This window comes from Paenibacillus larvae subsp. larvae (assembly GCF_002003265.1).
Taxonomy (GTDB): domain Bacteria; phylum Bacillota; class Bacilli; order Paenibacillales; family NBRC-103111; genus Paenibacillus_H; species Paenibacillus_H larvae.
In genome coordinates this window covers 2,584,257-2,641,927 of record NZ_CP019687.1, presented here as the reverse complement: position 1 = coordinate 2,641,927, position 57,671 = coordinate 2,584,257, and the positions used below count along the sequence as shown (strand labels likewise).

General features: G+C 45.5%; 47 protein-coding genes, 5 pseudogenes and 1 riboswitch (2 of these 53 cut by a window edge). Of the genes and pseudogenes, 43 read left to right on the top strand and 9 right to left on the bottom strand.

Annotation, left to right across the window (positions count from 1 at the left end; translation table 11 throughout):
* The 18 genes and pseudogenes from iolD to BXP28_RS13610 all read left to right on the top strand — a co-directional run.
* Positions 1-716, top strand: the 3' portion of a protein-coding gene (iolD, locus tag BXP28_RS13695; RefSeq protein WP_036655295.1) for a 3D-(3,5/4)-trihydroxycyclohexane-1,2-dione acylhydrolase (decyclizing). Its footprint begins 1,219 nt before the window's first position; 716 of the gene's 1,935 nt are visible here — the last part of the coding sequence; its start codon lies off the left edge, out of view; the stop codon is at positions 714-716.
* 94 nt (positions 717-810) lie between these two features.
* Entirely contained in the window at positions 811-1,707 is an 897-nt protein-coding gene (gene iolE, locus BXP28_RS13690) for a myo-inosose-2 dehydratase (RefSeq protein WP_023485284.1), read from the top strand.
* 26 nt (positions 1,708-1,733) lie between these two features.
* Positions 1,734-2,801, top strand: coding sequence for a Gfo/Idh/MocA family oxidoreductase (locus BXP28_RS13685; RefSeq protein WP_023485283.1), 1,068 nt, complete (start codon positions 1,734-1,736; stop codon positions 2,799-2,801).
* Between the two features lie 39 nt (positions 2,802-2,840).
* Positions 2,841-4,430, top strand: a complete 1,590-nt coding sequence (locus BXP28_RS13680; RefSeq protein ID WP_023485282.1) for a solute:sodium symporter family transporter — start codon at positions 2,841-2,843, stop codon at positions 4,428-4,430.
* A 114-nt stretch (positions 4,431-4,544) separates the two neighbouring features.
* On the top strand, positions 4,545-5,522 hold the full coding sequence (locus BXP28_RS13675; protein WP_023485281.1) for a carbon-nitrogen hydrolase family protein: 978 nt from the start codon (positions 4,545-4,547) through the stop codon (positions 5,520-5,522).
* Between the two features lie 323 nt (positions 5,523-5,845).
* Positions 5,846-5,947: riboswitch (purine riboswitch) on the top strand.
* 129 nt (positions 5,948-6,076) lie between these two features.
* Positions 6,077-6,562: a 5-(carboxyamino)imidazole ribonucleotide mutase gene (purE, locus tag BXP28_RS13670; RefSeq protein WP_036655292.1), complete on the top strand. Its 486-nt coding sequence runs from the start codon at positions 6,077-6,079 to the stop codon at positions 6,560-6,562.
* Positions 6,563-6,666: 104 nt separating this feature from the next.
* Positions 6,667-7,854, top strand: a complete 1,188-nt coding sequence (purK, locus tag BXP28_RS13665; protein WP_046655208.1) for a 5-(carboxyamino)imidazole ribonucleotide synthase — start codon at positions 6,667-6,669, stop codon at positions 7,852-7,854.
* Positions 7,855-7,921: 67 nt separating this feature from the next.
* Complete coding sequence (gene purB, locus BXP28_RS13660; RefSeq protein ID WP_036655290.1) at positions 7,922-9,217, top strand: adenylosuccinate lyase; 1,296 nt, start codon at positions 7,922-7,924, stop codon at positions 9,215-9,217.
* A 73-nt stretch (positions 9,218-9,290) separates the two neighbouring features.
* Positions 9,291-10,175 carry a phosphoribosylaminoimidazolesuccinocarboxamide synthase gene (locus tag BXP28_RS13655; RefSeq protein ID WP_036655288.1) on the top strand — a complete coding sequence of 295 codons (885 nt, stop codon included), beginning with the start codon at positions 9,291-9,293 and terminating at the stop codon, positions 10,173-10,175.
* Between the two features lie 90 nt (positions 10,176-10,265).
* Positions 10,266-10,508, top strand: coding sequence for a phosphoribosylformylglycinamidine synthase subunit PurS (gene purS / locus BXP28_RS13650; RefSeq protein ID WP_023485276.1), 243 nt, complete (start codon positions 10,266-10,268; stop codon positions 10,506-10,508).
* Positions 10,509-10,581: 73 nt separating this feature from the next.
* Positions 10,582-11,277 (top strand): phosphoribosylformylglycinamidine synthase subunit PurQ, encoded by a 696-nt coding sequence (gene purQ / locus BXP28_RS13645; RefSeq protein ID WP_023485275.1) that lies wholly within the window; start codon positions 10,582-10,584, stop codon positions 11,275-11,277.
* Positions 11,255-13,497: pseudogene (gene purL, locus BXP28_RS13640) on the top strand (phosphoribosylformylglycinamidine synthase subunit PurL). Before purQ ends, purL begins: the two are co-directional and overlap by 23 nt.
* Positions 13,482-15,056 (top strand): amidophosphoribosyltransferase, encoded by a 1,575-nt coding sequence (purF, locus tag BXP28_RS13635; RefSeq protein ID WP_023485274.1) that lies wholly within the window; start codon positions 13,482-13,484, stop codon positions 15,054-15,056. The pseudogene purL and the gene purF overlap by 16 nt, the downstream one beginning before the upstream one ends.
* 94 nt (positions 15,057-15,150) lie before the next feature.
* Positions 15,151-16,197, top strand: coding sequence for a phosphoribosylformylglycinamidine cyclo-ligase (purM, locus tag BXP28_RS13630; protein ID WP_023485273.1), 1,047 nt, complete (start codon positions 15,151-15,153; stop codon positions 16,195-16,197).
* Positions 16,194-16,817: a phosphoribosylglycinamide formyltransferase gene (gene purN / locus BXP28_RS13625; RefSeq protein ID WP_023485272.1), complete on the top strand. Its 624-nt coding sequence runs from the start codon at positions 16,194-16,196 to the stop codon at positions 16,815-16,817. The genes purM and purN overlap by 4 nt, the downstream gene beginning before the upstream one ends.
* A gap of 210 nt (positions 16,818-17,027) precedes the next feature.
* Positions 17,028-18,576, top strand: a pseudogene (gene purH, locus BXP28_RS13620) (bifunctional phosphoribosylaminoimidazolecarboxamide formyltransferase/IMP cyclohydrolase).
* An 18-nt stretch (positions 18,577-18,594) separates the two neighbouring features.
* The gene (purD, locus tag BXP28_RS13615) at positions 18,595-19,875 is read left to right on the top strand and encodes a phosphoribosylamine--glycine ligase (protein ID WP_023485269.1); all 1,281 of its coding nucleotides are present in this window, start codon (positions 18,595-18,597) and stop codon (positions 19,873-19,875) included.
* A gap of 1,082 nt (positions 19,876-20,957) precedes the next feature.
* Entirely contained in the window at positions 20,958-21,443 is a 486-nt protein-coding gene (locus BXP28_RS13610; RefSeq protein WP_179947325.1) for an NUDIX domain-containing protein, read from the top strand.
* A 123-nt stretch (positions 21,444-21,566) separates the two neighbouring features.
* Here the strand turns inward: BXP28_RS13610 and BXP28_RS22840 are convergent, their stop codons facing one another.
* The 4 genes from BXP28_RS22840 to BXP28_RS13595 form a co-directional block, all read right to left on the bottom strand.
* Entirely contained in the window at positions 21,567-21,725 is a 159-nt protein-coding gene (locus tag BXP28_RS22840) for a hypothetical protein (protein ID WP_155116317.1), read from the bottom strand.
* A gap of 44 nt (positions 21,726-21,769) precedes the next feature.
* Positions 21,770-22,204, bottom strand: a complete 435-nt coding sequence (locus tag BXP28_RS13605) for a thiol-disulfide oxidoreductase DCC family protein (protein WP_024093391.1) — start codon at positions 22,202-22,204, stop codon at positions 21,770-21,772.
* 107 nt (positions 22,205-22,311) lie between these two features.
* Positions 22,312-23,385, bottom strand: a complete 1,074-nt coding sequence (locus BXP28_RS13600) for a DUF3048 domain-containing protein (RefSeq protein ID WP_036655286.1) — start codon at positions 23,383-23,385, stop codon at positions 22,312-22,314.
* 340 nt (positions 23,386-23,725) lie between these two features.
* Positions 23,726-24,010 carry a hypothetical protein gene (locus tag BXP28_RS13595; protein WP_077585096.1) on the bottom strand — a complete coding sequence of 95 codons (285 nt, stop codon included), beginning with the start codon at positions 24,008-24,010 and terminating at the stop codon, positions 23,726-23,728.
* A gap of 554 nt (positions 24,011-24,564) precedes the next feature.
* On the opposite strand from BXP28_RS13595, the gene BXP28_RS13585 reads away from it, so the two are divergent.
* The 4 genes from BXP28_RS13585 to rlmD all read left to right on the top strand — a co-directional run bounded on the left by BXP28_RS13585 (position 24,565) and on the right by rlmD (position 28,554).
* Entirely contained in the window at positions 24,565-24,855 is a 291-nt protein-coding gene (locus BXP28_RS13585; protein WP_023485264.1) for a YerC/YecD family TrpR-related protein, read from the top strand.
* A 167-nt stretch (positions 24,856-25,022) separates the two neighbouring features.
* Positions 25,023-25,811, top strand: coding sequence for a sirohydrochlorin chelatase (locus BXP28_RS13580; RefSeq protein WP_023485263.1), 789 nt, complete (start codon positions 25,023-25,025; stop codon positions 25,809-25,811).
* 149 nt (positions 25,812-25,960) lie between these two features.
* Complete coding sequence (locus BXP28_RS13575; protein ID WP_023485262.1) at positions 25,961-26,905, top strand: diacylglycerol kinase; 945 nt, start codon at positions 25,961-25,963, stop codon at positions 26,903-26,905.
* A complete protein-coding gene (gene rlmD, locus BXP28_RS13570) occupies positions 26,902-28,554 on the top strand; it encodes a 23S rRNA (uracil(1939)-C(5))-methyltransferase RlmD (RefSeq protein WP_023485261.1) in 1,653 nt (550 codons plus the stop codon). The genes BXP28_RS13575 and rlmD overlap by 4 nt, the downstream gene beginning before the upstream one ends.
* Positions 28,555-28,751: 197 nt before the next feature.
* Here the strand turns inward: rlmD and BXP28_RS13565 are convergent, their stop codons facing one another.
* Positions 28,752-31,028 (bottom strand): DEAD/DEAH box helicase family protein, encoded by a 2,277-nt coding sequence (locus tag BXP28_RS13565; RefSeq protein WP_023485260.1) that lies wholly within the window; start codon positions 31,026-31,028, stop codon positions 28,752-28,754.
* A 219-nt stretch (positions 31,029-31,247) separates the two neighbouring features.
* Here BXP28_RS13565 and BXP28_RS13560 point away from each other — a divergent pair, with 219 nt between their 5' ends.
* From BXP28_RS13560 to BXP28_RS13535, 6 genes and pseudogenes are all read left to right on the top strand, one after another.
* A complete protein-coding gene (locus BXP28_RS13560) occupies positions 31,248-31,550 on the top strand; it encodes a helix-turn-helix domain-containing protein (RefSeq protein WP_158225750.1) in 303 nt (100 codons plus the stop codon).
* A complete protein-coding gene (locus tag BXP28_RS13555) occupies positions 31,547-31,909 on the top strand; it encodes a helix-turn-helix domain-containing protein (protein WP_077585093.1) in 363 nt (120 codons plus the stop codon). The genes BXP28_RS13560 and BXP28_RS13555 overlap by 4 nt, the downstream gene beginning before the upstream one ends.
* Before the next feature lie 25 nt (positions 31,910-31,934).
* Positions 31,935-32,603: a DNA polymerase family A protein gene (locus BXP28_RS13550; protein ID WP_023483064.1), complete on the top strand. Its 669-nt coding sequence runs from the start codon at positions 31,935-31,937 to the stop codon at positions 32,601-32,603.
* Between the two features lie 93 nt (positions 32,604-32,696).
* Positions 32,697-32,843 (top strand): annotated as a pseudogene (locus tag BXP28_RS22835) (antA/AntB antirepressor family protein); the annotation flags it as partial.
* A gap of 275 nt (positions 32,844-33,118) precedes the next feature.
* Positions 33,119-33,277 (top strand): helix-turn-helix domain-containing protein, encoded by a 159-nt coding sequence (locus BXP28_RS25185; RefSeq protein ID WP_077585092.1) that lies wholly within the window; start codon positions 33,119-33,121, stop codon positions 33,275-33,277.
* A gap of 37 nt (positions 33,278-33,314) precedes the next feature.
* Positions 33,315-33,773 carry an integrase core domain-containing protein gene (locus tag BXP28_RS13535; protein WP_077585091.1) on the top strand — a complete coding sequence of 153 codons (459 nt, stop codon included), beginning with the start codon at positions 33,315-33,317 and terminating at the stop codon, positions 33,771-33,773.
* Positions 33,774-33,850: 77 nt separating this feature from the next.
* On the opposite strand, the pseudogene BXP28_RS25610 reads toward BXP28_RS13535, so the two are convergent.
* The 3 genes and pseudogenes from BXP28_RS25610 to BXP28_RS13520 all read right to left on the bottom strand — a co-directional run.
* A pseudogene (locus BXP28_RS25610) lies at positions 33,851-34,009 on the bottom strand (IS3 family transposase); the annotation flags it as partial.
* 172 nt (positions 34,010-34,181) lie between these two features.
* Positions 34,182-36,176, bottom strand: a complete 1,995-nt coding sequence (locus BXP28_RS13525; RefSeq protein WP_257125639.1) for a methyl-accepting chemotaxis protein — start codon at positions 36,174-36,176, stop codon at positions 34,182-34,184.
* A 603-nt stretch (positions 36,177-36,779) separates the two neighbouring features.
* The gene (locus BXP28_RS13520; RefSeq protein ID WP_144029518.1) at positions 36,780-37,064 is read right to left on the bottom strand and encodes a hypothetical protein; all 285 of its coding nucleotides are present in this window, start codon (positions 37,062-37,064) and stop codon (positions 36,780-36,782) included.
* 296 nt (positions 37,065-37,360) lie between these two features.
* Here BXP28_RS13520 and BXP28_RS13515 point away from each other — a divergent pair, with 296 nt between their 5' ends.
* The 7 genes and pseudogenes from BXP28_RS13515 to BXP28_RS13485 all read left to right on the top strand — a co-directional run bounded on the left by BXP28_RS13515 (position 37,361) and on the right by BXP28_RS13485 (position 44,783).
* A complete protein-coding gene (locus BXP28_RS13515; protein WP_023484498.1) occupies positions 37,361-37,633 on the top strand; it encodes a response regulator transcription factor in 273 nt (90 codons plus the stop codon).
* Positions 37,630-38,640 carry a S8 family peptidase gene (locus tag BXP28_RS13510; RefSeq protein WP_023484497.1) on the top strand — a complete coding sequence of 337 codons (1,011 nt, stop codon included), beginning with the start codon at positions 37,630-37,632 and terminating at the stop codon, positions 38,638-38,640. The genes BXP28_RS13515 and BXP28_RS13510 overlap by 4 nt, the downstream gene beginning before the upstream one ends.
* Positions 38,641-38,655: 15 nt before the next feature.
* Positions 38,656-39,354, top strand: coding sequence for an ABC transporter ATP-binding protein (locus BXP28_RS13505; protein ID WP_023484496.1), 699 nt, complete (start codon positions 38,656-38,658; stop codon positions 39,352-39,354).
* Positions 39,355-39,359: 5 nt separating this feature from the next.
* The gene (locus BXP28_RS13500; RefSeq protein ID WP_023484495.1) at positions 39,360-40,514 is read left to right on the top strand and encodes an ABC transporter permease; all 1,155 of its coding nucleotides are present in this window, start codon (positions 39,360-39,362) and stop codon (positions 40,512-40,514) included.
* Positions 40,515-40,614: 100 nt separating this feature from the next.
* Entirely contained in the window at positions 40,615-40,836 is a 222-nt protein-coding gene (locus BXP28_RS13495) for a hypothetical protein (RefSeq protein WP_036655279.1), read from the top strand.
* Between the two features lie 101 nt (positions 40,837-40,937).
* Positions 40,938-44,099: a type 2 lanthipeptide synthetase LanM family protein gene (locus BXP28_RS13490; protein WP_077585090.1), complete on the top strand. Its 3,162-nt coding sequence runs from the start codon at positions 40,938-40,940 to the stop codon at positions 44,097-44,099.
* A 24-nt stretch (positions 44,100-44,123) separates the two neighbouring features.
* Positions 44,124-44,783 (top strand): annotated as a pseudogene (locus BXP28_RS13485) (IS256 family transposase).
* Positions 44,784-44,806: 23 nt separating this feature from the next.
* Here BXP28_RS13485 and BXP28_RS13480 read toward each other — a convergent pair.
* Positions 44,807-45,316 (bottom strand): hypothetical protein, encoded by a 510-nt coding sequence (locus tag BXP28_RS13480; RefSeq protein WP_023484492.1) that lies wholly within the window; start codon positions 45,314-45,316, stop codon positions 44,807-44,809.
* A 167-nt stretch (positions 45,317-45,483) separates the two neighbouring features.
* On the opposite strand from BXP28_RS13480, the gene BXP28_RS25180 reads away from it, so the two are divergent.
* The 8 genes from BXP28_RS25180 to BXP28_RS13440 form a co-directional block, all read left to right on the top strand.
* On the top strand, positions 45,484-45,576 hold the full coding sequence (locus tag BXP28_RS25180) for a putative holin-like toxin (protein ID WP_077585089.1): 93 nt from the start codon (positions 45,484-45,486) through the stop codon (positions 45,574-45,576).
* 550 nt (positions 45,577-46,126) lie between these two features.
* Positions 46,127-47,584 carry a type I restriction-modification system subunit M gene (locus BXP28_RS13470; RefSeq protein ID WP_023484491.1) on the top strand — a complete coding sequence of 486 codons (1,458 nt, stop codon included), beginning with the start codon at positions 46,127-46,129 and terminating at the stop codon, positions 47,582-47,584.
* Between the two features lie 4 nt (positions 47,585-47,588).
* Positions 47,589-48,734, top strand: coding sequence for a restriction endonuclease subunit S (locus tag BXP28_RS13465; RefSeq protein WP_023484490.1), 1,146 nt, complete (start codon positions 47,589-47,591; stop codon positions 48,732-48,734).
* A 10-nt stretch (positions 48,735-48,744) separates the two neighbouring features.
* The gene (locus tag BXP28_RS13460) at positions 48,745-52,095 is read left to right on the top strand and encodes a DEAD/DEAH box helicase family protein (RefSeq protein ID WP_036655276.1); all 3,351 of its coding nucleotides are present in this window, start codon (positions 48,745-48,747) and stop codon (positions 52,093-52,095) included.
* Between the two features lie 653 nt (positions 52,096-52,748).
* A complete protein-coding gene (locus BXP28_RS13455) occupies positions 52,749-54,053 on the top strand; it encodes a DUF2399 domain-containing protein (protein WP_077585088.1) in 1,305 nt (434 codons plus the stop codon).
* Complete coding sequence (locus BXP28_RS13450) at positions 54,038-55,498, top strand: hypothetical protein (protein ID WP_051428051.1); 1,461 nt, start codon at positions 54,038-54,040, stop codon at positions 55,496-55,498. The genes BXP28_RS13455 and BXP28_RS13450 overlap by 16 nt, the downstream gene beginning before the upstream one ends.
* A 127-nt stretch (positions 55,499-55,625) precedes the next feature.
* Positions 55,626-56,252 carry a hypothetical protein gene (locus tag BXP28_RS13445; RefSeq protein WP_172423925.1) on the top strand — a complete coding sequence of 209 codons (627 nt, stop codon included), beginning with the start codon at positions 55,626-55,628 and terminating at the stop codon, positions 56,250-56,252.
* A 60-nt stretch (positions 56,253-56,312) separates the two neighbouring features.
* Positions 56,313-57,671, top strand: the 5' portion of a protein-coding gene (locus BXP28_RS13440; protein ID WP_235430719.1) for a coiled-coil domain-containing protein. Its footprint extends 1,806 nt past the window's final position; only the first 1,359 of its 3,165 coding nucleotides appear in the window; the start codon lies at positions 56,313-56,315; its stop codon lies beyond the right edge, outside the window.

Sequence of the window (57,671 nt, the reverse complement as noted above, 5' to 3'; positions counted from 1 at the left end):
CTGAATATGCGCAGACTTCAGGAAGTTTCTTGACCCAGACGCAAGTATTGGCGGCGTTGAACAGGCTGCTTGGAGAAAATGCGGTTATCGTTGGTGCATCGGGAAGCCTTCCCGGGGATTTACAGAGGATGTGGATGGCGGAGAAACCGCATACGTACCACATGGAGTACGGGTATTCGTGTATGGGATATGAGATCTCGGGGGCACTTGGTGTGAAGATGGCGGAACCGGAAAGGGAAGTTTACGCATTCTCAGGTGACGGAAGCTATCTGATGCTCCATTCCGAGCTTGTCACAAGTATCCAAGAGGGACAGAAGATCAATGTGCTGTTATTTGATAATATCGGATTCGGCTGTATTAACAACCTGCAGATGGGTAACGGCATGGGCAGCTTCGGTACCGAATTCCGAGCCCGGAACAAGTCGACAGGCAAATTGGACGGGCCGCTTGTCAGCATCGATTTCGCCCGGAGTGCAGCTGGTTACGGTGTAGCGACCTATACAGTGCGTACACTCGAGGAATTGGAGCAGGCAATAGCAGCAGCAAAGCAGCAGACGGTATCTACGCTTATCGACATTAAAATACTGCCGAAAACGATGACGAAAGGCTACGGAACCTGGTGGAATGTCGGCGTAGCGGAAGTTTCAGCGAAACAGCAAATCGCCCAGGCGAGGGAAGAACGCCATCGTATCCTACAGCGAGCAAGACGTTATTAAACAGGAAAAAACAAATAAGGGTTATTGGCAGGGACGGGTTGTATAAACATAAAAACATGGGCAGTCCGGCCCTTGCCAAAGGGAGGAATATAGCATGTTTGCAACAGGAAGCGTGAAGATCGGAATTGCGCCAATCGCTTGGACGAACGACGATATGCCCGAACTTGGCGGGGAGAATACGTTTGAGCAATGTGTGAGCGAAATGGCACTTGCAGGCTATAAAGGGACGGAGATAGGGAATAAATATCCGCGTAATGTAAGCATTTTGCGAGAAAAGCTCCGATTGCGTAATTTGGAGGTGGCCAGTGCCTGGTTCAGTGCTTTCTTAACAATAAAGCCCTTGGAAGAGACAGTGTCCGCGTTCATTCAACACCGCGATTTCCTGCACGAGATGGGAGCGGATGTGATTGTTATATCCGAGCAGGGACACAGTATTCAAGGCTATATGAATACGCCTGTTTTCGATAATAAGCCAATATTTGACAATGAAGATTGGAAGCGCTTAACAAGCGGATTGCATACTCTTGGAGAACTGGCCCGGGAAAAAGATATGCATATTGTATATCACCATCATATGGGAACTGGGATTCAAACGACAGAGGAAATTATCCGGCTGATGGAAGGTACGAATCCGGATTTGGTTTCATTGCTTTATGATACAGGACACCTTGTTTTTTCGGGTGAAGATCCTTTGGAAATATTGACCCGCTATATGCACAGGATCAAGTATGTCCATCTGAAAGATGTTCGTCATGATATCGCAATTCACGTGCGGAAGGAAAAGCTCAGTTTTCTGCAGGCGGTCAGGGAAGGAGTATTTACCGTTCCGGGAGACGGTACCGTAAACTTTGTCCCGGTATTCGAAGCTTTATCCGCCGCTTCTTACCGGGGATGGATGATCGTAGAAGCGGAACAGGACCCTGACAAAGCGAATCCATTCGAATACGCGTTAAAGGCAAGGGATTATATTTTACAGCAAGCAGGCATATAAACCAGGAGAAAAGAGGCTGACTTATTATGGGGAGCAACAAATGTGTATCGGTAGGACTGGTAGGTTTGGGGCGGTTGGGACGCCAGCATGCGGAGAATCTGGCATTCCGTATTCCTAACTGCAGGCTGGCAGCGGTTTGCAGCATAAAGACGGAAGAGGTCGCGGAAACCAAGACACAGCTCGGGGTACCTTACGGCTATACCGATTATGAGGAGATGCTGCAGAATAAAGAACTGGATGCGATTGTAATCGCCTCACCGTCCTCCTATCACTGTGAGCAAATTGAGAAGGCTCTTGCTGCAGGTTTTCATGTATTTAGTGAAAAACCGCTTGGCCTGTACATGGAGGAAGCGCTTCGTGTACAAGAAGCGGTACACCGTTACCTGGAGCAAGTGTTTATGCTCGGTTTTATGCGCCGTTATGACAGATCCTATGCTTATGCCAAGCGGAAGATCGAAGCAGGGGCGATTGGTGAACCTGTACTCATCCGCTGCTACGGACTCGATCCTGCTCAGGCTATGCCCGGATTTTTGCAATTTGCAAAAAGCAATTATAGCGGTGGCCTGTTCCTCGATATGGCGATTCATGATCTAGATCTGGCCCGGTGGTATTTAGGTAATGAAGCGGAACAGGTCTGGGCAATCGGGGGTTCTCACCGATATACGGAACTGGCACAAATGCTGGATGCTGAAACAGGTGCTGCTCTGGTTAAATTCGGGGGAAATAAAATGGGGGTTTTTGTGGCCGGACGCAATTGCTCGTATGGCTATCATATTGAAACAGAAATCATTGGTACACATGGTACGCTGCGCATTGGTACAGTACCGGAAAAAAATCAAGTGGCGATCATGGATGACCGGGGTGTAGTACGCGAATGTGCAAACGGTTTTTTGGAAAGATTTGAGCAAGCTTACCTGGATGAAATTCATGAGTTTATCCGTTCTATTCTGGAAGGCCAGCAGCCGGAAGTAAAAGTGGAGGATGGAATGCTGTCAACAGCCCTCGGGTATGCATGCAAGGAATCGTTTGAAACAGGTGAATTGGTCAAGTTGAGCAATTTAACGGAGGGAATTTTACCGCACAAGGCAGGTTAAGCAAACAGATTTCCTTATACATGGAGAAGGAGGAGTTCCATGACCTATATTACCGTCATTACCTTTTTGCTGTATACCGGGATCGTTGCCTGGTATTCCTGGTACAAAACGCGCAGCATCAACTTGAACAGCTCGGACGGATACTTTCTTGGCGGACGTAGTCTAACAGGAGTTGTAATCGCTTTCTCTCTTCTTCTTACCAATCTGTCCACAGAGCAAATGGTTGGATTGAACGGGCAAAGCTATGCCACATCCATGGTTGTCATGGCGTGGGAAGTGACGTCTCCAATCGCACTTATATTTATGGCTTTTGTCTTTTTACCGAGATATTTGAAAACGGGGATCACGACGATTCCGGACTTTCTGGAACAGCGTTATGATTTACGGACCCGTCAGATTATTTCCGTGCTATTCCTCATCGGTTACGCCGTTGCTTATTTGCCTACGGTACTTTATTCCGGGGCGCTCGTACTGAATACAATTTTCAATATTTCCGACCTATTCGGTATAAGTGATTTCACTATTATTCTGTTTGTCTCTCTTGCAATCGGCATAACAGGTATAGCCTACGTCGTACTGGGCGGTTTACGGGCTTGCGCTCTTTCGGATACGCTGAACGGAGTCGGGCTGATTGTCGGAGGAATGCTTATTACGATTCTGGGATTATTCGCGCTTGGCGGAGGCAATTTCATGGACGGTATGCATACTTTGCTGCACAAAAATCCCGAAAAACTGAACTCGATCGGTGACAGTTCTTCTCCTGTACCCTGGGTGACCATCTGTGCGGGATTGCTCTTCAATAACCTGTTCTATTGGTGTACCAACCAGGCTATCGTTCAGCGGACTTTGGGGGCGAAGAACCTGAAAGAAGGGCAGAAAGGCGTACTGTACGCCGGCATGTTCAAAATTTTCGGAGCCTTCTACCTGGTACTGCATGGCATCATCGCTTATCATTTGTTCAATAACTCTCTGAACAATTCGGATATGGCTTATCCTTCTCTTGTCATTGAAGTACTGCCTACGGTATTATCCGGGTTTTTTGCAGCCGTTCTTTTCGGAGCCATTCTAAGCTCTTTTAACGGGGCACTCAATAGTTCTTTGACTTTGTTCATATTAGATATATATAAACCGATTTTTAAACCGGATGCCTCTGAAAAAGAACTTGTAAAGGCAGGTAGAATCTTTGCCGTTATACTGGGTGCAATAGCTGTAATCGTATCCCCGTTTATTTTGTATGCGCCTTCAGGATTGTATTATTACTTGCAGGAGATGTTCGGGTTTTATAATATCCCGATTATTGCTGCGGTAGTCGTCGGTTTCTTCAGCAAAAAGGTTCCGGCCATTGCTCCGAAGATCGCGCTTATAGTACATATCGTACTATATACTCTCTCGAAGTTTTATTTGGGTACGATCAATTTCCTGTATATTTTAAGCGTGCTGTTTCCGGTGTGCATCCTAGTTATGCTTATTGTCGGGAAGATTAAACCGCATGAGAAGGATTTCATACTGTATGAATCAGGCAAAGTTGATTTGACGCCATGGAAGCATGCCAAAGCATTTACAGTGGTCATGGTGCTTCTGATGATTGCTGTGTATGTAATTTTCTCACCTTGGGGGATAGCAGCTTAAAAGCGGTCGGATACTATTGTTCTAAAATATTTAACAAACCACGATTTAACCTAAGAAATGTATATGATAGTATTAAATTATAGTTAAATTATTACAAAATTAGGAGGTATTTCTATGGATCGTTACCCGAAATATCGCGCTGCAGCTGTTCAAGCTGCACCTATATACTTAGACTTAGATGCAACAGTTGAAAAATCTTGTCAATTAATTGATCAAGCTGCCTCTAATGGTGCGAAATTGGTCGCTTTTCCAGAAGCTTTTCTTCCCGGTTATCCTTGGTTTGCATTTATCGGACATCCAGAATATACAAGGGAATTCTATAAGACACTATATAAAAATGCTGTTGAAATTCCTAGTTTAGCTGTTCAAAAAATAAGTGAAGCAGCCAGAAGAAATGAAACTTACGTATGCATTTCTTGTAGTGAAAAGGACGGAGGCTCTTTATACTTGGCACAATTATGGTTTAACCCGAAGGGGGATTTAATTGGAAAACATCGAAAAATGCGAGCGTCTGTTGCTGAAAGACTTATCTGGGGGGATGGAAGCGGAAGCTTAATGCCTGTATTTGAAACGCAAATTGGTAATTTGGGAGGACTTATGTGTTGGGAGCATCAAGTACCCTTAGATTTACTTGCGATGAACTCGCAAAATGAGCAAGTACATGTAGCTTCTTGGCCGGGTTACTTTGATGACGAAATTTCAAGTCGATATTATGCAATATCAACTCAAACTTTCGTCTTAATGACCTCATCAATATACTCAGAAAAAATGAAAAACATGATTTGTTTAACACCGGAACAAAAAGAGTACTTCAATACATTTAAGAGTGGACATACTTGTATCTACGGACCAGATGGAGAACCAATAAGCGATATGGTCCCAGCAGAAACAGAGGGAATTGCGTATGCAGATATAGATATTGAAAAAATAATAGAATTTAAATATTACATTGATCCTGCCGGACACTATTCCAATCAAAGCTTGAGTATGAATTTTAATCAAACCCCTACACCTGTTGTTCATAAGTTTGGAGATAATAAAAATAAGAGTATCACCTATGAAGAAATTAATTTGTTAGTGGGTAGAGAGTAATAATTCAGCCCCGTACATTCCCAAGTTTTTCAGGATGCCTGCGAAACGACTTATAAAACATTTCAAAACCTTCGCCTTAAAAACGGGGAAGCGCCGGAATCCCCACGGTTCAAGCCAGACCAGTGATAAGACTCTTCATTTTAAAAACGAACAATAAATGGTATATTGGTTTAATTGTTCGTTTATTTGTTGACAATGTATTCTTGTACCTGTTACACTGAACCTGTCGGAGAAAATAAATCCGCTTTATTATTTACTTCATGAACCAATCATCTTATCTTGGATAATGCTGAGTTATTAAGATGATTCCCATCATTTGATCATTAATTTCATATAGGAAAACTCGTATAAATTCGGGAATATGGCCCGAAAGTCTCTACCCAGAAACCGTAAATTTTTGGACTACGAGAAGATAAGTACGGCAGACGCTGGCCAGGCGTTCCTGCTTACTTTGACATCTCCAAGTCCAGAAGATGAGAACCAGGTTCTTATCTCTGGACTTTCTTAATTTAGCAGCACTTTGCTGTTTATGGAAAAAGGAGTGGAGAATGAGAATGACAGCCAAAGTCGGAGTCATCATGGGCAGCCAATCGGATTGGGAGACAATGAAAACAGCATGTGAAATTCTGGATGAACTGGGCATCCCTTATGAAAAAAAGGTGGTCTCTGCCCATCGTACGCCTGATCTCATGTTCAGCTACGCAGAGTCGGCTAAAGAAAGAGGCCTGCGGGTCATCATAGCCGGAGCGGGAGGGGCAGCCCACTTGCCCGGGATGGTTGCCGCCAAGACGGAACTTCCGGTTGTCGGTGTTCCTGTAAAAAGCTCTGCTTTGAACGGATTGGATTCTCTGCTTTCAATCGTACAAATGCCGGCCGGCATCCCCGTAGCAACCGTGGCTATCGGACGTGCAGGAGCAGCCAATGCCGGACTGCTGGCGGCTCAAATCCTGGGAGCTTTTGATGAGGAAATAAGCTGCAGGGTTAGGGAGAGCAGAGAACGGACCCGGCAGCAAGTGCTGAAAGGCAGTGGACTATTATGAGCTTAAAACCGGAAACCCGTGAAGAAGCTTTGGAATCCGGCAGCTATCTTATAAATACGGATGCATTTGAAACCAGACAACATCCGGAAATAGTAACAGAAAAAATGGCAGCACCCATAAAAACGAAATCAGGCGAATCCGGTTCTGTTACCTTACCGGGCAGCACAATAGGTATCCTTGGTGGAGGCCAGTTAGGGAGAATGATGGCATTAGCCGGACGGAATATGGGATACCGCTTCGTAACCCTGGACCCTATTGAGGATGCCCCGTGCAGCCAGGTGGCCGACCGCCAAATAACCGCTTCTTACGAAGATAGGAAAGCCGCCAGGGAACTCGCCCATTCGGCAGATCTAATTACGTACGAATTTGAAAATGTAAATGCCGAAGTAACAGCACTTCTGGAAAGGGAAAGTCATGTTCCCCAGGGAAGCCGCCTGCTTTACCTGACCCAGCACCGGATTAGGGAGAAGCAGGCCATCGAGGCGGCAGGAGTGAAGGTAGCGCCCTACCGGCGAGTAACAACATACCCGGAACTGCTGGAAGCTATAGAGGCGCTTGGCCTTCCGGCCGTTCTCAAAACGGTAACGGGCGGATACGACGGAAAGGGCCAGAGGATGATCCGGAATCTGGAAGAAAGCAAACCGGCATTCACTGAGCTTAGCCGGATACATCATGAATTTGTTCTAGAAGCTTTCGTTCCCTTCTCCAAAGAACTCTCTATTATTGCAGCGCGAAATCAAAGAGGGGAGATCAAAGTTTTTCCTGTTGCGGAAAATACACATGTAAACCATATCCTCCATACGTCTGTAGTACCGGCCCGGATCCCTGGGGATGCACTAAAAAAAGCGGAGCAAATAGCTATGAAACTGGCAGGAGCGCTGGAGCTTGTGGGATTGCTTGCGGTAGAGCTGTTTTATACCGGGGATGGAGAACTTTACGTGAACGAATTGGCACCCAGGCCCCATAATTCCGGTCATTATACGATGGAAGCCTGCCGGACATCCCAATTCGAACAGCACATCCGGGCCATCTGCAATTTGCCGCTTGGATCGAGCGATTTAATTTCACCTGTAGTCATGGTAAATATTCTGGGAGAGCACCTGCAACCTCTGATACAATGGATAAGTCAGGCTGACCGGTTGCCTGCGGACCCGGATATGGAAATAAAGCTTCACTTGTACGGAAAACATGAAGCCAAACAAAAACGTAAAATGGGTCATCTCAATCTGATCGGAGCCTCACCGGAAGTCTGTTTCAGCTGGATGAAGAAGACAGGCATTTGGGGACAGTAACGAAAAGAAGGGAAGCAAGCGGCTGACCTGCAAAGAGAATTTAATGAAAGAACACGGAGGAGACATAATGCTTGAACGTTATACGAGACCCGAGATGGGACGTATCTGGACAGAAGAGAATAAATTCAAGGCCTGGCTGGAAGTTGAGATTTTGGCGTGTGAAGCGTGGGCTGAACTGGGTGTAATTCCTAAAGAGGACGCACGTAAATTAAGGGAGAATGCTTCTTTTGATCTGGAGCGCATTTATGAAATCGAGCAGGAAACCCGCCACGACGTAATTGCCTTTACCCGTACTGTATCGGAAAGTCTGGGAGATGAACGGAAATGGGTGCATTACGGGCTTACTTCTACGGATGTTGTCGATACGGCTCTTGGCTATCTGATAAAGCAGGCCAACGAAATTTTGGAACAGGACCTGATCCGCTTCATCGGGATTTTAAAAGAGAAAGCAATCCAGTATAAACATACCCCTATGATGGGCAGAACACACGGCGTGCATGCGGAACCTACTACTTTTGGTCTGAAAATGGCGCTATGGCATGAGGAAATGAAACGAAATCTGGAGCGATTCCGCTTTGCGGCCGACGGTGTACAGTACGGGAAAATTTCCGGAGCGGTAGGAACATACGCCAATATCGACCCGTTCGTAGAACGATACGTCTGTGAACGCCTGGGCACTAAACCGGCCCCTATCTCTACACAAACTCTTCAGCGCGACCGTCACGCCGAGTATATGGCTACACTAGCCCTGATTGCCACTTCCCTGGAAAAATTCGCAACCGAGGTTCGCGGGCTGCAAAAAAGTGAATTCCGCGAAGTCGAAGAGCCGTTTGCAAAAGGACAAAAAGGATCGTCAGCGATGCCTCATAAACGCAACCCGATAACCAGTGAAAATATTTGCGGTCTGGCCCGCGTGATTCGCGGTCATATGGTCTCCGCTTATGAGAATGTGCCTCTGTGGCATGAACGTGACATCTCCCATTCCTCTGTAGAGCGGATTATTTTACCTGATGCGACAATTTTGCTGAATTATATGCTGAACCGGTTCGGCAACACGATTCAAAACCTCACTGTTTTCCCGGAAAACATGCAGCGGAACATGCAGCGGACTTTCGGGTTACCTTTCTCCGGAAGAGTGATGACCAAACTGATCGATAAAGGATTCAGCCGCGAGCAGGCTTACGATACGGTTCAACCGAAGACAATGCAGGCCTGGGAAGAACAGCGCTCATTCCGTGAAATCATCGAACAGACTCCGGCCATTACCGAAGTGCTGACCGCGGAGGAAATAGCCGAATGCTTCGATCCAAGCTGGCATTTGAAGCATGTAGATACGATTTTCGAACGCTTGGGTTTGAACTAATTCAGACAACCGATAAATTCGGGTGGAAATAGGCAATCTTCCGAATTTGATATCGGGAATGGGAGAGGTGTATATGGCTTTGAATGAAGCATTATATTCGGCAGAGGGTCTTGTTAAGGCACCGCTTGTTCATAAAGGAAAAGTTCGTGAACTGTACGATTTGGGCGAGCATTACCTGATGGTTGTCACCGATCGGATATCCGCATTTGATTATGTGCTTCGTCCTGCCGTTCCCGGCAAGGGACGCATGCTTAACAGTCTGAGCGAATTCTGGTTTGGTACTACTGAAATGGCGATTGCAAACCATATGGTCCATACTGACCTTTCCCGGATTCAGGATATCATTCATGAACCGGAAAAGCTGCGGGGCCGTTTTATGGTGGTCAAGAAGGCAACCCGCATTCCCGTAGAATGCGTAGTTCGCGGTTACGTTACGGGCGGGGGCTGGAGGCAGTATGAACAAACCGGAATGATAAATGGCCAGAAGCTGCCGGAAGGACTGCGGAAAAATCAGGTTCTGGAGCACCCCATCTTTACCCCGGCGAAAAAAAATGACCAGGACCATGATGAAGACATTACTTTGGATGAAATGAGAAGCTGGCTGGGAGATAAGCTAACGGATCAACTGCTTAGCAAAAGTATCATGCTGTATGCACTGGCCCATACATTCTGTGACATGCGTGGCATTATTTTGGCAGATACGAAGCTGGAGTTCGGGTTTGTCGGGGATCAGATCATTCTGATTGACGAGCTGTTTACACCCGATTCATCCCGTTTCTGGGCAGAAGAGAAATATGGTCTGGACATCGAGATCGATTCCATGGATAAGGAGCCTGTCCGCACTTACCTGCAAGCATCCGGCTGGGATAGAAACAGTGAGCCCGGGGAGCTTCCGGCGGATGTGGTGGCGGATACGGCCCAACGGTATGAAAATATTGCCAGACGCCTGATTGATTAAGCGGCAATAAGCGGGAAGACCCGTATAACAGTGAAAAGACAATGGAATTGTTGATCCCGGGCAAGGGACCTGAGGGAGGAAGAAACCGTAATGAAGGCAACTGTTTATGTAACCATTAAGCAAAGTGTGCTGGATCCGCAGGGAAATGCTGTTCAAGACACTCTCCATTCCATGGGATTTGGGGAAGTGGCCAAAGTTAGGGTCGGCAAGTATTTGGAGCTTGATCTGCAGACGAAAAACCGGACAGAAGCTGAAGACCGTGTCAAAGCCATGTGCGAAAAGCTGCTGGCCAACACCGTCATCGAAGATTACCGTTTTGAATTGAACGATTAATCGGATACCGGTCCAATTGTCCCGTTTCTGTGAAAACCGGATTCTATTTGGAAAAAGCTTGGGAGGGTAACGAATGAAATTTGCTGTTCTCGTATTTCCAGGATCCAACTGTGATGTGGATTGCTATAAAGCGGTTGAGGATACGATAGGCCAGACCGTGGACTATGTTTGGCACACGGAGACGGATTTAAGCGCTTATGATTGTATCCTGCTCCCGGGTGGCTTCTCCTACGGAGACTATTTGCGGTGCGGAGCTATTTCCAGATTTGCACCTGTCATGTCCGCTCTTGCGGCAGCTGCAAAAAAGGGCAAGTTTATTCTGGGCATCTGCAACGGATTTCAGATTTTGCTTGAGTCCGGCCTGCTTCCGGGTGCGCTTTTGCGCAATAACTCTATGAAATTCCGCTGCGGGATAACCTCTTTGGTAGTGGAAAATAGGGAAACCCCTTTTACCAGGGAGTACAAACAAGGTGAGGTGATTCAGATTCCCATTGCCCACGGGGAAGGCAATTATTACTGCGATCCGCGGACGCTGGAAGAACTGCGGGCAGGAAACCGGATTGTGTTCCGTTATGCACCGGGAACCAACCCGAACGGATCGATAGAGGATATTGCCGGCATTTGCAATGAAACGGGCAACGTCGTCGGCATGATGCCGCATCCGGAGCGTGCCGTGCACGAATTACTCGGTTCCGCTGACGGCAAACGCATGTTTACTTCGATCTTGAACGCCTGGAGGGAAAAACATGACACAGCAGCTATCCGCTAAAGAGCCAACCGCGAAACAGATTCATGAGCAGCAGATTTACAAGCAGATGGGCCTTTCGGATGAAGAATACAGCCTTATCTGCAACTTTCTTGGACGCAAGCCGAATTATGTGGAAACGGGCGTGTTCAGCGTCATGTGGTCTGAGCATTGTTCCTATAAAAACTCGAAACCTTTGCTCCGCCGCTTTCCTACTTCCGGTCCCCGGGTTCTGATGGGACCCGGAGAGGGCGCCGGAATCGTGGATATCGGAGATCAGCAGGCCGTTGTCTTTAAAATTGAAAGTCATAATCACCCTTCTGCCATTGAGCCTTATCAGGGGGCTGCGACCGGTGTGGGGGGATTATTCGCGATATATTCTCCATGGGTGCCCGGCCAATAGCGGTGCTGAATTCCTTACGTTTCGGCAAGCTGGACAATGACCGGGTGAAATATTTATTCGAACATGTGGTCTCAGGCATAGCCGGGTACGGTAATTGCACCGGTATCCCTACGGTGGGCGGGGAAGTCATGTTCGATGAAAGCTACGAAGGCAATCCGCTCGTAAATGCAATGTGCGTTGGCCTTATCGGTCACGACCGCATTCAAAAAGGGGAAGCGAAGGGGGCCGGCAATCCCGTGTTCTATGTGGGGCCTGCCACAGGACGCGACGGGATTCACGGAGCAACCTTCGCTTCGGAAGAACTGACGGCCGAATCTGAAGCCAAGCGTCCGGCCGTTCAGGTAGGCGACCCGTTCATGGAGAAGCTGGTTTTGGAGGCGTGTCTGGAACTGATTAATTCCGGCATCGTCCTGGGCATCCAGGACATGGGCGCAGCCGGACTCACTTGTTCCAGTGCTGAAATGGCCAGTAAAGGCGGGGGCGGCATGGAATTAAACCTCGACGAGGTCCCCCAGCGGGAGGAAGGCATGACCCCTTACGAAATGATGTTGTCCGAGTCGCAGGAGCGTATGCTGTTCGTTGTGGAGCCGCAGCATGAGGAACAGGCCAAAGCGGTCTTCGAACGCTGGGGCCTGATCTGTGCGAAGGTCGGCCGTGTCACCGATGACGGCCGTCTGAAGCTGATCCACCACGGGGAAATCGTGGGGGATATGCCGGTCCGGGCACTGGTCGACGAGTGCCCGGTATACTATAAGCCGTCACAGGTTCCGGCTTATTACACTGCCAGCGCCGGGATCGATACGACCCGTTACCCGGAGGTAACGGATCTGAACGCGGCGCTGGAACAGGTGCTTGCTTCGCCGACAGTGGCAAGCAAGGAATGGGTGTACGCCCAATATAACTATATGGTGCGTACAAACACGGCTGTGCGGCCGGGCTCCGATGCGGCAGTCATCACGATCCGCGGTACGCGCAAGGCGCTCGCGATGACGACTGACTGCAACGGCCGCTACGTCTATCTCGACCCCGAAGTAGGGGGCCGGATTGCCGTATGCGAAGCGGCCCGCAACGTTGTCTGCTCCGGGGCTGAACCGCTTGCTATCACGGATAACCTTAACTTCGGAAGCCCGGAAAAGCCGGAAATATTCTGGCAGCTGGAACGGGCGGTAGACGGTATGGCGGAAGCCTGCCGGGAATTGAATACGCCGGTTATCGGCGGCAATGTAAGTTTATACAATGAGAACGCCAAAGGTGCGATCTACCCGACTCCGGTAGTGGGCATGGTGGGACTCGTTCACGATACGGATCATATCACGACTCAGGGATTCAAGAACGAAGGAGATATCATCTTCCTTCTTGGAGAGACGAAAGCGGAGCTTGGGGGCAGTGAATTTCAATATGTCATTCACAGAGTGACGGAAGGGCGTCCGCCTGAACTTGATCTGAATGTGGAGAAACAGTTGCAAAGCGCCGTGCTTAGCGCTATTCAACAAGGATGGGTTGCGTCGGCTCACGATCTTTCCGAGGGCGGAATTGCCGTAGCTCTTGCGGAGTCCTGCATCAGCGGCGGTCTTGGTGCCCGCGTCCGTTTTTCAAGCGGGCTTAGGCCGGATCACCTGCTCTTTAGCGAAAGCCAGTCCCGCATTCTGCTCAGTTCTTCTCCTGAACACGCAGAAAAGCTGATGCGTCATTTGGAAGAAAGCCAGGTTCCTTATCAGAGGGCAGGTATAGTCACAGGAACAGCATTATAAATCCAAGTCCAAGGTAAACCGGTGGTCGATCAGCCCGTCGAGCGGCTCACAGCGGTTTGGAAGGATGCGATTCCATGTTTGATGAACTGAATCCGAAAGCTTTGTGGAAGGGAGACTATTTCAACGAAGGTGTGAATGAACAGGATGGCCTGTGGAGGGATAAGCCCCGTGAAGAATGCGGAGTCTTCGGGGTATTCGGGCACCCCGAAGCTTCCTCTTTAGCCTATTACGGCCTTCATGCATTACAGCATCGCGGTCAGGAGAGTGCAGGCATCTGCACGGCCGGTCCAGACAACTTTCATTATTACCGCGGAATGGGTCTGGTCAAGGAAGTCTTCAACAGCGAAAATCTCCGGTCCCTGCAGGGAACCTCGGCTATTAGCCATGTGCGCTATTCCACAGCCGGAGAGAGCCATCTCAAGAATGCCCAGCCCTTGGTGTTTAAATATAGAGAAGGGGATTTAGCCATTGCGACTAACGGAAACCTGGTAAATGCGGCGGAAATAAGAAAAAAGCTGGAACGCCAGGGTTCTATCTTTCAGACGACCAGCGATACGGAAGTGGTCGCTCACCTAATAGCCCGTTCCCGGCATGACTCGATTGTGGATGCTGTCAAAGAAGCCCTGAACGAAGTAACCGGCGCTTATGCGTTCCTGATCCTGACCAAGGATAAACTCATTGCCGCCCTCGATCCGGACGGATTACGGCCCTTTGTATTGGGGCGGCTCGGGGATGCCTACCTTTTTGCCTCGGAAACATGTGCTTTTGATGCAGTAGGAGGGACTTATATCCGGGATCTGGAACCCGGAGAGATTGTAGTAATGGACCATACAGGCATGCATGTGGAACAGTCCGTTCCCCGGAAGCCTAAATCAACCTGTGCAATGGAATACATTTATTTTGCCCGCCCGGACAGTGATATTAACGCGATCAACATTCATGCCGCGCGAAAACGGATGGGGAAACAGCTTGCGGTCGAAGCCGCAGTGGAAGCGGATCTTGTGACGGGAGTGCCGGATTCCAGCATATCCGCGGCTATCGGTTTTGCCGAAGCAACAGGTATTCCTTACGAGCTTGGACTCATCAAGAACCGGTATACGGGACGCACCTTTATTCAGCCGAGCCAGGAGCTTAGAGAGCAGGGGGTCAAGATGAAGCTAAGCGCTGTCCGCAAAGTAGTGGAAGGCAAGCGGGTAGTGATGATCGACGATTCGATTGTCCGCGGCACAACCAGCCTCCGGATCGTAAATTTGCTGAGGGAAGCAGGGGCTGTTGAAGTGCATGTAAGGATTAGCTTTCCACCGTTTCAAAACCCTTGCTTCTACGGTATTGATACTCCAGACCGGAAAGATCTGATTGCCGCCCAAAAAAGTACAGAGGAGATCCGCAAGGCCATCAATGCCGATTCCCTTTATTTCCTGAGCAAGGAAGGGCTTTTGTCCTCTATTGGGCAAGGTGAAGCAGGAGGCTATTGTACAGCATGTTTTGATAATAAATATCCGACCTCCCTTCATGGAGAGGGCCGGGAACCGGGCAGTTTCCCAAGTAAATCCTCTTCTCTTGAATCTGATGGTACGGAACAATACAAAGGCAAGGCCAGGGCAGAAGAGCAGGATAAGGAAACAGCGGGATGTGGCATAGGGGTCTGACCGCCCGCTGTTCAGCATCGCAACGCGCGCCGTTGATGTAAGGTTTTCTGGCCGATTGCCGATAATGCAACCAAAAGTTAGGAGTGAGCCATAAGTGTCGGAAGCTTATAAACAAGCGGGAGTCAATATCGCCGCAGGCAATGAGGCGGTAGAACGGATAAAGCGGCATGTCTTAAGAACGTCCCGCCCGGGAATGTTGAGCGGTTTTGGCGGATTTGGTAGTCTGTTCTCGATTGAGAAAGACCGGTATGAGGAACCGGTGCTCGTTTCCGGCACAGACGGGGTCGGCACCAAGCTGAAGCTGGCTTTTGCCATGGACCGGCATGATACGATCGGGATTGATGCGGTTGCAATGTGTGTGAACGATGTAGTGGTACAGGGAGCAGAACCGCTTTTTTTCCTGGATTATCTGGCTTGCGGCAAAGTGGTTCCGGAGAAAATTGAGAAGATAGTGGCCGGAATTGCAGAAGGCTGTGTGCAGGCCGGATGCGGCCTCATAGGCGGCGAAACAGCCGAAATGCCGGGGATGTATGCGGATGGCGATTATGATATCGCAGGGTTTACAGTAGGCATCGCAGATCGCCCCAAGATCATCGACGGCTCCGCAATTCGTCCCGGTGATGTGGTACTGGGGCTGCCTTCAAGCGGTCTTCATAGCAATGGTTTCTCCCTTGTCCGCAAGCTTTTATTGGAAGACAAGAGGTATTCGCTGGATGAGCATATGGAGGAACTCCGGGGCAAACTCGGAGACGTGCTGTTAACACCAACGCGCATCTATGTGAAAACGGTACTGAAGCTTGTAAAGGAGCTCACCGTCAAAGGTATGGCTCACATCACAGGCGGAGGGTTTATTGAAAACATCCCGAGAATACTGCCCGAGGATGTGGATGCATCCATCATGAAAGGTTCCTGGCCGGTTCACCCCATCTTCCAATTTATTGAACGCGAAGGCCAAATTAGCCAGCGTGATATGTATACGACGTTTAATATGGGCATCGGGCTTGTACTGGTAGTTCCTGCTGAGGAAGGCGGTCTTGCTCTCAAGCTGGCCGGGAAGCTTGGCGAGAAGATGTACCGGATCGGTACGGTTACGGAAGGAAACCGTAAAGTCAAGTTTGCAGGGCCGGAGGAGTTAGAATGAACAGTTACCGGATTGCCGTTTTCGCCTCCGGGAGAGGCTCCAACTTTCAGGCTATTGCCGATGCTGTCCGGAAGGGAACGGTTCAGGCAGAACTTGCGCTTTTAGTGTGCGACCGTCCCAGTGCACCTGTAGTGGCCAAAGCGGAGCAGGCAGGAGTGTCTGTTTTTGCTTTTCGCCCGAAAGATTATCACACCCGGGCTGATTATGAAGCGGCTTTGGTTCAGGAATTGAAACACCGGGAGATTGATCTGGTTGTTTTGGCCGGATATATGAAACTGCTTACGAATACACTGGTAGATGCTTTTTATGGAAGGTTAATTAATATTCATCCGTCTTTGCTCCCGGCTTTTCCCGGGGTTAACGGCATCGGGGATGATTTGGAATATGGGGTAAAATGGACAGGAGTCACCGTTCATTATGTGGACGGAGGGATGGACACAGGTCCGATCATTGCCCAAAAGGCAGTTGAAATCAGAGATGATGATACGGAAGAAACTTTGGCGGAGCGTATTCATCAGGTGGAGCATAAGCTTCTGCCATGGGTCATCGAACAGTTCCGGTTAAACCGGGTACGATTAGAGGGCAGAAAGGTAAAGCTGGATTGCTGTCTGCCCGGTTAGAAGATAAGGAAGGGAAGAAGAATTCCTGGCCCTTAAATCCTTTTTATTATTCAGCTTTTAACCGTTTATTAAAATGACTGTTCTCTTAGGCACAATGGCCGTATCGTTCTGATTAGGAAATCCAAAATAAGAACCATTTCTGTTTATAGGGAAGGCCATTCATTAGGAATGATTCATATCTTGAACAATTACACAGGGAGGAAAGTTGGCGTGGCTATTAAACGGGCATTAATCAGCGTTTCGGATAAAACGGGCATTGTGGAATTTGCCAGACAACTGGCGGAGGCCGGTGTTAAAATCATCTCTACGGGAGGCACAGCTTCACTGCTTAAAGACAAGGGAGTACCGGTTATAGGCATTTCTGAAGTGACGGGGTTCCCCGAGATTCTGGATGGTCGGGTGAAAACCCTGCACCCGGCTGTGCATAGCGGCTTGCTGGCAGTCAGGAACGATGAAAAGCATGAGCAATCCTTGAAGGACCTGGGACTTGGTTACATTGATCTGGTCGTCGTAAACTTATATCCGTTCACCGAAACAATCTCCAAAGAGAATGTGGCTTATAAGGCCGCCATTGAAAATATTGATATCGGCGGTCCTGCCATGCTCCGTTCCGCTGCCAAAAACCATGCGTTCGTAACCGTAGTCGTGGATGCGGCAGATTACGGCAAAGTGATCGAAGAAATCCAAAAAGACCAGGATACCACACTCATTACCCGAAAACAGTTAGCGGCAAAAGTATTCCGCCATACGGCAGCTTATGACGCGTTAATTGCCGAGTATTTGACAGGATCAGGCCGGAGAAAAATTTCCTGAGAAGCTAACGGTAACTTTTGAAAAAGTACAAGACCTCCGGTATGGGGAAAACCCCCATCAGCAGGCCGCTTTTTATCGCAAACCGTTATCCCGGTCCAGCAATCTGGCCAATGCGGATCAGATCCACGGTAAAGAGCTTTCTTACAATAATATTCAAGATGCGAATGCGGCTCTGCAACTGTTGAAAGAATTCCGGGAGCCCGCCGTTGTTGCGGTGAAGCATATGAATCCTTGCGGCGCAGGAATTGGAACTACTATTCTGGAAGCTTACCGGAAAGCGTATGAAGCCGACCCTACCTCCATCTTTGGGGGGATCGTGGCAGCCAACCGCGCTATTGACGGGGAAACAGCCAAACTTCTGCATGAAATCTTCCTGGAGATTGTGATTGCGCCAGAGTATACACAGGAAGCACTGGATATCTTGACGCAGAAAAAGAACATCCGCCTGCTTTCTCTCGGGGCTTTTGATAGTAGAAATGCAGAACCGGCCCGCCGTATTCTGACGACAGTTGAAGGTGGAACTCTGGTGCAGGATAGTGACATTTACGGGCTGAGTGAAAGTGACCTTAAAGTTGTGACTGACCGTGAGCCAACAGTAGCGGAAATGAAGCAGCTGCTGTTCGCCTGGAAAGTCGTGAAGCATGTGAAGTCCAATGCAATCGTATTGGCCCGGGACGACATGACGATTGGGGTAGGTGCGGGACAGATGAACCGCGTAGGCTCCGCCCGCATCGCCATTGAACAGGCGGGGGCTAAAGCACGGGGCTCCGTACTCGCTTCCGATGCCTTCTTCCCGATGGGAGACACCCTGGAGCTGGCAGCCAAGGCGGGAATCACAGCGGTTATCCAGCCGGGCGGCTCCATTAAGGATGAGGAATCTATCCGTGTAGCGAACGAACATGGAATTGCCATGATTATGACGGGTGTCCGTCACTTTAAACATTGAGCAAAAGGAGCGGATGGTATGCGGGTTCTTATGATAGGAAGGGGCGGCCGTGAGCATGCGCTGCTCTGGTCGTTGTCCAAAAGTCCGAAAATCACCAAGCTGTTCTGCGCACCCGGCAATGGGGGGATTGCTTCCTTGGCCGAGTGTGTGCCCATAGAAGAAATGGAGTTCGCGCGTATCGCCGAGTTCTCACAGCAGGAGAAGATCGATCTGGTATTTGTATCACCGGATGATTCTCTTGTGGGTGGTCTGGTCGATTACTTGGAAGAACGCGGAGTCCGTGCCTATGGGCCTGACCGGCGTGCTGCCCTTATTGAAGGCAGCAAAGCTTTTACGAAGGATTTGATGCATAAATACGGTATTCCAACTGCGGCTTACCGTACTTTTGAGGATGCGGAAGAAGCCCTTTCCTATGTTCGGACACAACCTCTTCCTATCGTAGTGAAGGCAGACGGTCTTGCCGCAGGCAAAGGAGTTATTGTAGCGCGTACACGGGAAGAAGCCGAACAGGCTATCCGGCATATGATGATCGACGGAGCTTTTGGCCAATCGGGCAGTCAGGTGGTTATTGAAGAGTTTCTGGAGGGTGAAGAAATGTCTCTGCTCGCTTTCGTAGATGGCTCCACAGTCCGTCCGATGGTACCTTCCCAAGATCACAAGCCGGTCTTTGACGGCAATCGCGGTCCTAACACCGGAGGCATGGGCACCTATTCCCCCGTCCCTCATATACCCGAATCAGCGGTAGATGAGGCGGTGCGGAATATTCTCCAGCCTGCTGCGGATGCCATGGTGAAGGAAGGGCGCCCGTTTCGCGGCGTGCTGTATGCGGGACTTATCGTGACGGAACAGGGTGTGAAGACGATCGAATTTAACGCCAGGTTTGGTGATCCTGAGACGCAGGTGATACTTCCTCGTCTGGAAACGGATTTGCTGGATATCATCGAGGCTACTCTGGAAGGGCGTCTTGTTGATGTGGAAATCAGGTGGAGCAAACAATCCGCAGTCTGTGTGATCCTGGCGTCGGAAGGATACCCTGGTTCGTATCCGAAAGGGCGGATTATTAGCGGAGCGGATAAGGTACAAGAGACCCTTGTATTCCATGCCGGAACTGCACTGCAAGCCGGTCATCTGGTTACTGGCGGCGGACGGGTCCTTGGGATAACTGCTTTGGGGGATTCCATGGAAGAAGCCAGAAAAAATGCTTACCGGCAAGCGGGATATATTTCGTTTGAGGGAATGCATTACCGGACAGATATTGCAAAAAAAGCCTGTGAAGTCATTGCTTCCAGGGCAGAATAGGGCAGGAAAATAGCGAAATCCGTGAATGGGGACATATAGGTACTTGAAGGAGTCCGGCCTGTTGCAGAGGCCGGACTCCTCAGACTGTCGACAAAGTCTTTGAAAAAGTTCCATCCTTCATTGAGAAGTAATCAGAGAACGTCCCCGGCGAATAAACAGGTTCTCAAGCCAAGTGACGGATTTCCCGTTGCCGGAAACTGCCTGAATATCACATGACAAACGTGATGACGAAAATGGTTACCCGGATTACTGGTTCTATTTTGCTCTTTTTCGTTTCCGCATGCAACTTCTGCTATCAACAGGAGGGGGAAGATTGATCTAGGGAGGTGCTGGTTGCGCACCGAAAGGTGATCAAGTCAGTTTTTAGATGAACAGTTTTTGGCTGTAAAGTGAAAGCGTGCACCTTTAATTTCGTGAAATCACCATTAAATATCATTCAAATTTCCCGGGATTAAGAGTGCCGGAAACTAAAACTTTTGCTTCTTTATTTTTGCGGCATATATTGTCTGCATACAAAAGACTCCCGGCACAGCCGGAAGTCTCAATAAGATAAGCAGCGGGGATGGTCAAGATTCCCGGTCGGCTTCAGCCGGGGGAGTCTTGGTACTGTTTTCATCTTCATAAATTTGGAGACTGTCTTTGTGGCAGGTTACATAAAGGAAAGCAATTATACAGCCAATAATGAGAATCAAAGAAAGCCAATGTGTACCTAACCAAGCCAACAAGCCGGACATCTTGATTCCACGCTCCCTTCATACCGGGTTTAATCAATTCCATATAGTAGTATCCCATACTGAAACGCTATATACATAGTTTGGAATCCTACATATTAATTGTAATCCAGGTTGAGATAGGCATCAATAGTAGAAAAAAGGAAAAAAATCGGGTAATAAGCACTACCAAGGACAGGCCGATTGGTAATGCCCGAATCATTTTGTTATGATAGCATCAGGAATTCTAATTTATGTAAAAATCATATTGTGAATAATGAACAAATTGTTAAATGAGTAAAACTTGTAAGCAGCAAGACCAGACCTTATAGACGCGTAAATCGATGCTTCTATGCCAAAGGAAGGATGTGGATGAATGGAATCCGGACAAGAGCTTCATCAGGGGGGAACGAAGAACTCGTCTTTTCTCCTGTTGCCGCTGTTGTTGTTATACGGGACTCGAAACAACTTCTCCTGTACAGAAAGCCGGGTTCGGATGTGTGGGAGCTTCCGGGAGGAGCCGCCAGACGGGGAGAAACATTGGAACAAACGGCACGAAGGGAACTGGCAGCCCAAACGGGGGTTCATGCCGGAGAACTTGAAGTATGGAAGGTATTTTGTACACCAGAACTTCCAGCCCCGGAAGGAGAAGGGGAGCAGGTGCAGGAGGTTGTAGGTGTTTTTTGTACGGAGATATCCAGCGGAACCCAGTGTGAGTCCAAAGTACAGAGCCGTCAAATTGAATGGAGGGAAATGCATGATCTGCCGCCCCTTCATCCGACCACTTCTTTAATTATCAAGCAGTGGATGACCCGTACTGATGAAGAAAAGGCAGCTGCTGCCCGTAAAAGCGGATAAAAACCGATATAAAAATCCAGATTACCGTTTCATGGGACGGTTATCCGGATTTTTTTAGCATACAAGCTATTACGATGGTGGTATTACGGATTCGTTTTCCTGGTAAGACAGTTCGATCAAATCTCACAAGTCGGGAGTCAGGTCTTCCCTGCTTCCGATAATAAATTGCCGAGTGATGCGGGCGTTTGCGCCAAGCCCTTTAGGGGATAGGAGTTTAGGGTGCTCTACGGGAGCGGATAAGGCCAGTCCGATATGGAGCTTTCCTTTATGAGGTTTGATCATCATAAACTGCTTTTTTTATGCTGGCCGTCCCCGGGGGAATTTTTCTACCAATTTATAAAACGTTCCTTGTTGTCCGGAGTTGGAATCATACACTGATGTTTTTTTCCAAACCAGCGGTATCGGTTACATGAAACCCATATATAGCCGAAATCCCGGATAAAACGGGGGATAATCCATATGATTTTCAGCCAGGGCCAAGGCTGGCGGAGGTTACCGGCAATTTTCAAGACAGCGGTGGATTTCGTATAGCCCCGGCCGCCTTCAATCAATACGAGGGTATTTAGCTCCCGGGAAAGCCCTAATTCCCGAACCATTCGTATGCCCGTTTCAGACTGCAGGGAAGCAAAACGGAACCGGCGGGCAGGGTCTCTTCTGATAATAAATTGGACGGCTGAACTGCACAAATTACACGCACCATCAAACAAAAGCAGGGAATAATCGCAGGTTTCCGGTTTCTTTTGTACGGTTTGTTTATTCATCGCTATCGCCTGCCTTTCCTTCATGTCCCCAGTATATCACACGGCAAAAAGCCCCTTTTTTTCTTATCCGAAACAGAAGGGGCCTATGCTTATTTCATTCATATTTTTTATTGATCCGCTGTAATCTTTACATGAGATTCGAAGGAAGGATTATCCGGGACGATCAGGTAATGACTTTTTCCCGGCAGTAAAGGAATTTCTTTCCCGTCCTTCTTAAGCTTGAACAACTCGTTTTCCTTGCTGCGCTGCCATTCCCCTTTAATGAGCCTGTCCTGCTGCAGGACGTATGCGGGACCTGTACCGGTTAACTTTACTTCCCGTCTTCCTTCGTTGTCCAGCACTTTGTGTTCCGCACCCAGGATGATCACGTTTTTAGTATCCAGCTGCTGTTTGTTGTTTAGATCGATATGGGGTTCTCCGTTGATGGACCGCTTGTAAGTACCGTTAGAGGGTTCATACTTGTAAGAAACCGTATAATTTTTCAGCAAAAAGGTAATCTCCGCCTTGGCAGCCGGCTCTCCGGAAGGAGTTTCTTTAACCTGAGCAAAAACAGGGGATGCTGCCGATTTCAAAGTCTGCCGGTATCCGAGCTTGGCTGCTCCCGCATCCAGTTTGGAAAGTCTGGTGTACAGATTGTGGGGAGCTTTGCGGAAACTTTCCCGCCAGAAGTAGGCACCTGCATTCGCAATCTCATCAATATCCTGGATGTTTTCGTTCTGAAGCATAGCATAGGCATCCGGGCTTCCGCCAGCGTGAACAGGAATGGCGTCATACATCTTCCCGATCTCAATAAAATAAGGGCGGATGCTGCGGACAGGACCGACCGGTTCATCGGCTTTATTACTTTGGAACAAGGCAACAAGCCGGGTGATCTCTGCTTCGGCCAGCACTTCGTACAGTACATCCGCATGAGTCAGCCCGGACTGGGGTCTTGCTTGGGACTGGTTATTGATCATCACCATCATAGGACGTTTGTCCACTTTTTGTTTAACAGGAAGCCCGGTAAGGGGAGCTGTAAGAGCCGTTTCTTCCGATTTCGGTGTCGGAGCCGGTACTGGAGCCGTGGTAGGTGCAGGCTGAGCAGAAGAAACAGATACCGGGCTCCCGTCATTACAGGCTGAAAGCAGGAGTGAACCGGCACAAAGAACTGCTGCCGGCAGAGTAATCCATTTGTTGACCATAAATAAGCCGCCTTTCCTTAAGTAAGCTTTAATATCCATTATATGTAAAATCTATGAAAATATGCATGGGTTACTTTCCAAGAATAAACACAAAAGAGGGATCATTAAATTTTGGCAAATTAATTTGCCCATGTGGTACCCGGATATTTTTCAACTTAATATATTGTTATCGGATGCATACATGTAAATTGAAATAGGAGAAAAGATTAATTTGTTGTTCAAGAGGAACAATGAAAACGGCTAACCGAAGAAAGATGATTGCGTGGGCAGCATGAGTCCCCGGTATTCCTTTGAACAAAAAAACAGCCGGATGGCTGCTTTTTTGGTGTATTAGAGTTTACTATCTGTATGACCGTTGTCTTCTTTTTTTCTTTTTGGAATTATAAGGCCTATAGGTCCGGTATTGTCCGGAATGAAGTCCCCGTTTTTTACGCCTCCTGGAAGATTGTCCGGATAATTCTCTTTTATTGTTAGTGGAGGCCTTGGAACCAAAAGAATTGAACAGGAGTTTGAGCATAGGGGCAACTTGCTGAAAACTTGAAACAATCTTCTGTACTTTACCGACCGTGCCTACGATCCCGTCAATGTCTCCCATCCGGTCTACAAAGGACTTGATCTGGTCCATGTTAAAACCGCCGCCTGAGGCTTTTCCTGACTGAGAAGCTCCCTGATTAACCGGTGCCGGGAATTGCGGACCTCCGCCTCCGAAGTAATCCCTCCGCCCCCGCCTCCGCCAAAAAGAGCGGGAGGACCTGAGAAACCTCCGGGACCAGGAGAAGGACCAGGACCAGGACCGGGGCCAGGGCCTGAAAAAGATTCAGGCAGGAAAGAACCTGGAGAAAAGGAGCCTGGCTGCGGATTAAAGCTGCCTATACGTACTTCGGGCAACCCTCTGTTTCTGGGGAAGCCGTTTCGTGGAGGCCAATAAGGATAAGTCACTCGCTTCACAACCCTTTTATGATTAGATTTTAGTACAGTGTATGTGATAGGCAAATGATTGGTATGGACGAACGCCCGGATTATCGTGCTTTTGGTATTATTTAGTTCACTAACGCATAAAAATTTTAACGTTTTGATATTGTGAAGAAAGGAGTTATAATAGATAGTGTCGAATTTATAGATTGAGCTTGTATAAGCAGCAAAACCGAAGAAACTCACAATAAGCCGGAGGTAGATGACATGCAGCTGAAAAAGCTGAATGACAAGGCAATCGACCAGCTTTTTGAGGCCATTTTGACCTTGAAAAACCAGGAAGAATGTTATGTGTTTTTTGATGATTTATGTACAGTTAACGAGATTCAATCTCTATCCCAGAGGCTTGAAGTGGCTCGAATGCTGAGAAAAGGTTGTACGTATAATCAGATCGAAGCAGAAACGGGGGCTAGTACCGCTACAATCTCCCGTGTCAAACGCAACTTGAATTACGGTAATGACGGTTATTCCATGACGCTTGACCGGCTTGGAAAATAATCGATAAATATTCCGGATAATTCCTTCGGGAGCTTAAATCCTTCTCTATTCCATATAGAGCGGGATTTTTGTTATTAGAAAGGGATCTTTTCTTTATTTCTCCGTTTGACAACGGATGCTACTTTGGTTAGCATGAGAATATCAATGAAACAGGTGGAGGGACAGGTATGAGGCAGCAGGGTATTCTGGTGATCAGCCATGGTTTCCGGAGCCTTAAATGGGTCCTCCTTGTGGACGAAGCGGTGCGGGCTGTTCAGGTACCGCCTGGAGTGCCGATTTTTTCGGCTTTTTTGGAAATAGTGGAAGGAAGAACCATACAGGATGGCATCAAAGAGCTGGAGAGACAGGGTGTGACGGAGATCATCGCTGTCCCTTTTTTCGTGTCTTCAGGAAGTACGCATCTGGATGAGATCGGCTATGCACTCGGTATCAAGGCAGAGCCGGAGAGACCAACGGACCTGGTACCTTTTGGACGAGAAGCTTCTGTTCGCATAACCCGGCCCATCGATGACGATCCCCAAATAGCAGAGCTTCTGGTCGAACGGATGGGTGAATTGTCCGATGAACCGGAAAAGGAGATTGTAATTCTGGTTGCTCACGGCAGTGATGAACCGGGCTTCGAAGAACGCTGGAGACAAGGAATGAAGCTTCTGGCGGAAAGGGTTAAGAAGGTCGGCGGCTTTGTCGTAGTTGACTATGCTCTTTTGCTTCCGGAAGAAGTTAGGAAGAAGGTAATCTGCTGGCAGCGTGACTGTCCGGATCATGCGGTGCTGATCGCGCCGCTTTTTTTGAGTGAAGGTTATTTCACAGGGACTGTGATTCCCGAAAGATTAGAGGGACTATCCTACCGGTATAACGGTAAAGCTCTACTGCCTAGCCCCTTCCTATCCCGCTGGATTGAGCGGCAAATTGAACCTTTTATAGACGAATCGGAACATTTTCGATCACAGATATAGTGCTGTTTAAGAATGCTATTTAAAAATAAATAATATTCTCAGCTACGTGTATCTCTCATTTATTGCAATATGCTTCTGGATATAAATTCGATCGGTTCCTGTATGAACAGGTCCGGATTTTTAATATAACGGGTAAAGGTGATCAGGGAATGACCAAAAGAGCAAGACTCATCTATAATCCAACCTCCGGCAGGGAGGAAATGAAACGAAGACTGGCCGAGGTACTGAGGCGCCTGGAAGAAGGAGGGCTGGAAACTTCCACACATGCCACAACCGGTGAAGGAGATGCCACAAAGGCTGCAGCAGAAGCAGTAGACCGCGGGTTTGATGTGGTGATCGCAGCCGGGGGAGACGGTACTCTTTATGAGGTAATCAACGGCTTATGCGGAAAACCTGAGCGGCCTCCGCTCGGCATTTTGCCGCTCGGGACAACGAACGATTTTGCCCGTGCCCTTGGAATTCCGAAGAATTTGGAGCAGGCTTGTGATATTATTACAGAACAGTTTACCAGAGACATTGATGTGGGTAAGGTGAATGACCGTTACTATATTAATATTGCAGCCGGCGGTTCTTTTACGGAACTGACCTATGAAGTCCCAAGCAAGCTGAAGACAGTGCTGGGGCAGCTCGCTTATTATGTGAAAGGGCTGGAAAAGCTGCCGCGTCTGAAGCCGATCCATCTGGACCTTCGTTGTGAAGAGATTACGATTCAGGAAGATGTCATGTTGTTCCTGATCACGAACAGCAACTCGGTAGGCGGATTCGAGAAGCTTGCGGCTGACGCCAGTCTAAACGATGGTCTGTTCGATGTGATTGTTCTGAAAAAATGCAACCTCTCAGAATTTATCCGCATTGCCACCCTGGCTCTGCGGGGCGATCATCTGGCGGACCCGAACATTGTCTACTTCCAGACCAGGGAGCTCGAGATCACATCGCCGGATTATGTGCAGCTCAACCTGGACGGTGAACTGGGCGGTACGCTTCCCGCCGTGATTACAAATCTTCAGTCTCATCTGAAAATTTTTGTCGATGAATCGGGTAAGTCCACATATACGAAACAACTAAAACAACTAGGAGTGCGTAGAAGACAATGAAACCGAACCAACGGTCCGGCGGCCGGGCATCCCGCCCGCGGAAATTCCAGGACCGTACACGTCCTGCAAAATCACATATAAGCGCGGCCAAGCAAGAGCTTCCGGTGGAGAAGAACGGCATCTATACCGCGGAAGTAATAGGCATCGGCCACGACGGGGAAGGGGTAGGCCGTGTGAACGGCTTTACCCTTTTTATCCGTGGAGTACTTCCCGGTGAAAAAGCCGAGGTAAAGGTACTTAAAGTCAAAAAGCAGTTTGGTTACGCCAAGCTGCTTCGTGTACTTGAGCCCAGCCCCGGCCGTGTACAGCCCCCTTGTGCTATCTATCATCAATGCGGCGGCTGCCAACTCCAGCATCTCAGCTACGACGGGCAGCTTAAGGTAAAGCGGCAGCTTGTCGTGGACAACCTGGAGCGGATTGGAAAGCTGCGGGTGATGGATGGAGCAAGGATGGACGGGGATGCCTGGAATGATGGAAATGCTGGGAACGTTGTGGAAGCCGGGAATGACGGAAACGCCGGGAATGCTGGGAAAGCCGAAAATATCGGACTTCAAAACAAACATGGAGAAACAGAAGATAAGCGGGTTACTAGAATCGCTCGAGTTTGGGATGGTGAAGGTGTAACCGTGCACCCTACTCTGGGTATGTCCGAGCCTTGGCGATACCGCAACAAATCGCAGGTTCCTTTTGGTGAGGAAGAAGGCGGTTTGATCGGCGGCTTCTACGCCCAGGGCAGCCACCGTATCATTGATATGGAGACATGCCTTATCCAGCATGAGCAAAATGATGATGTGGTCCGGATAGTGAAGGAGACCGGAACCCATTTAGGCATAAACGCCTATAACGAAACGAATCACACCGGATTGCTCCGCCATGTGGTGGTCAAGTATGGTTTCCGTACGGGAGAGCTAATGATTGTGCTGGTGACAAACGGGAAGCGGATTCCTCACGCAGAGCAATGGATAACCGCAATACGCGAGAAGCTGCCTGCCGTGCAAAGCATCTGCCAGAACATCAATATGGCCCGTACGAACGTGATTTTTGGGGATGAGACCAAGGTCCTGTGGGGCCGTGAAGTCATCTATGATTATATCGGCGACGTGAAGTTTGCCATCTCGCCGCGCTCGTTCTATCAGGTCAATCCCGTTCAAACGGAAGTGCTGTACAGGAAGACACTGGAATACGCCGGGCTAATCGGCAAAGAGACCGTGGTGGACGCTTATTGCGGCATCGGTACGATCTCCCTGTTCCTGGCGAAACATGCCAGGAAGGTATACGGCGTCGAGATCGTGCCGGAGGCGATCGAAGATGCGAAGCGCAACGCGGAGCTGAACGGAGTCAGCAACGCGGAGTTCGCTGCCGGGAAGGCCGAGGAGGTCCTTCCCGGCTGGCAGCGGGCGGGCGTACGCCCGGACGTGATCGTGGTGGACCCGCCGCGCAAAGGCTGCGACGCGGTTCTGCTGGACACGATCCTCCGGCTCCGCCCGGAACGGGTGGTGTATGTGTCGTGCAACGCATCGACACTGGCCCGCGACCTCCGCGTGCTGGAGGACGGCGGTTACCGCACCGTGGAGGTGCAGCCGGTGGACATGTTCCCGCATACGGTGCATGTTGAGTGTGTTGTATTGATGTCAAGGGTTGAGAAATAAAGGCTACACAAATGCTGATAAATAAAGGATTTCCTGACATTGCATTTTTCTCTCGGCAACTTTGCCGAGGACGCTAATGTCGGGAAACCCTTTTTTTTATTCTTCGAGGAAACATATCAACTACCCTGAAAGCGATAGGGTTGAGTTGACAGATTAGATTTTTTACTGAGGTTGAGGAGACAGGATAGATGTATTATTTAGTCTTCTCGTACAGCATCTGTATCGAAAATTCTATCAAGTTCCTCGTTTGATGTAATGCCACGAACTTTATTCCTAATCGTTGTTTTTCCCATATCCAGTCGATAGAAATGTTCACGACCATCTACACCTTTTTTTAGTCGGATAAGCTGAATCCTGCCAAATATATCCCAATGCTTCTCTGCGAATTTTGCTAAACCCACTACCTTAGGGTAATTGTCTTTGCGGCTGGGATCGTGTGGTTCTAGAATATCAAAAACATAACCTTGTGCATCAGATCTAACAACCACTAAATCCGGGAACATAGAAGTGGTGACACCGCTGATTTCGTAAGGGATTTCAAGTGACCACTTTTTGCGGTCAAGATTACGTAACCAGCATACAGCACCATTGTTGAGCTCTTCTGTAACAACTCCGCTTTCCCATGGGTTCAATGATGTTTCAAATGTGCCATCCTCAGAACAATAAAGGTGCTGCTCAAATTTCATGCTATTATCTGGTACAGAAAAATCGATTGAATCTGGTAATATCCATGGTACAGATATCGGTTGTGCAGAAGCATTAGTTAATCTTTCATAGACATTCTTTCGTGCCTCGTTAAGTCTAGCAATGGATCGCTTGTTGTTTTCGTACAGTGTAATGAATTCTTTCTCTGCATAGTCATTTATCCTCTCCATTGCGTCGGTATCATTTGTAAGAACGATAATTTCTTTTTTTACATCGATATGATCACGGGTACTATGGCGAATCCAATATTCCTTGTGTAATCCTTCTCCCAACAATCTACCGGCTTGTTCAAAATGTCGTGAAATATCAAATTCTGATACGGTCATAGTCTGGGTTGCCTCATCAAAGGAATAGGCATTGTCTCCATACTCAAATATCAGTGTGCCAAGAGCAAAACCAGTAATTGACGCTCCTCGGGTGTCAAAGTCTCCACTTTCTTTTATCCGTGAAATCTCCTCATCCATTTTTGATAGAACTGCGTTTTTGACAGTCTTCTGGGCTTCCAAGTCAATACCGTCCATGGTCAATGCACGAGAAATCTGTATTAACAATTTAAGTGGCGCCTGCTTACGGGCTGAATCTATTTGATAGGTGATGAGATTATCCATCGCATCAAAAACATCAGAATATTCTAAGTTCCGTCCGAGTGTAACAAGCTCCTTATTAGTTCCTGTTTCTGTCGGCATAATCGCTTCACTGTCACGTAGAGCATTAACAACGTTCTTTACTGTTTCTTCATCAAAATATGGAAGGAATAGGCTGACACTATTAAGCTCAGCATCGGAAGAAATCCTTCTTGCCAAAGGGGTACGAATCATGCGTCCCAGCGTTTCTTCTAGTAAATCGATGCAAGCTCCCAAATCGGTTTGGGTTGCTATACGATCATTTCCATCTTCAACTTGAATAACAAGTATAGGGTTTACCATTTTTTCGCCTTCACGCTCACAGTAAGACTCCCAGTGATCACATTTCTTGCGCCAATTATCTACCGCTCCTTTAAACATGGTCATATCGGCACTTAGTTGAATATCTGGGTAATGAATGATGATTCTATCCTTTAGAAGACCAGACTCACGTACTTGCTCTGGTGGAACGATAACTTTTTGAACCGTTGATGTCGTTCCGGCAATCAAGTTATCAAATCTCTGGGGTGTTGCGGTTACACCGATAACTAGAGGCATAACGCAAAGGCCATCTTCTTTGCTGCCTTTAATAAATTTTTGCATTATGGATTGTGCCTTGTTTTCTGCTTGAACTGATGTATAGGTACCTCTATGTGCCTCATCAATCACTACATAAAACTTTTTTGGATTACGTTTAGCAGTGTTAGTGAGAGTTTCCCAGATAGAATACTGACGCTTATCAGATATACCTGTCAGTAGTTTATCTGAGCCAAGTTTTTGAGTGTTCAAAAAGTAAATGCAGCCACCCTCAAAATACTCTGCATTGAAGGTTGAATCTATTGTCACTAAATCACGGACGCGGATTTTATCGGATTTACTTTCAATTTTCAACCTTGTTTGCTCGTTAAGCTCAGGTGAATCGGATAGCCAAATGAAAATAGAATCTGGCTCTCCAATGTTGTCCGCACTCCCATATAATATATCTTCAAAAAGTGTTGTCATAATTATCGTTTTTCCTGAACCCGTAGGCGCAGAAAAGGAAATTATCTGTGGGTCGCGTTCACTCCACATTAAATGCGCCTTGTTGATTTTATCATGTAGCTCAGAAAGTGCCTTCTCCTGAAAAAGAAATAATATATCTCTCATTTATGAATCCCTCCTGCTTCCTAACACAAAGTTATCGATATAATCGCGATATAATTGATATGAGTTATTTACTTTTACTTCAGCAGTCATTTCACGGAATGCTTCCTCGGAGTTAGTTACAAAATAGACCACTTGGATACTGCTCTCTGATATGCTCCCCTCATAGTAGACAGTAGAAAAAACAAAAACATCTACTCTACAATGATGGGAGTTTTTACAATGTCCAAAAGGAGTCCAACTTCTTTAGAGGTAAAGCTACGTGTCGTAAAGCGATGTCTTCAGAATGAGACAAACCCAAGTTATGAGGCGAAACAGCTGGGAATAGACAAAAACACGGTAACAGATTGGGTAAGGAAGTATAAAGCAGATGGTCTTGACGGATTAAAGGAATCCAGAGGATGTAAAGCTTACTCAGAGGATCTGCAGCTGGCTGCAATCAGAGATGTATTATCCGGTAGTCATTCTATACGAGAGGCGACAAAGAAGTATCATATTTCTAGTAAAAGTGTTTTGACGAGATGATCTCCAAGTATACTAATGGGGTAGAAATAAAATCTACTCGTAAAGGAATTGGACTATCTCGTATGAACAAAGGACGTAAAACCACTTTCGAAGAACGCATTGAAATTGCACAGTATACGATCGCAAACGATCTGGATTATCAGAAATCCATGGAGAAATATGATGTTTCTTATTCACAGGTGTACGCATGGGTTCGTAAATATAAATCTGGCGGTGAGGAAGCCCTCAAGGACAATCGCGGTCGTAACAAGCCTGCGGAAGAGTTGGATGATCATGAACGACTCAAGCTTCGGATCAAAGAATTAGAAGCACGGAACGAGTATTTAGAAATGGAGAACGCTCTTTCAAAATGGCGGTGACATTTACTGTGCCAGTGCCTCTCAGATGTTTAATGTAGCAGTTGAAAAGCATGGTGTGAATGGCCATCTTCGTCAGAAAGGAAAAATTGCTGAATTAGCCCTGGGTTACGGAGGATCTGTTGGAGCATTAAAATCAATGGGCGCTTTGGAGATGGGAATTGAAGAAGAGGAACTGCAACCGCTTGTAACTGCTTGGAGACAGTCTAATTCCAACATCACAAAACTATGGTGGGATGTTGACCGTGCAGTAAAAGTTTGTGTTAAGCAAAAAACTCCCACAGAGACACACGGTATTAAATTTATATATCAAAGTGGGATGCTCTTTATTGTCCTTCCTTCTGGCAGACGGCTTGCCTATGTAAAACCTCGTATGGGAGAGAACGTGTTCGGCGGTGAGTCGGTTACTTACGAAGGTGTCGGTGGGACGAAGAAATGGGAAAGAATCGAAAGCTATGGCCCAAAATTTGTAGAGAATATTGTTCATGCAATCAGTCGTGACATTTTGTATCATGCCATGCAGACATTAAAGAATTGTTCCATTGTGGCTCATGTACACGATGAAATTATCATCGAGGCGGATATGAGGATGTCATTTTCTGCTATCTGTGAACAGATGGCTAGGACACCAAGCTGGGCAAATGGCCTGTTACTTAGTGCTGATGGCTATGAGTGTCAGTTTTATCAAAAAGATTAAATAAATTTTTTCAAAATCCTCAACAATCATTACCTCCTGTGGCTATTAGGTAGAAGGGTTTCCTCTCTGACTATATTGCAGGAGGTAATTCGTATGGACGAATTAGTAAAAATCAACTATGAAAATCAACGACCAACCGTACTCGGTCGTGATTTACATGAAGCCTTGGAAGTAAAGACAGCTTATAAAGACTGGTTTCCAAGAATGTGTGAGTACGGATTTGAGGAAGGGTCAGACTTTTTCTCATTTTTGAGCGAAAGTACTGGGGGCAGACCGAAACGGCTGCTGACTATGCGACTCTTGCGAAAGAGCATGAAAAGCTTAAGAAGCTATATGCTTAGAGAGGGAAATCCTCCGCGACCTAGTAAAAAAAACGAACCCACACTTGCGGATAAAATAGCTATTGCCCAAAAGTATATTCAGCAGGGGAATTGCATTTCTCTCGTGCTGCGCCTGGTTATTCATGTACACAAGATGGAAAGCCGGTTAGCGATGAACAGATTTGTGAATGGATCATGGAACTGCTGGCCGACGAGTACACATCGGCTTATGGATACCGTAAGCTGACGAAAGTCTTGAGGCGCCAGCATAGACTCGTGATCAACAAGAAAAAAGTATATCGCTTATGCAAGCAAATGAATGTATTGCGTCCGTTAGCGCCAGATAAAATGTAGACATCCTAAGGCAGGTGAACACCGCTTCTTCTTCCTGATGAGCATCATAGATGTGTTTGATCGAGTGATTATCACGTATCACCATGGATTGTCCTGCGAGTCCAGGGATCTTGTTCAAATTACACAAGAGGCACTGATGAAGCGCCAGCTCTTTGACAAAGCAAATAAACCAGTAATCCGCTCAGACAATGGACCGCAATTCATCAGCCATCGATTTGCACAGGCCTGTGAGCGCTTCGAAATTGTCCACGAACGTATACCGCCGAAGACTCCTAACAAGAATGCTCATATCGAGTCTTTTCATGCCATTCTAGAGATAGAGTGTTATCAGCGTCACGAATTTGAAAGTTATAAGCAGGCGTATGAAATCGTTAACGGCTTTATTCATAACTACAACCACAATCGCATCCACGGTAGCATCTACGACATGTCGCCTTACGAATACATGGATGCGGTCAGGAAAAAAGCTGTGGAGCCAAAGACAATAAAGGTATGAAACTCCAGAATAAATCGCAATTTGGAGAAATTTTATAAAATCAATTGAATAAGAGGTCAGTGTCCACAATTAGGGAGTTTAACCGGTTTTAAATTATAGACAACATTAAATTGACCCGACAAAGTCATTTTGATTTGACGTGCCCCTTTCTTGCGGCCCTTGAAAAGGAAGGCTTTTAAGATTATCTCCTTCACTGTCTCATCCTTTTCATCTTTTCGCTTTCTTTGTTCTTGTGACATTCTCCGTCTCCATGTTGTATTTCTCTTGTTTTATTTCTTAATTATACAAAAAAGTACCCCATAGGTAGACTTTTTTTAAGTGTCTACTCTATAGGGTACATTTTACATCGTCACTGGGGCCGTATTTTTAGATGAACTAGAGCAACTATCTTTATTGTCCAGCTAAATTTCAGGCTTTAAATTTGGTTAAGGTTTCCTGAAGTTCTTGGGCCATCTCGCTTAAGGCACGGCTTGATGCGGAGATCTCTTCCATGGAAGCAAGTTGTTCTTCAGAAGCCGCTGAAATAGATTGGGCACTGCCGAAGGAATTTTGCGAGATTTGCACCACTTCCTGCAAGGTTGCGCTGACTTCCTCCGAACTTGCCGACATTTGCTCGGTAGCCGCCGATACTTCACGTACCTGATCTGAGATGACCTCCACTGCTGCGGAAATTTTCTCAAATACAGCTCCTGCCGTGTCGATCAAAGAAGAACCTTTCTCCACCTCGGATACGCCCTGGTTCATCGTAGTAATGGCTTTTTTCGTAGCGGATTGGATCTGTCCGACCAATCCGGCAATATGTTGCGCGGAAGTCGCCGACTGTTCAGCCAGTTTCTTTACTTCCTCTGCGACAACGGCAAAGCCCCGGCCTGCTTCACCGGCTCTGGCTGCCTCAATAGAAGCATTGAGCGAGAGCAGTTGCGTTTGTTCCGCAATGGCTGTGATTGCCGTTATAATCTCGTCAATCTGCTGGGTGTGCTCACCAAGAGTATACAGTTCCGAAGAAGTAGTCTCAACGGACTGGTGAATGGACCTCATTTGGCCTACAGCCTTCTGAACCGCCTCATTGCCGCGTTTCGTTTCCTGAGCGGTCCGGACCATCGAATCGGAAATGGTAGAAGAAGACTCTGCAATCCGCTGTATGCCTCCGGCCATTTCTTCCATTGCGGTTGAGCTTTGTTCGACACTTTGCACCTTGGTCTCTGAGCCTTGCATCACCTGTTCGATGGCCTTTGTTACATGTCTATGAGCTTCAACGGAATCTACGGAAATAGCCGTCAATTCCTCCGAAGAAGCGGCAACTTGTTCTGAGGCTTGATGGACTTGTCCGATTATCTGGCTCATGGCACCCAGTATCTGATTCAAGTCTTTCGCGATCTGTCCAACCTCATCCTTGGTTTTCACCTGAAGACGTGGTGTCAGATCACCCTGAGCTGCCCGATTAATCGTGGCAGAAAGGCTAAGCAGCGGTTTTACGGCAAAGCGTCCCATTACTATAGAGATAAGAAGAATCAGGGCACCCACAATAATTATAAGCAGGGTAGTAGTCTTTGTCATCTTATTGACCGGAGCAAAGACCTCGTCTTCGTGAGCGTAAATGACCATTTTCCAGTTGGCTGTCGGTATGGTATGGTAAGATATAAGACGGCCCGAATTCTTTGAGGAAAGGTACTTTCCATAACCATGATCTTGCTTTAATACTTCGTCCTGATAATATTTCAGTGCTGCCGGTTTCAGGATCTCAGATATATTTTTCCCGACATATTCTTTGTCATTATGGGTAACAAAGACCCCATTTGCGGACAGCAAATAACCGAAACAGCTTTCTCTTATTTTAATATCTTTCACCAGGTTCATGAGGGTACTCGTATTGACCCTACTCTGAATGGTTCCGATAAGTTCGTCCCCGTCCATTAAAGGTACCGCAATGACCACACTGGGAGAGCCTGTATGTTTATTGAACTGAAAGTCATTGACAGCAGGCTTTCTAGTTTCCTTTACCTTTTTATAATAGTTCCGGTCGTTGATATCGGTCACTTGTCCGGCAACTGTGGTATTTACTCCATTTGTATCTGTATATGAGTATGATTCCACTTCATTATCAATTCCACTAATTGTATTTAAAATAGAGAGAATCTGATCCTTGTCGCCCTTTTTAAATTCCGGATGCTTCTTGATCGTTTCTTCAACAAGGGAAATACGTTTTTGAAACCAGTCATCTACATTCTGAGCAGTAATTTTGGTTATATTCGACATATTCTCCAATTCTATGTTCTCGGTATTGTTCTTGGTGATGTTTTGCGTAATTATTGATATGGTAATCACCGGGATTAATGAGATCATCATAAAAGCAATGATCAGCTTGATTTTGATAGAGTATCTCCATGTTCGTTTTGTATTCAATGTCTTAATCTCCCCTCCAACTAAATAAAATGATGTAATATATTTATCGGTTAAAAATTATGTCGAAATTAGTAGTTTTATGTAGTTTTATGAAAACAATATTTCCTCCTTTATTTATTCCCCCAAGGAATTAGGAAACCGGAATTTTTGACCTCGAACCATTTATCATGAGGACAATGAAGATTTGGTCGGCCTGCTTTTGGAATATGGGACTCCTTTACAAGCCGAGATGGATAATGGAAAGACAGCTTTGTCTCTGCTCAAGAGGGAGGAAACTACTAGTGACAGGCTTAGAGAAAGTAGCGTTTCGTTTCCTCCTAAATTTTTTTATCTTTTCTCATATTTATTTTATGTATCTACGTATAGACAAGAGATCTATAAATCAAGGTTTTTTGGATTAAATTCGTATGTAATTAAGTGAAAAACGTTCCCGCATACCGTTCGCGTAGAATCGGTGGCTTTGTTGGTGAAGGATGGTACAGTTCAGTAAAACTATTATGTTTATTGAGTTTTTTAATGTACACAAATTGAAAATATTAGTTAGTGATACAGAAGTCGGAAAACAGGCTTGATGTAATATTGATGTAAAAATAGGTCGGGTCTCTACCCTAAATAAACAAAGACGCCAGGTAATACCTGTGCGTCTTTGTTATTGTCCTTGTGCAGCATCAGATAAAAAAAGAATTCGAATTTATCAGTAGCTGTCTGATCCGCAGTTCGAAGAACGTTTACATAAATGTTCATTGTTGTAGTGATGCTTCCGTGGCCAAGTCCCGTCTGCAAAATTGCCTGAAGGACAACCAGATTCATGGCCCATACATAGGTTTTGGCAGAGTGATCATAGAGCCAGGAGAGAAATGGTAGCGTCTTGGTATAGGGATGGGCCACGGGTATCATCCAGATTGATGATATCCCCTTCTTGCAAGGCGGTGTGTTCGTCAGCTTGTGACAGTTCCACGCGTTTTTTGCCAAACGTTTTCCATGCGTGAGGAGTCGAGAGCAAGCGACTCCATAACTCATGATGATAACAAATCTTACACTCCCAAGATGGAATCGGATCAAGTACAGTTAAGAAACTGCTAATGGAAACTAAATATAATACTTTACATTTAAATAATAATTATTATACAATATGTAATGGTTTATATTAACAATTTTACTAGATAAAAGGCGGGCCTTAGGGGATGAGTGTTATGTATACTACAGCTTTGTTTGAAAAGCTAAGTGAACGGGAGACCAAATTATTATGTCTACTAGCATGCGGGTACAACGACAAAGAGATTGCCCACCAACTGTTTATCAGCAGACGCAGAGTCGGTGAAATTATATCGAACCTGAAGCAGAAGCTGGATGTTTCCACTCGTGTCGGTCTTGGTATTATAGCTTACCATCTGCATTTGATCGAATTGCAGGATATGAAACGGAAGTCCCAAATGGCGAGTGAAAACGAGTCATGAATTATCTTAACGAAATGATTCAACAGGCGGAGTATTACCATAGATGGTCCTGGGCTATGAAACTGCTTACACGTCAAGGTTGTACCTATAACATACAGCCTGGCAGTAAAGAGATAAAGATCGCCATTATTGACAGCGGTGTCGATCGAAATCATCCGGATTTGGCTCATAGCATCGTATCAGAAGGAAAATCTTTTATTGATGATATGCCTGCAACCGTGGATCTCTCGGGACATGGCACGATGATGGCAGGGGCGATTGCTGCCAGAGGCAAGCTTCTCGGCATTGGACCAGGTTTAGGAATTGTGCCCTATAAAATCATTCAAACCAATAATAGCGGACACTCCTCTGACGTGATTAAAGCCATAGATCTGGCCATCGATGACCGGAATGATATTATTAATTTAAGCTTAGGCTCCTATAAGTCAACAATTGGCGAATCTGATGCAGGTCTAATCAGGGAATACAACCAAATCATCAGGAAAGCAGCATCGAAAGGAATTATCGTTGTGGGTTCCATGGGGACACATGGCATGTTTCTCTCTAAAAAAAGTGAATACTGTCATGTGCCTGGAGGGCTATCGCATGTTATTTCAGTCGCAGCGACGAACAAAGAAGGCATGTTGGCCGATTATTCCAATTATAATTCCGGCAATAACTATGCTGTACCGGCCGGAGACTTCGGGCCATCATGGAAAAAGGAAAGAAAGCCTGACTTCAGGTCGATGTGTGTCGTTACATATCCCGCTCAATTGGATCAAACCCCGCAAAGTAAAGCGGTGAAATTCGACCAAGGGTATGAGTTTATGACCGGAACCAGTCTGGCTGCTGCCAAAATGTCGGGGATTATTGGCTTGATTCAATCGCAGGCGTTGGAGAAGCGCCGACAAAAGCTTAACAAAGGGCAAATTATACATCTGTTAAGGAGGACCTCCAAAAGATTAGTACATAACGGGGTCGTATTTTATCTGGTCCAACCTTATGAAGCTTTGCGTTTGATTTATTAAGGAAGGGGAAGTCCATTGAGTATTTTATCTGTTCAGATTCGAAGAGCTGGTTACATCGGTAAGGAAACGGCTGTCCACGATATTGATTTTCATGTGAAGCAGGGGGAGTTTGTAGGGTTAATCGGGGCGAACGGTGCCGGCAAGAGTACGACGATGAAGCTGATATTAGGCTTTTTAGAAGAATATGAAGGATTGATCCAGATTGAAACAAACAAAACCTACACCTATATACCCGAACATCCGATATTCTATGAAGGTCTGACATTATGGGAACACTTGGAATATATTGCAAAGGCTTATTTGGTAACCGAATGGCAGGAACGGGTTTCCAGGCTGCTCCAGGATTTCCGGATGGAAGCTGTCGTCCATCAATTACCTGCGAGTTTTTCAAAAGGAATGCAGCAAAAAAGTATGATCATTGCCGCATTACTGGTTAAAGCAGACTTATATTTAATTGATGAGCCTTTTATTGGGTTGGATCCTCATGCTACCAGCCTTCTGTTACGATTTTTGAAAGAAGAGCAGGAGAGGGGAGCGGCGATCCTGATGTCAACCCATGTATTAGATACAGCTGAAAAAATATGTGATAGATTTATCCTGATCTCGAATGGGACCATCGTTGCCCAGGGAAGTCTTGAGGATCTTCGGGCAACTGCGAATATGACAGACGGCTCATTACTTGATTGTTTCAATTTATTGTGGGAGAAAGGATAAGATCTATGAACAGCATCACGATATATCGTTATCGCTTGAAACAATACAGGCAGTTCAAGAGAAAGGTCTGGTTGCTGGCGAATGATTGGTCAGTATCTTTATACATATTGCTTCCTATCGCCCTCTTGCTATTATTCAATTGGATTTCATGGTGGGGTTCGAAACAAATTTTTCTGGAAGTCCATCAGCTTCGGGTAATCGGTGGTTGGCTTTTCCTGTATTGCTGGTTCGGGAACCTGTTTATGGCCGTGGAGGAGGCGGATAAGGTTTTCTTGTTGGGAATGCGTACACTTATCACTTCTCTTCGAACAATCAGTCTGTACTATTCGCTGCAGAAATATGCCACCCATACTGTGTTGCTGTTCGTTTATTTACTCCCTCTGTTTATTCAATGTTTACTAATTAATATTACGCAGGTATTTGAATTTTTGGTTTTGGTCTTGTTGTGGAAATATTATCATGCATTAATGAGATATATTCTATATATCAAGATGGAACATCTGCCTGCCAAGGCTGCTGTATATGTTGTCATGTTCGTCATGGATTTCTTCCTCTACATCTGGGGAATCAAGCTAATTTCCATGCATGCGGACATCTATCTGTTTTTCTATTTAACGCTGTTGGCATTAGTTGTCGGTTTGCAGTGTTTGTATATTTTGCGATTGAAAGGAACCTTTTTTAAAGATGTCGATTACCAGTTGAACCACAAATACTTTTCGTTGTCCTTGGTATTTTTATTTGCTCCGGTACCACATGTGCCGTTGATCAGAAGCCAAAAGACCCCCTGGATTTTTAAACGTTCCACAAGATTGTTCTCTGTAAGAAATGCAAGCCATGTGCTGATAGAATGTTTTATTAAATCGTACTGCAGAAATTTCATGAATCTGTCCAGGTATCTTCAAATCGTGGTATATTCCTTGATTCCAAATGCCATTGTCCCCGTATGGATTAAATTTTTGTATCCGCTGTTTATCTTATTTATTCTCTGGGAATATGCCAAGTCGGAGTGGTCAAGTTACATCTACTCCAGCTTTTTCAAAATTCACCCTTTGCCGAAGGAGCAAATGAAGAAGGCACGCAAGTTATCTACTCTATTATTTATTCTGCCTGCGGGAATTATATTATACACCGTTTCAGTGCTGTCCACGTTTCTATTCTAGAAAAAACGTAATTTTGCGAAGTGTTCAATAGAGTTGGGGTGATTTAAAATATAAATTGAAGTCATGAATATAAGTAAATTATAAGCTAGGAGTGATTCTATTGAATAATGAACTGATTGTTCAAGCTTGGAAGAATCCGCAAATCTGTTCAAACTTCGCAAATCTTCCTGTTCATCCGGCCGGAGAAGCTCTAGTTCCCTTTGATCTGAATCTTGGGGATGTGCAAGCTGAAACTACTCCTGCCACTCCTTGGATTATTGCAAGCTCTGAACCTTGCGGTTATGTTGCCTCAACGATCATTATTTCTGTAACCAGCTGCTAATCTAAGTATCCTGAATGTGATATCCATGGCTTCAACAGTTGTGCTGTAACCCGGCACAACTTATTTTTCATATCAGCTCAAATAGGAGGCTGGAAAGGTAGATGAATTCAAAGCTCAATTTATATACAATACCGATGGATGGGGCTCTATCCTTAACAGAAAGAAAAGAGCTATTCGAAAGAATCGGCGGGGTGAATCTGGTACAACCGGAATGGAATGAGCGTGCAAAGAGGTGGAAAAGCAGATTTCCATCTCCGGAACTTTTTGAACAGCGTCTGAGAACGGAAAGCCTGACCGAGAATCAATTTAACTGCTTTGTCTCCTCCTTGGACCTGAAGATTGAAGCCGAGGCACAGCGATATTATGGTGACAGCGATTGGGTGAAGGTGTACTCCGCTGCAATGAGCGGTTATGAGCAAGACGCACTGCCGGGTCATAATAACCATCTAGGAGTAGCGGTTTATCCATTTGTCGTGTGGGCGTGCAAGGAAATAAGGTCATTTTTCGCTGAGATGACAATTGAAGTGGTTCAAGATGATTTTATTCAGGATTTCGCCCAAGGCTTGACGCTGGATTTAATGCAGTTCTCCCAATATAGTCTTATTTTGGAATTAAACGTGGCCAAGCTATTGAATCAGTTGGAAGGAAATGATTCGAAGGAAAGATTCCATTCCTTTGTAAGAACATTAAGCAACAAAGAAATGTTACTAAGCTTCTACTCTGAATACATAGTATTGGCAAGATTATTATCGATTCGTACCCTGTACACAGTAAATAATCTCAAAGAAGCGATGAACCGGTTCCGCGATGATATGCCGGAATTACGCAGTCATTTTCCATTTGTAAATCAGGCGCAGCTTCAGAAGATTACACTTGGCATTGGGGACCGTCACAAGAAGGGCAATAGCGTAATGTGCTTCCATTTTACGGGGGGGAATTCTCTTATATATAAGCCTAAAAACCTGGAGGTTTCCGTAAAATTCCAGGAAATATCCGCGTTCATCGCCGAGCTGGGTTTAAAGAGCCGGTTCAAGTTCCACCATATATTACCTAAGGGTGAGTATGGCTGGGAAGAGCTGGTGGAGTATAAGACCTGTCATAACCGCAAAGAAGTGGAACGTTACTTTTACCGTTATGGTGCTCTAGTAGGAATTGCCTATTTATTAAGGGGAATCGACTTCCATTATGAGAATGTTATTGCCCAAGGAGAGCATCCGCAGCTGATTGATTTGGAAACAATTTTCCATAACAGGCCGGGACTGTTACATGACGATCATTTTGATGTTGCCCTGAAGGTGGCTTTTACGGAAACCGTCATGGGGAGCAATCTTCTACCCGTTCACTTATTCGGTACGGAACAGCATAAAGGGCTGGAGTTAAGCGGTTTGGGAGGGAATGAGCAAGAAACTCCCTTCGACGTTAAACAAATGGAACATATTAATACGGACGAGATGAGGGTCATTCGAAAAAAAGTCATGATCAATGGGAAAAGCAACCGGGTCACCCTGCAAAATCAGGAAATCCAGTTAAGTGATTATGAACATCATATCTTACAGGGCTTTTCTGATGTCTGTTATCTGGTTTGCCGAAGCAAACCACTCATCCGTCAGAAAATTAAAGATACCTTTGAGCACACGCCAATCCGCATCATAGTACGAAGCACCCAAAAATATTCGAATTTGCTCATGGAAGCGAATCATCCCGATTACACCAGACATCAGCTTGAACGTGAGATGTTTATTGATAGTGTATGGGGTTATCCGATAAGAAGCAGCGAGATCCTTCGTTCGGAAAGAGAGGATTTATTGGAAGGGGACATCCCCTTATTTACCACCTTCACGGATTCTCTGCACTTGTGGGACAGCAGAGGAAGACGAATTCTTCATGTTTTCAAGGAATCTTCCATGGATCTTGTACTGAGCCGCCTGGAGCGTCTGACTCCGGAAGAGATCCGTTACCAGGTTAGTTTAATGAAATCTTCCCTTTATACGGTTCATTCAGATGGTGAAGGGACAGTACCCAAATATACGGAAGTTATAAGCAATAAAGATAAGGGTGTGTATGACGGGAAAAAGGAGAAGTGGCTGGAAGCGGCAGAGCATATCGGTGAACTGCTCCAAAGCCGCGCAGTGATTGGGCAGGATGAAGCATCATGGCTTACCTTGGTTACGGGAAAGAATGGTTGGGGGATCCAGGAGATACCTAAAAATCTGTATGACGGGTTGGCCGGGGTGGCGCTCTTTTTTGCTTATTTGTCGAACATAACCGGACGAAGTGACTATAAAGAGCTGTCCATCAAATCGATGAATCGGGCACTAAAAATAAATACAAATGAAAAAATCCTGCCTTCCGGTTTTTGGGGCACGGCTTCACTGTTATATCCGGTCTTCCAGATCCAATCCATCATTGAGCCTGTGAAGGAATGGAACATGGAAGCAGAGAAGATTGCTGACCTGCTTAAAAACCTTGAGACTCCTGATGATTCCTATGATTTCCTTGGCGGCTCCGCAGGGCTAGCCGTTTTGTTAGTTCAAGCTTACAGCGTAACCAAAGATGATCGGTTTCTGGAGCTGGCCATGAAATATGGGGATCATCTCTGCGTACATGCCGATCGGGTCGAGGGGATTTACACATGGAAGTCTAAATGGAATGATGTTCCATTGGGCGGACTCGCACATGGTGTTATCGGTATCGGCTATGCCTTAGGTCAGCTTTACCATGTTACAGAAGAATCGCACTTTAAAGAAGCCGCATTAGGAGCGCTCAACTATCAGAACAGCCTGTATGATGTGTTAGGCAAACGCTGGATTGACAATCGGAAACATAAAAATAACCAGTATTGTGACAGCCATTGGTGCAACGGCGTTACCGGAATTGGGATGGCCCAGCTCGCTTTATGGAACGAATGGGGAATTGGTCATCCTCAAATGAGTCATGAAGTGGCACAGGCAGCAGAATTTGTATTTCAAGATGGAAGCTACTCCTCGTATTGCTTATGCCACGGGCTAATGGGGGATGCCGAGTTTCTTTATACAGCAGGGAAGCAGCTGAATGAGCAAAAGTGGACGGAGCAGGCGTTTAATTACGCGGATTTTGTTTCTGATCAAGTGCTGCTGGGTCAAGGACAGGTTTGCGGTACTCCCCGGCATATCGAAACACCTGGATTATTCCTGGGGCTTTCCGGAATAGGTTACCAGCTTCTTCGTCTTGCCGAACCGGATATAGTGCCTTGTGTTCTTCAATTGCGCATGAAAAACACCTGATTTTTAAGCGAATGACGTAAGCGATTGTCCAATGTACCTTTAGAAGTAGAAGGATGGCAGAATTGCCCCTTGCAACGCGTATACGCGGTTGTCTTTCTGACGCTATCCACTTCAAGGTCAAACAGGACGGGGCCATCGATAGCAAAGCGGCGTACATGGTCATTGGCATCGATTTGGATGGCGCTAGGGATGTGGATCGGTGAAAACGAATCATCTAAATTCTGGCTCAGCGTGCTGGGTGACCTGAAAAATCGTGGCGTCCAGGGCATTCTCATTACGTGTGTGGACAACCTGAATGGGTTCTCGGAGACCATTACGGCAAGCTATCCCAAGACGGAAATCCAAAAATGTATCATTCACCAGATCCGGAATTCTACCCGCTATGTCTCTTACAAGGATTTGAAGAAGGTCACGGCGGATTTAAAACCAAATTATAAGGCTTCTACCGAAGAAGCTGCTCTCTAGGAACTGGATCGTTTTAAAGAGGTATGGAGTAGTAAATACCCGCTCATTATCCGGTCTTGGCGAAATAACTGGGCAGAACTGGCTACCTTTTTCAAGTACCCGCCGGAGATCCGAAGACTCATCTACACAACCAATATGATTGAAAGCTACCACCGTCAGCTTCGGAAAGTGACGAAAGGCAAAAGTATCTTTCCTACTTTTAATAAAGTTTACACATAAATCTTGACAGACCCTTTTTTAATTCAAGGAAATTGCTTCATGGAATTTGCAACTTCAACTAATTCATTAATCGTAATATTCCGATTTTGTTTGAAGCTTATGAAATAAATGATATCATCTCTAATAAAGCGAATATGGTCAGGTTTTCCAGCTTTATAAAGACATTTCGCTTTTGTACTATGTTTCAGTTCAACTTCAGTTTCATGTGGGGTTTTGCTGAATTTCTCACCATTTTTTGGCTTGATATTAACCATTTGTGTCACAATAAGAGTTTCATTTGTTTTGTTGTTAAAGTAACTTACTGTTAGTGTCTTAGCATGTTCACTAAGAGAAGCGCCTGTATCTGTCGGTTTAAAGGGAATGGTATTTGGAAGAAATACTTTTTTGTTGAATTTTTCTTTAAACATGGAAATGGCATCATTTACATTTAAGTTATCTCCTAAAGGATTTTTTGAATGTTCAGTAATATAACTCAATGGGTCAACGGATTGTTGTGGTTCGATATTTTGAATTAAACTACCATATAAAACCATTAGAGATAGACTTAGAGAAAGTAGCATTTGTTCTAAATAAAAAAAGCCCTAAAAGGGCTGCAAGCGATTTTAAAATTACATATAAATAAAAGGTAATATGTGGTACAATAGTACAAGCAATAGTGGCTTATACGTGGGCGGTCGGCTAATCCCCTGGAAAGGGGGTGATGCCAATGGAAACGTTTCAAGCTCTTCAATTAATGTTCCTATTCGGGATGTTTATTCTGGCGCTTCTGACGTTTATCCAAAAGATGAAATAGATCGCCCACCGAGGAAAGGTTAAGTGCGATCTATTTGTCGTAATTCCTTCTAAGCCAACCGCAAACATATAGCGCGGCTATTGCTGACCGTGGACGTTACAGCGTCTGCGGTCTTTTTTAGTATATGCTTCTAATTGCATTCTAACACAGGTTTGTTTTATTTAACAAGATACAAAGTATAGAAGAGGAAGAACCTCTTGGGGACGAATTGGGGATGGAATGTACATCAAAGTTAGAATTAAGGGTAAAGAAGGCAAAGGGAAAAGAGAAAAACCTTATAAAATCAAGGTTTTTTGATTAAAATCGTATATAATTAGAGGAGGAACGTTCCTGCATACGGTTCATGTGGAGTGTATGGCGTTATTGGTGAGGAATGGTAGCTCTAAAACCCCCTAATAAACTTGGACAATAAGAGTGTGTATTGTTTATACTAAAAGCGATAATAGAGAAGGATGAATACATGAAATGAACGAGATATTCCCAAGATAGCGATTTGTCATAAGTCCTTACTATGGCACATGAATAGATACTTAAAATATTGGAGGGCTTTATGATTACAGGTGAAATCAAAAATAAAGTGGACAAGATATGGGAGACATTCTGGACAGGCGGAATCACGAATCCGCTCGAAGTCATTGAGCAATTTACCTACCTCCTTTTCATTAAAGGGCTGGACGATATAGAAACAAGGAAGGAAAATGAAGCAGCCTTCTTGGGTCTAACATACGAAGGAATGTTTCCTAATGATAAACAGGATTTGCGCTGGAGCAGGTTCAAGAATATGGAAGCGAACCAAATGTACAATTTGGTGCTGAATGGAATCTTTCCATTCATCAAGAATTTGCATCAAGACGGCGATTCTGCGTATTCCAAATATATGGAAGATGCTATTTTCAAAATCCCTACGCCCCAGATGTTGACGAAAATTGTTGATGGCATCGACGGGATCGACATGGAGAAGCGGGATGCAAAGGGAGATCTGTATGAGTATCTCCTATCTAAAGTAGCCACAGCTGGAATGAATGGACAGTTCCGCACTCCGCGGCACATTATTGAGATGATGGTTCGTCTGATGAAGCCAAGTCCCAGCGATGTGATTGCTGACCCTGCAATGGGGAGTGCCGGATTTCTTGTGGCTGCACAAGAGTATGTAAAAGAGCATCATGCGGATTTGTTTTTACATGCGGGACTGAAAAAGCACTTCAACCAAGATATGTTTTATGGCTTCGACATGGACCGGACCATGCTTCGTATCGGCGCGATGAATATGCTGTTGCATGGTGTGGACCAACCGAACATTGAGTACAAGGACAGCCTTTCCGAGCAAAATGGCGACCAAGAGAAGTATACGATGATTCTTGCCAATCCTCCATTTAAAGGCTCGCTGGACTATGATGCGGTAAGCAAGGATCTGCTTAAAATTACGAAGACAAAGAAAACCGAGCTCTTGTTCCTGGCTCTCATTCTAAGAAGCCTCAAACTTGGGGGCCGAAGCGCTACTATCGTCCCCGATAGCGTTCTGTTTGGCAGTAGTAAGGCACATAAGGAAATCCGTAAAGAACTGGTGGACAATCATAAGCTGGAAGCGGTGATTTCCATGCCAAGTGGAGTATTCAAGCCTTATGCTGGTGTGAGCACAGCTGTTCTCATCTTCACGAAGACAGGAGCAGGCGGTACGGATCAGGTATGGTTTTATGATATGAAGGCGGACGGATACTCGCTGGATGACAAAAGGCAGCAGATCGAGCAGAATGACATTCCAGATATTGTGGAGCGCTTCGAAAATCTGCAGGGAGAGAAGACACGAAAACGAACTGAGCAGAGTTTTTTGGTGGATGTACAGGAGATTCGGGATAACGGGTATGACTTGTCGATCAATAAATATAAAGAGATTGAATATAAAGAAGTCACCTATGATCATCCCCGCGAGATCCTATTAAGGATTCAGCAATTGGAAGAGGAAATTCAAGCGGGGCTAGAGGAGTTAGTAGGTATGATTGGAGTGTGATAATGTGGACGAAGTTAAATTAGGTGGTTTAGTTCACATAGATTCGGGATATGCGTTTAAATCGAGTTATTTTAACGAAAAAGAGGGCCTACCAATAATCAGGATTAGGGATGTTACGAGTGGAAGCATTAGCACCTATTACTCTGGAGAATACGATGAAAAGTACTTGGTTGAAAATAATGATATTTTAATATCTATGGATGGAACTTTTAGCGTTAGAAAATGGTCGACTGGAAAAGCATTACTTAATCAACGGGTTTGCAGAATAAAGAGTCTTAATGAAAAAATACTTCTAGATGATTATCTTTACTACATTCTACCGAAATATCTAAAGAAAATAGAGGATAAAACATCATTTGTAACAGTGAAGCATCTTTCTGTCAAAGATATAAATGAAATTTTTCTACTCTTACCGAATATAGAAGCTCAGAGGAAGACGGTACTTATTCTGGACAAAGCCCAAGAACTAATAAACAAAAGAAAAAAACAAATCGAGGCTTGTGATAAACTGATAAAAGGCTTGTTTTATGATATGTTTGGGGATCCGGTACTTAATAATAAATTCACTTTGGAATCGTTGGGGAGTGTTTCACTAAAAATAACAGACGGTACTCATCATTCACCTGAAAATACCAAAAACGGAGTCCCTTATATTACAGCTAAACATTTAGGTAGTGGTAGTTTGGATTTCTACAATGCTCCTACGTTTATTAGTTTGGAAGATCACAAGAAAATATTTGCTCGATGCAATCCTGAAAAAGGAGATGTACTATATATTAAGGATGGAGCTACAACCGGAATTGCATGTATAAATCATTATGATTTTGAATTTAGTATGTTATCAAGTTTAGAATTAATTAAAACAGATATAACAAAGTTATCGAGCATATATCTAGTGAGTTATCTTAATAATGACCAAGTGAAAAAAAAGGTATTGCAGGATATGGCAGGAGGAGCAATCAAGAGACTTACATTAAAAAAGATAAACGCAATACCAATTCTCCTCCCGCCCATCCACCTCCAAAACCGTTTCGCCGAACAAGTAGAAAAAATAGAGCAACAAAAATTACGACTCCAACAAAGCCTAACCGAACTTGAGAATAACTTCAAAGCACTAATGCAGCGGGCGTTCAAAGGCGAATTATTCTAGGAGGATGTCCATGAGTACGAACTTCGATTTCTTAATGGAGAAGATTACCTTTCAGTCCTTCGCAGATAGTGCCGTAGAGGCCGAGAAGAGTCTCCTCGTGTCCCCTGCAACTTGTGCTATTCTCGCAAGGAGGGCGCTGGAGCTAGCTATAAAGTGGGTATATACATTCGACAATGAACTGACGATCCCGTATCAAGATAACATCTCCAGTCTCATTCATGAACCGACCTTCCGGCAGATCATCGATCCACAGCTGTTTCCGCTAATGAAGTATATCATCAAGTTGGGAAACACGGCGGTTCATACAAATGCTTCTATTGCCAGGGATGAGGCTGTACTCTCGCTCCGCAATCTACATGAGGTCGTCCGTTGGATAGATTATTGCTACGCCGAAGCGTATACTTGTCCGGACTTTGACGAGGAACTCTTGCGGACAGGGCAAGAGAAGCGTACGAGACCGCAGGAGTTGCAGGACCTCTATGAAAGGTTGAGTTCCAAGGACCAGAGACTGGATGAACTTCGCAAAGAGAATGAGGCACTACGTGAAGCGATGACTGCTCATCGCATAGCTAGCACGGAGGGCTATGACTTTGAAGTGGATGCGTTCAGCGAAGCAGAGACCAGATCTAAATATATTGATCTGGAGCTGAAGCTGGCAGGTTGGGAGATGGGCCGCGACTGTATGACCGAGGTACCCATTAAAGGGATGCCTACTACTACGGGTGCAGGGTCTGTTGACTATGTCCTTTATGGCAGCAACGGCAGGCCGCTGGCCGTCATCGAGGCCAAGAAGACCGGGAAGGACCCAATCGTCGGCTCCCAACAAGCCAAGCTCTATGCAGACTATCTACATAACCAGACTGGGCAGCGGCCGGTTATCTTCATGACAAACGGCTTTGAAATCAACCTGTTGGACGACGCGGAGGGTTATCCGCAGCGGCGAGTTTCAGGTCTCTTTACGAAGGATGAGCTGCAACTCATGGTAGATCGGAGGAGCAGCAAGCTTCCTTTTACTACAGTGGAGATTGATGAGAAGATCACCAACCGTTACTACCAGAAGCAAGCGGTTATGGATGTATGTCATGCCATAACGAACAAGCAGCGAAAGATGCTGCTCGTTATGGCTACCGGCAGCGGCAAGACGCGAACGGCCATCTCTATTGTGGATGTATGGATGCGTCAGAACATAGTGAAGAATATTCTCTTCCTAGCCGATCGTAGGACACTGGTGAAGCAGGCCAAACATAATTTCAGCAATTTGCTTCCCAGTCTTTCGCTGTGTAATTTGCTAGAGAACAAGGACAATCCGGAGCAGTCCCGCATGATCTTTTCTACATATCCAACGATGATGAATGCTATTGATGAGACGAAACGGCAGGATGGCAAGAAGCTGTTTACTCCCGCGCATTTTGATCTGATTATCGTTGACGAGAGCCATCGCAGTATTTATAAGAAGTACAGGGATATTTTCGAATACTACGACGCCATGCTGCTCGGACTGACGGCTACGCCTAAAGATGAGATTGATAAGAATACATACTCCATCTTCGAGTTGGAAAACGGCGTGCCGACATTTGCTTATGAGCTGGAGAAAGCCGTAGAAGACGGATATCTGGTAGATTACCGGACGATCGAGATCAAATCGAAAATTATGGAAGACGGTATTCATTATGATGATCTTAGTGAGGAAGAGAAGGAAGAGTTTGAGAAGACCTTCGAGGATGACGAAACCATAGACGATTCTATAGCGAACACAGCGATCAATGAGTGGCTGTTCAATGCGAATACCATTGATATGGTGCTGGATCAGATTATGGAAAAGGGGCTTCGGGTAGAGGGCGGGGATCAGCTCGGGAAAACCATTGTCTTCGCCAAAAGTAGTCGTCATGCCCAGGCGATCGTCGAGCGTTTTAACAAGAGATACCCTGAATGTGGCAGTCACTTTATTAAACAAATCGACTACAGTATTAACTATGTAGATTCGCTTATCGATGATTTTAGTACCAAGGACAAATTCCCGCAAATTGCGGTTTCTGTAGATATGTTGGATACAGGGATTGATATCCCGGAGGTACTTAATCTCGTGTTCTTCAAGAAAGTACGTTCGAATTCCAATTTTTGGCAAATGATTGGCAGAGGGACAAGATTGTGCAAAGACCTGTTCGGCGTAGGGATGGATAAAGAGCAGTTCCTGATCTTTGATTTCTGTAATAACTTCGATTTTTTTCGGGCGAATCCGAAAGGGCTGAAAGGCGAAATTGGCGTGAGTCTGACAGAGAAGCTGTTCCATGTCAAGCTGGATATCGTGCGGGAACTTCAACACCTGAAGTACCAGGAAGAAGAGGATTATATCCGTTACCGGGACGACCTGCTTCGTGATCTCTTAGGTGCCGTAAGGGATCTAAATGAAGAGAGTTTCCGTGTGAAATTAAAACAGCGGTATGTGGAGATCTATAAGAATAAGGATGCCTGGCAGAGCTTGGGCGCCACGAGCGTGGCGGAGATCAAGGAACATATTGCTCCGCTCATTCCCCCTCTCCAAGATGACGAGCTGGCCAAGCGTTTCGACCTATTAATCTATACCCTAGATCTAGCGTACTTGCAGCAAAAAAATGCGACGAAACCCATCCGGAGTATTGTCCAAACCGCTGAAGCGCTTAGTAAGCTAGGAACCATTCCTCAAGTAATGGAGAAGAAATACATAATTGAAAAGGTACAAACCGACGAGTTCTGGCAGCAGGCAGATGTGCTGGAATTGGAGGAAGTACGGCTTGCTCTGCGAGAGTTGATTAAGTTTATCGAGAAGGGTAAACAGAAAATTTATTATACCGATTTCAAAGATCAAATCATCGAAACCCGCGAGAGCAGGGCTATCTACAATACAAACAACCTGAAGGACTATAAGAAGAAGGTAGAGCACTATCTCAAAGAACATAAGGATGAACTGGCCATCTACAAGCTTCGTTATAACAAGCCGCTCACCAGATTTGATCTCCAGACGTTGGAGCGAATCCTGTGGGAAGAGCTAGGCAGCCGATTGGAGTATGAGAAGGAGTTCGGAGATACCCCGGTAAGCAAATTAGTCCGCAGAATGGTGGGGCTGGACCGTATCGCGGTGAACGAGGCTTTCAGTGCCTTCTTGAAAGAGGAGAAGTTGAATGCAATACAAATTCGGTTTGTGAAGCTTATCGTGGATTACATTGTGGCGAATGGCATGATTGAGGATAATCGAATCTTCATGGAAGAGCCTTTTCGTAGCCTAGGCAGTATCACGACATTGTTTAAGGATAATATGAACGATGCAAAAGAAATCATGAATATCGTTTCGACAATCAAAAGTAATTGTGAAATAGTCATTTAGTCTGTTATAGTTACGGGAATATAAGTTCAATCCCTAACCTAAAATCTTTTTTCATCATTCATTTTAACAGTTAATGGTCTCCAGCGCGTCCTTGTTGAATACCGCGTTCGTTGAATAGTAGATCGAACAAAAGTTCTCTGGCAATCTGTTGTCAGAGAACTTTTGTTATAATAGGCTTAAACAATAACAAGCCACTTAAGTAGCTAAAGTAGTTACAGAAATGTTAGGAAAATAATTATCATTAACGGAAATTTTCACGGCTGGTTGCATCTTTAGTAGGATTGACTTATGGTAACACACCATTCTCCCTTATATGATGCGTATTTTGAACTCATTGAATACATAACCGGAAACGAATACAACTATGATTACGATGCTGAGTTTGACGGGGAAGTATAAGTGGATTTGGAAATATTTTGTATATGAGTTATCTGCCAGACAGAGTGTTGCCGAATCATAACTTTTATCAGTGTATCAGAACATCAATGGTTTATTCAGATTATGTTCGAACATAAAGTCTTAAGCAGGTCGTGAATATAGCTATAATAGACATATACCCATATTGTTCTCCTGCAACTCTACCACTTTATTGTTAAAAATAACTTTAAGAGGAAGGAGATTTTAATAAATAACGGATACAGTGAGGGATTTGAATGAGCGCAATAGAAAACATCTTTTCATATATATCGCAATATATCTTAAAGAACGGCGAGCAATTGGATACAAATTATACCAGGATTATATCTTTGGTTGATGTCGATATCGTAAAACAAACAGCACGTACCTTCCGGAGAGTTGGTACTTTAACTCTATCACTGGATGCCTATGCGCAAGAGGATGCACAAATCCCGGACATTCCTTTGTTAAAATGGACTCTTGGCAAGCGGGCGATTCTCGATGATTTACAAGCCTTTGAGTGGCTTAATAAGGGATGGATTATGAAGGAAATGCGCTTTAAGCAAGACGGGAAAACGATAGAACGAGTTCACTATCGGATGGGTTACCGTTTATTTGTATATTTGCAGAAAAAAACGGATCGAGAACATCAGGAGAAGATAAGACAGTTTGCGAGCTATCAATTAGATGCCCAAAAGGTGCTAAGAGGGCTGGTCTTTGATGATAAAGAGCGTGCAGTTCTTTTATCTTCGCTCACGCATCATGTATCAGACAGCATTTATTGGAAGATTGAAGAACTGGCCGAATCAGACTTGTTTCCTTCGAGTTGGAGTGCGCTAAAGAGAATCAAATGTTTAACTTTTCTGTTAGCATTCATTATGATATCCAATCATAAAGAGTTGTTCGATTGGAAAGAAATCGGTGCGCAATATTATGGCGGGATCGGAGGATCTAAAGCATTTGATGATTACAAAGAAGAATTTATTTGTGTTCTAGAGGAGTGGAGTAAGCAATCGGTAGAAATCTTGGGGATGATTAGCCCTGGGAAAATAATACCTTTATATTTTGCGGGACATCTGAGGGGGGAACGGTCGTGCTTTCAGGCGGGTCCTGTTTATGCATTGACGGATCTTTCTATCGCACAGGATCAGTACAGTACGGATGCAACGACACTGTGGCTGGTCGAAAATCGAGGAATTTTAACAAGGTTGTCTGCTGAGCGTAATTTTTTGCGGGAAACAGGCTCGCTGATTGTATGTGTAGATGGTTACCTTAGGAGCGTACATAAAAGATTCATCCATAACTTGCTCAAAAACAGCTGCATTCGTCAAGCGATCTTCTGGAGCGACTACGATAAAGATGGTCTTCTCATTGCGGGAGAAATGGTTGAAGCGGTTTCGGTGTATCCTCTTACGTTGAAATGGATTTGTCACGATCACAAGGTGATTAAAAATTGGTCAGAATATCAACAGTATATGGGGGCTCTTCTTCAGGAAGTTTGTCTGGAGCAGGAATTGATATTAGGGAAGGCAGAGGATTGGAGACGATGGATAATAAATTAATATCGATTTTCCAGAATAACGAATGTTCACCCGAAATGCTTCAGTCGATGAGGGATATATCTTATTTATCAGGAGTGTTGAGTGATCTGGGATCTCAGAATGCATTCCAAACACCTGCTGAAATTTTGAAGTTTTTACGGATTATTCAATTGATTAATGAAGAAGCGCTTGGGCTTGACGACCAGATCGAGAATTCGGATACGCTTTATTACCGCTATAGGAACCGTTATAGCGATCCGGATCCGCCAAGCAGGAGAAAGGTAGAGCAAATTATCAATGTGCTCGTCAAATACAACTGGATTTCCAAGCAATCAAGGCAGTTGAAGATGAGAGATATCGGAAAACGGATGATGGATGCTCTTATTCGATTGGCTAACGATTCACTTGCTTATTACATGCATGACGATATTGGGCGTTCACTGTTTCAGGCTAGACGGGATGCGGAGCTCAGCGAAGCCTATGATGATCACGGAATATCTGGCGGCAATAAAATTGCCAGCATGATTAGAAATGTTGAGAATGCCATTCAATTGATGTATGAGAGGGAACTGGAGATGCTTGCCGACCGCAACGCCTTGCCGCAACTTGAAATTATCCATGAACTCATGCAGGAACTTGAGGTGAAGCTTACGGAGCGTTTTCGCCAGTTCCAGACGTTGGAAGATAGCCTCGTTCTTAGTAATCTGATGCAGCAAGGTACGGCTGTTCTTGCGGAGGGAACGAATCTTAGCATCGGGATGATCAATAAATATTTGAAGTTTACGACGATGCAGCAAACTGTGCTCTTATCGACCATTAATCCTGAAAAGGTAAGGGAGTTCATCTTGCGGATGTATGATCCTCCACTGGAATCGGATATTCCGAACGCTCATCAGCTTATGAGCTTTATGGAGCAGAATCAATATAAAGGGGAATCAGCAGATGGATTATGGGTACCCGTTAAGTTTGCAGCACCTATATCGGCAAATGCTATTCGTGAATCCGTGCATTACTTGGAAACGTATGAACCTGTAATTAATCCGTTAAGGGAAGAAGAGACGGAGGTGGAGTATATGGAAGAGGAAATATATATTGATCAATTGAGCGAGCTGATGGGGGAATCACAGTGGATGCTTACGAAATCGATGATTCAGACTGATGCCATTGAATCATATATGGAACAAGTCGAAGTGGCGCCGATGGAGCAGGTGATGATCGAAGCAACCTCTGCAGAATGGGGTGATGCCATCAATGCGTTGACTGCTATTGCAGCCTTGGTCGGTAACAAGAAATTGATGATCGATCAGGCTTCAAAGGGCGTAACTATCGATCAGCCGCTTTACGAGAAAAAGTGGGAATGGATGAGCCGGGATGATCGATATCAGCTTGTTAGGAAACGGAACAGCCGGGTACGTTCAGACCAGACCGAGACTCAGGGGAATGGAGGAAACAAGGAAGATGTCTGAACAGGACATTAGCTTTTTAGAAGCAGGAAAAATTACTGGAAAGCATGAAGAGTTTTCCAGTCCGTTAGAACGGCGTGCGGATAACGTTGGATATGCTGAAAGTCCCAATGTTACCCCTCTCAACATCATGCAATCATTAAAAGGTATGCTGACTGAGGAAGAGGAACTGACATTCATGAATATTTTATTTTCGTCCTCCGCGACGATTCGTGCCGGGAACTTTGGTTTGTCGAGAAGAGAGGTCGAGAAGCAACTGCGGATTTCAGAACAAGATGAGAAATTTTTTTCATTTTTACAAAGAGTCAATCAGGCAGTAAGCCGCTATTTCCAAGTTATTTATGATGAAAAACGTGATCAGGTTGTTGCTATGATGAGAATTCCGGCCAGAGCCGCCCGCAGTACTTTATCAAAGGAAAGCCTGGCGATTCTTTTGTTCATATTCTATCAGCAGGAGGTACTACAGCATGAATTCACGCTCTTTGACCAGCTGCTGAATGCGTTTGGCCATGAGACTACGAAAGCGAACCAGCGCCTGTTGCTTAATATTGATCCACTTAAGAAGATTGGAGCGGTAGAAGAATACGATACGAATTCTCAGGAGAAGGCATATCAGCTTACAGCGATTGGGGTACATATGTTCTCGGATTCCTTTTTACGCCGTACGGTCGAATTCAGCCAGTCCAATCAATTGAACAAAGAAGAAGTACTGAAATTCTTCAAGCGATATAACCTGTACCAGGAAGGAATTGAGTAAAAGGCAATGATACCTAGGAAAATGTGGTTTAGTGGCATTCGAGACTATGAGGGTACAAAAATGGATTTATCTTATCAGCAAGAGCATGTTCTTATTACTGGGCCGAATGGTTCTGGAAAATCAACGATAACGTATTGCATGGGGGCCGTATTGTATTCTTCCAAGGTAGATATTGAAGGCTTGAGGTCGCGCAATCTGGCCCCGGATGAAATCTGGAAGGCACAAATCCGGCTGCTTTTTAAGAATGAGGGCTATGCACGAATCGATGCTCCGGATTATGTTGAGTTTTCACTTTCCATCCTTCAGGAGCCAGGACAGCCCGTCAAGAAGGAATTCATCATTTCCACCGGAGATGATCCTGAGGAATGGGAGGAGAAAATTCGTTATACCTCTGGCGACCGCCAATATAATTTCAGCGCTTACAAGAAGGATCTCCAATATAAGTACAAAATCGATCCGGATATGTTTTATCTTATCTGGTATCAACAGGAGGTCAATCAGTTTGCGGTTATGCATCCTGAGGAGCGGTTTCGGATATTTGCAGAAATGCATGGTATCGATCAGGTGCAGCGTAACTGGGAAGAGAGTATGGAGAAGTTAAAGGAGACGCAGGAGACACTGCGTGTGGCTGAAAGCAATGTGGCAAATAAAAAGCAATGGTTACAGATCAAGAAATCTGAGCTGGATCGGTATGAGGATAATCAGCAGCGATTGCTTGAAGGTGGAAAATGGTATGCACATTCTCTGCTTCAACTGGAAGCCTATTATAAACGCGAACAAGAGCAACTGAATAGTCAAATTGAGCAGTTTGAGCTAGAAAAAGAACAACAGCAGGAGCATATAGGTGAAATGAAGGGGCGGGAAGCTGAAGTCAACGTGAAGATGACGGCTCTTCAGAAGGAGATCGATCAGTTAAAAGCTGAACTGTCTCAATGTGATGAACAGCTTCAGGCATTGGATATCGTGATGAAGGAAACCAAGACGGCCATAACCGAGCTGGAACGTGAGCTGCAGGAAGTCAGCAAAGAGAAGGAACGCATTACACGGACAGAAGACGAAGTAAAGCAGCAGTTGACCGACGTTACCTTGCAATTGAACGATACGTTGGAGCAAGATACTAAGCTGAACTTTGAGATTGAGAAAAGCGAGGTAAGAAATCAAGAGCTTACAGGAGTCATATCCAGGCTGGAGGCTTTAATCGAGCGGGATCAGAAAGAGGAGACCGAGCATCAGGAACGGCTTCGTCAGTTTGTAAGCAGTCATCATGTTCAGGAAGAGCTGAATCGGCTAGAACAATCGCTTCTTATCGCTAAGGATAAAAGACATGAGCATTTAAATTGCGTTCGTGATTTAAAAGAGGAGCTTGCCCGGCTTGAAGATGAGCGTGATTGGTCACGGCGGCAAATGGATTCTTTGACA

Bases quoted from the DNA above. Each gene is read 5' to 3' on its own strand.
- purQ (WP_023485275.1), top strand. From the start codon at position 10,582: ATGAAATTTGCTGTTCTCGTATTTCCAGGATCCAACTGTGATGTGGAT.
- BXP28_RS25185 (WP_077585092.1), top strand. From the start codon at position 33,119: ATGGAACTGCTGGCCGACGAGTACACATCGGCTTATGGATACCGTAAG.
- BXP28_RS13450 (WP_051428051.1), top strand. From the start codon at position 54,038: ATGGATAATAAATTAATATCGATTTTCCAGAATAACGAATGTTCACCC.
- purK (WP_046655208.1), top strand. From the start codon at position 6,667: ATGGCAGCACCCATAAAAACGAAATCAGGCGAATCCGGTTCTGTTACC.
- BXP28_RS13535 (WP_077585091.1), top strand. From the start codon at position 33,315: ATGAGCATCATAGATGTGTTTGATCGAGTGATTATCACGTATCACCAT.
- BXP28_RS13680 (WP_023485282.1), top strand. From the start codon at position 2,841: ATGACCTATATTACCGTCATTACCTTTTTGCTGTATACCGGGATCGTT.
- purE (WP_036655292.1), top strand. From the start codon at position 6,077: ATGACAGCCAAAGTCGGAGTCATCATGGGCAGCCAATCGGATTGGGAG.
- BXP28_RS13610 (WP_179947325.1), top strand. From the start codon at position 20,958: ATGAATGGAATCCGGACAAGAGCTTCATCAGGGGGGAACGAAGAACTC.
- BXP28_RS13560 (WP_158225750.1), top strand. From the start codon at position 31,248: ATGTCCAAAAGGAGTCCAACTTCTTTAGAGGTAAAGCTACGTGTCGTA.
- purB (WP_036655290.1), top strand. From the start codon at position 7,922: ATGCTTGAACGTTATACGAGACCCGAGATGGGACGTATCTGGACAGAA.
- BXP28_RS13460 (WP_036655276.1), top strand. From the start codon at position 48,745: ATGAGTACGAACTTCGATTTCTTAATGGAGAAGATTACCTTTCAGTCC.
- BXP28_RS13555 (WP_077585093.1), top strand. From the start codon at position 31,547: ATGATCTCCAAGTATACTAATGGGGTAGAAATAAAATCTACTCGTAAA.
- BXP28_RS13490 (WP_077585090.1), top strand. From the start codon at position 40,938: ATGAATTCAAAGCTCAATTTATATACAATACCGATGGATGGGGCTCTA.
- BXP28_RS13480 (WP_023484492.1), bottom strand. From the start codon at position 45,316: ATGGTTTTATATGGTAGTTTAATTCAAAATATCGAACCACAACAATCC.
- BXP28_RS13500 (WP_023484495.1), top strand. From the start codon at position 39,360: ATGAACAGCATCACGATATATCGTTATCGCTTGAAACAATACAGGCAG.
- BXP28_RS13455 (WP_077585088.1), top strand. From the start codon at position 52,749: ATGAGCGCAATAGAAAACATCTTTTCATATATATCGCAATATATCTTA.
- rlmD (WP_023485261.1), top strand. From the start codon at position 26,902: ATGAAACCGAACCAACGGTCCGGCGGCCGGGCATCCCGCCCGCGGAAA.
- purF (WP_023485274.1), top strand. From the start codon at position 13,482: ATGTTTGATGAACTGAATCCGAAAGCTTTGTGGAAGGGAGACTATTTC.
- BXP28_RS13580 (WP_023485263.1), top strand. From the start codon at position 25,023: ATGAGGCAGCAGGGTATTCTGGTGATCAGCCATGGTTTCCGGAGCCTT.
- BXP28_RS13445 (WP_172423925.1), top strand. From the start codon at position 55,626: ATGCAATCATTAAAAGGTATGCTGACTGAGGAAGAGGAACTGACATTC.
- BXP28_RS13575 (WP_023485262.1), top strand. From the start codon at position 25,961: ATGACCAAAAGAGCAAGACTCATCTATAATCCAACCTCCGGCAGGGAG.
- BXP28_RS13605 (WP_024093391.1), bottom strand. From the start codon at position 22,204: ATGAATAAACAAACCGTACAAAAGAAACCGGAAACCTGCGATTATTCC.
- BXP28_RS13550 (WP_023483064.1), top strand. From the start codon at position 31,935: ATGTTTAATGTAGCAGTTGAAAAGCATGGTGTGAATGGCCATCTTCGT.
- BXP28_RS13595 (WP_077585096.1), bottom strand. From the start codon at position 24,010: ATGGACCAGATCAAGTCCTTTGTAGACCGGATGGGAGACATTGACGGG.
- BXP28_RS22840 (WP_155116317.1), bottom strand. From the start codon at position 21,725: ATGATCAAACCTCATAAAGGAAAGCTCCATATCGGACTGGCCTTATCC.
- purS (WP_023485276.1), top strand. From the start codon at position 10,266: ATGAAGGCAACTGTTTATGTAACCATTAAGCAAAGTGTGCTGGATCCG.
- BXP28_RS25180 (WP_077585089.1), top strand. From the start codon at position 45,484: ATGCCAATGGAAACGTTTCAAGCTCTTCAATTAATGTTCCTATTCGGG.
- BXP28_RS13470 (WP_023484491.1), top strand. From the start codon at position 46,127: ATGATTACAGGTGAAATCAAAAATAAAGTGGACAAGATATGGGAGACA.
- BXP28_RS13675 (WP_023485281.1), top strand. From the start codon at position 4,545: ATGGATCGTTACCCGAAATATCGCGCTGCAGCTGTTCAAGCTGCACCT.
- BXP28_RS13515 (WP_023484498.1), top strand. From the start codon at position 37,361: ATGAGTGTTATGTATACTACAGCTTTGTTTGAAAAGCTAAGTGAACGG.
- BXP28_RS13655 (WP_036655288.1), top strand. From the start codon at position 9,291: ATGGCTTTGAATGAAGCATTATATTCGGCAGAGGGTCTTGTTAAGGCA.
- purN (WP_023485272.1), top strand. From the start codon at position 16,194: ATGAACAGTTACCGGATTGCCGTTTTCGCCTCCGGGAGAGGCTCCAAC.
- BXP28_RS13510 (WP_023484497.1), top strand. From the start codon at position 37,630: ATGAATTATCTTAACGAAATGATTCAACAGGCGGAGTATTACCATAGA.
- iolE (WP_023485284.1), top strand. From the start codon at position 811: ATGTTTGCAACAGGAAGCGTGAAGATCGGAATTGCGCCAATCGCTTGG.
- BXP28_RS13565 (WP_023485260.1), bottom strand. From the start codon at position 31,028: ATGAGAGATATATTATTTCTTTTTCAGGAGAAGGCACTTTCTGAGCTA.
- BXP28_RS13585 (WP_023485264.1), top strand. From the start codon at position 24,565: ATGCAGCTGAAAAAGCTGAATGACAAGGCAATCGACCAGCTTTTTGAG.
- purD (WP_023485269.1), top strand. From the start codon at position 18,595: ATGCGGGTTCTTATGATAGGAAGGGGCGGCCGTGAGCATGCGCTGCTC.
- BXP28_RS13685 (WP_023485283.1), top strand. From the start codon at position 1,734: ATGGGGAGCAACAAATGTGTATCGGTAGGACTGGTAGGTTTGGGGCGG.
- BXP28_RS13600 (WP_036655286.1), bottom strand. From the start codon at position 23,385: ATGGTCAACAAATGGATTACTCTGCCGGCAGCAGTTCTTTGTGCCGGT.